A 57671-nucleotide genomic window follows, 5' to 3' on the forward strand; every position below is an offset into this window, starting at 1 on the left:
CAGCGGCTCTAAGCAGACGATCTCCGATTTGTATGTGCCATCGGGTTCACGCACCTTTCACGTGGAAGACGCCAGAGCCTATCATGTAGGCGACCAAATCGTCGTCCGCCGGATCGGGGATAAAAACTGGATTCATGCGATCGGCATGGATTATATTTACAATCGTCCGGGCGGCACGGTAACCCAGTGGTCTCCATTCAACCTGGATTTCGACCGGGTTATCACGGCCGTCAACGGCAATTCCATTACGGTCGACGCGCCGCTGGCGAGCGCGATCGAACGCCAATGGGGCGGTGGCGAAATTTACAAGTATACGGATGAAGCCCGCATTCAGCAGGTGGGCGTCGAAAATATGCGGGTGGATTCGGATTTCGATCCGAGCGTCATCGATACCGTAATGGATAACGATACGACCGATCCGTATTATGCAGACGAGAAGCATGCCGAGCGCTTTGTCGTGTTTAACAGCGTGAAAAACGGCTGGGTCCGGGATGTGACGGGGTATCATCTGTCGTACTCTCTCGTGCAGATGAGCCGCAACTCCAAATGGATCACCGTTCAGGACAGCAGTATGCACGACATGGTCAGCATCATCACCGGCGGCCGCCGGTACGTTATCCATCAGATGGGCCAGCTGAATTTTGTGCAGCGGATCTACACGGAGACTGCGCGGCACGCGTTTGTCGTTGACAGCAGGGTACAGGGGCCAAATGTGTTTCTGGATGGCGAAGCCGTCAAAAACTACAACACCAGTGAACCGCATCACCGCTGGTCCGTAGGCGGACTGTTCGACAACATCAAAGCCCCGATCTCTATCCGGGACAGAGCCTGGCTCGGCAGCGGTCATGGCTGGGCCGGGGCCAACTATGTGAGCTGGAACACGGAGGGAGAGCTCACCTCCCAGCAGCCGCCGACCGCGCAGAACTATGCCGTCGGTCATGTCGGCGAAAATGTGCCCGGTCTGGTTCCGAGCGACTATGATCCCCGTCCGCGCAGCGAAGGATACTGGGACAGTTACGGCCAGCATGTGACCGTTGAGAGCCTGTATAAGCAGCAGCTGGAAGAGCGGCTGGGCAAAATAGCGCTGAACAACATACGAGAGTAACCTACAGCTGGTTTAGAGCAAAGCGGCATCCGCATTTTTCTTGAAAGAAACCAAACCATGATTCCCAATCCCTGTTCACTCGTTTAGAGGTACGGCGGACGGGATCATGGTTCTTTTTTATCTAAGCATAAAAAAACACAACCGCCAGAAATCTATGCCATGGAGAGACGGGCGGATCAGGAGTAGCATGGAGGCTGGAAACACGCAATGTGCGGGATAAATACGAAAGATGCTTTTTAAGAGAAGGAGGTCTATTTATGAAAGCGCTTCTCGTTGGGCTGGGAGGTTTTGGCGGCGGCTGGTACCGGAAGCTCCGGTCCCAGCATGCGGATATCGAACTCGTTGTTGCAGATAAAGACCCGGGTAAAAGGTCGATCGTAGAGGCCGATGGAGTCCCTTTTTACGAAAATGTACAGGAAGCCATCGAGCGGGAACAGCCGGATCTGTTGATCAACGTCACCCCAAGGGAGGTTCACAAACGCATCAACGAGCTGGCTTTCGAGCATAAACTGCCGGTATTTTGCGAAAAGCCGATCGCCGACAATTACGAGGATGCCGCTGCGATGGTGCAGCGTGCTGAACAGGAGCAAATTCCGTTCATGATCGCGGAAAACTACCGTACGTTTCCGGCGGTTCGCAAGCTGAAGCAGCTCCTGAACGAAGGGGCGGTCGGTGAGCCGCGGTCCATGGAATGCGATTTTTTCAGGCAGCGCCAAAAAATAACGCTGGAACGGGACGAGGTGCTGGAAGAGGTCATCATTCACCATTTTGACCTGCTGCGGTATTTGTCCGGCCGCGAAGTGAGCAGGCTGTATGCATCGCGCAGGCATGTGTTTCATATTGTTATGGACCTGCAGGCCGGGATCCAGGCCTCGTTTCGCTGTTCCTTGAGCAGCCAGGGGCGGGAAACACAGTGGGCTGGCGATTGGCGGATCGAGGGATCGCTGGGCAGCTTGACCTTTGTGGGCGGCGTGCTCGAGCTCGCGACGGCGGAGGGCATCCGGCGATTCGAGGATTTTAGTGATGTGGAGGCCCCCGGGCCGTTCACCGAGTTTTTGCGGTCACTGGAGGATCACCGTCCGGGTGAAACGAATGCCAGAGATTATTTAAAAAATCAAGCTCTGGCGGATTACACGAGGCGGTCTCTCCGGACAGGCATTCCTGTGGATCCCTCGGACAGCTGGGGATATGGGCCGGCCGTCATCCGCAATTTTCTTCGTGCTGAGCTTAAAGGCTCCATAAGCCATGGGGGTGAAGGCTTGGTGCATGGAAGCAAGCTGTTCGGGAGCGAAGATTTCGATACGCCGCTGAAATTTCTGCATTATACGGTCATTCCGCCGGGGTCATCCATCGGCCTGCATGGTCACCGCGAGGATGATGAATTGTACGTTCTGCTCGAAGGAAGCGGCTTGATGACGGTGAATGGCCGAACGTACCGGGTGGAAGCCGGGGACATCGTCCTGAATAAGCCTTGGTGGAAGCACGGTCTTCGGAATGACGGGGATGTGCCGATCAAAGCGATCATTTTTGAGGCGGGCGTGTCAAAATAGTTGCTGCCAGCAGGGGAGACATGAGAATAGGTGAGGTGAGGCATATGGTCCAACAGAATAGCAGCTTGAAAGAGGAGATATCAGCGGATGCTCAAACTCTTCGATTATGGTACACCCGGCCGGCAGCCGGGTGGAATGAAGCGCTGCCCATAGGGAACGGGCGGCTGGGTGCAATGGTGTTCGGCACGCCGGGACAGGAAAAAGTCCAGCTCAATGAGGATTCGATTTGGTACGGCGGTCCGGGCCGGGCAGCCAATCCCCGGTCCCAGCCTTATTTGGCTGAGATCCGGATGCTGCTTAAGGAAGGAAGGCAGGCAGAGGCGGAGCACTTGGCGAGAATGGCGATGACGGCTTCCCCAAAATATGAGCAGCCATACCAGCCCCTTGGGGATCTGATGATCAAATTTCTTGAGCAGGAAGGGCCGGCGGAAGACTACGAGCGGCAGCTGGATTTGGAGCAGGCCGTTGTGGACGTTCGCTACCGGCACAAAGGCGTCCGGTATCGGCGAAGCTATTTTGTCAGTGAACCGGACGGGGTTCTGGTCATCAGGCTGACCGCGGACCAGCCGGGGCAGCTTACGCTGGCCGTCAATCTGATGCGCCGTCCGCTGGATTATGGCTGCCGAACCGAGCCTACGGGAGCCATCATTATGGACGGGGAATGCGGGGCAGACGGCGTCCGGTTTAGTGCGGCCATCTGTGCCGTTATCCAGGGAGGTCGGCAGAGGGTTATCGGTGACTATATCTCGATCGAAGGAGCGGATGCCGTGACCCTGCTGCTGACGGCGCACAGCACGTTTCGGGTGAAGCAGCCGGCAGAGGCTTGCCTGGAGCAGCTGGAGAGGGCAGCGTCCAAATCGTTTGCAACGCTGCTGAACCGGCATACGGAGGAGTATGCGTCCCGGTTCGGCCGCTTTGCGATCGATCTGACGCCGGACGGCGATTCGCATGCCGCGCTTCCTACGGACCAGCGGCTGCTCCGGTTACAGAATGCGTTGGGGCATGAAGGCGGCGGAGGAAACGCAAGGGATTTGCAGCCTGGAGAAGCCGAGATGGGGGATCCCGGACTGGCAGCCCTCTATGTCCAATATGGGCGTTACTTGCTCATATCCTGCTCCCGGCCGGGCACCCTAGCGGCCAATCTGCAGGGCATTTGGAACGACAGCTATACCCCGCCGTGGGAATCCAAATACACGATCAACATCAACGTCCAAATGAATTACTGGCCGGCTGAATTGCTCCATTTACCCGATTGCCATGAACCGCTGTTTGATCTGATCGACCGGATGCGGGCTAACGGACGGGCTACCGCACGCGAGATGTACGGCTGCCGGGGCTTTACCGCCCATCACAACACGAATCTGTGGGCTGAAACCCGGCCGGAAGGGATTTTGATGACCTGCACGGTGTGGCCGATGGGGGCCGCATGGCTGTGCCTCCATCTATGGGAGCACTACCGATTCGGGGGGGACCGGGCTTTTCTTGCCGAACGGGCATACCCGGCGATGAAGGAAGCGGCGCTGTTTCTTCTGGATTACCTGATCGAGGAAGAGGGCTTTCGGGTTACGGGACCGTCGGTATCTCCGGAGAACCGGTTTCTTCTTCCGGACGGCGGCAGCGGCAGCCTGTGCATCGGTCCGTCGATGGATTCGCAAATCGCGATGACGCTGCTGTCCGCCTGTGCGGAAGCGGCGGCGATCATCGGCGAAGCAGATCAAGCGTTTCTGGGGGAACTGCGTGAAACGATCGATCGCTTGCCGCGCCCGGCTGTGGGTAAACACGGGCAAATTATGGAGTGGCTGCGCGACGATGAGGAGGCCGACCCCGGGCATAGGCATATTTCGCAGCTGTTCGCCCTGCATCCGGGGGAACTGATTGATGTTCGGCACACCCCGGAGCTGGCGGCCGCTGCCGAGCGGACGCTCGCGCGGCGCCTCGCCGCAGGCGGCGGCCATACGGGCTGGAGCCGGGCCTGGATCGTCAATTTCTATGCCCGGCTTGGCATGGGGGAGGAGGCTCACGGGCATCTGATGAAGCAGCTTGCGGCTTCTACGTATCCGAATTTGCTGGACTGCCATCCGCCTTTTCAAATCGACGGCAATTTCGGCGGCGCCGCGGGAGCGGCGGAAATGCTGCTGCAATCCCACGCGGGAGAAATCCGGCTGCTGCCTGCCCTGCCAAAGGCATGGCCCTCCGGCCGTGTTGACGGCCTGCGGGCAAGAGGGGGGTATACCGTAGATTTGTCCTGGAGTAAAGGAACGCTTGATGAGGTGACCATCCGCTCCTCCAAGGCGGGCTTGTGTCGTCTATGGTCTCCCGTCCCCTTGGAGTTGACGGTTTCCGGTCATCTGGAAGCCAGTGCCTTGAATGAAGAGTTCAGTGATGACCATCCCGGTTTTGAATATGTTGTAACTTTGGCAGCCGAGGAAAGCTGCGGTATTCGGGCGCGCAAAGGATGAAGGCCACCATAATAAAACACAAGTGAAGCGACAAATCCCCATTCCGAGGGTCCGGACCAAACGATTAACATTAGCGATGAAGCGATCTACACAAAAAGGAGCGATATTTATGCCAGAACAAGCGCCAGCCGCCGTCTCAGCCGCCCGTCCGGCCTTGCCCGCACCCAAAAGGGGGATGAGCAATCTGCGCAAATACAAGGCGCTGTACCTGATCTCACTGCCTGGAATCATTTATTTTATCGTGTTTAAATACCTGCCCCTGCTGGGGTCCGTCATGGCGTTTCAAAACTACAACATCTTCAAAGGCTTTACAGGCAGCCCATGGGTCGGATTCGACCAGTTCCGCCGGATGTTCACATACCCGGAGTTTCTGCGGATTCTTGAGAACACGGTTCTGATCGGTTTCTATGATCTGATTTTTGCTTTTCCGGTTCCGATTATCTTTGCGCTACTCCTGAACGAACTTAGGAAAGTCGTGTACAAGCGGATTCTCCAAACCGTCGTCTATCTGCCGCATTTCCTCTCCTGGGTCATTATCGGGGGAATCATGATCGGCATATTGTCGCCGACGACAGGGATCGTGAACCAGGTACTGAACGCGTTCGGCCTCAAATCGATTTACTTTCTGGGCGAGGATTCGTATATCCGGAGCATCCTGGTCGGTACGGGAATCTGGAAAGACAGCGGCTGGGGCACGATCGTCTATTTGGCCGCGCTGGCCAGCGTAAACCCCGAGCTGTATGAAGCCGCCCGCATCGACGGTGCCAGCCGCTGGAGACAAACCCTGTCGATCACGATCCCGGCCATCCTGCCGACCATCACCATCATGTTCCTGCTCCATATCGGCAACTTCCTGGATTTCGGCTTTGAACGCGTATTCGTCTTCGTCAATTCGCTGAATGAAAGCAAAGGCGACATCCTCGACACCTACATTTACCGGGTCGGCCTTATTGACCAGCAGTACAGCTACACGACGGCGATCGGCCTCTTTAAATCGGTGGTCGGACTGGTGCTCGTCATGATCGGAAATACGCTGAGCAAGCGGGCTTCGGGCGAAGGACTATACTAGAAAGGAGAAGGATGGCACAATGAAAAATAAAGGCGGCTTATTTGACGGATTCAATTATATTTTTCTGACGCTGGTCGGATGCTTGATGGTGTTCCCTCTCCTCCATGTGCTTGCCAAGTCGTTCAGCAGCAGCCAGGCGATCAATGCGGGCAAGGTCAGGCTGATCCCGGTCGATTGGACGCTGACGAACTACCACGTGATTTTGGGCGACAGCTCGATCTGGCGGGCGTTTATGGTAAGCGTATTCATCACGGTCGCCGGGACGCTGATCAACTTGATCCTGACCGCTTCTCTGGCGTATCCGTTGTCCAGACCCGAGTATTCGATGCGCAAAGTCGTGCTGATTTTTATACTGATCACGATGATCTTTCAGGCGCCGCTGATTCCGAACTACATGGTGATCAAAAACCTGCATCTGATTGATTCGTTATGGGCTTTGATCATTCCGTCGGCCATCAGCGCGTACAACCTGTTCATCATGCGCTCCTTCTTCGTAGCTCTTCCGTCGGAGCTGATCGACAGCGCCCGGATCGACGGGGCGGGGGAGCTGCGCACGATGTGGAGCGTTATCCTTCCGCTGTCCAAACCGGCCATGGCGACCATGGGACTGTTCTATGCGGTATCCCACTGGAATTCGTATTCGTCGGCGCTGTATTTTATCAACAACCGGGCGCTTTACCCGCTGCAGCTTCGCCTCCGTGAGATCGTTCTGAGCAATGACCTCGGTCAGGCCGGTAACCTGCTTGAAAATGTGAACGAAATCTCTCCGGCTGGCGTGCAGATGGCGGTCATCATCGTTTCCGTCGTACCGATCATTATCGTGTACCCGTTTCTGCAAAAATACTTTATCAAAGGGATGCTGATCGGTTCGATCAAGGCTTGACGCTATCACTTTTACAGCTAAAAAAGTATACGTTTTCATAGATGCGAAATGTGATAAGATATTAAACATCAGTGCCATGGCTTATTGAGTGGCGCTCAAGTACAGTCTAGCAGACGGGTGTTTGGATTGGCGGGTGAATTTGGCTTTGCGCAGCGCAAAACAAGAGAGCGAAGCCTGTCAAACCGGTGTCAAATGGATGCAGGGAGGGGAAACGGTATGAAAAGACCAGCTTATTTCATTCTGGCGGCGGCCGTTATTCTCCTGATCTGCTATCTGGCCGGAAGCACGGACCGATTGGCCACTCCTTCGCCGCAACCGGCGCAGGATGGCGTGAATGAAACCTCCCCGCAGCCGGCAGCCTTCACCTTGGCGATATCCAACGGCGCAAGTCCTTATGCGGTGAATATGGCGGATCCATCCAAGGACCGCTGGGTCAAACAATTGGAAGCGCTGACAAATACAAAGCTGTCCATTCGTTTTATCTCGCTGAAGGATTTCGACCGGCGCATGCCGGTTATTCTTGCGGGCGACACCTATCCGGATGTCGTGCAGATGATCGGCGGGGCAAGCTCGGCCGCCATGGCCGGATCGGTCGAAGCGGGAATGTTCCTTCCGCTGGACGACTGGATTCAAACATACGCTCCGAATTTGTGGAAAGAAGTGCCGCCGGAGGCCTGGAAGGAAACCAGCTATGGGGGGCATATTTATGGAATTCCAGCCTGGCTGGGCAATCCGTCGCGACGGGCAACTTATATCCGATCGGACCTGCTGGCCCAAACCGGTCTGCCAGTACCGCAAACCGTCGGCGAATTCCTGGACGTGCTCCGCGCCTTCAAGAAGCTGGGAGTCGAAATTCCCTATGAGATGCGGGAGAATTTCAAGTACGCGGACGTCATTTTCGGCGCTTACGACGTGCTGGGTTACCAGTTCGAAGTCCGAAACGGCGAGGTGGTTCCGAAATTTTTGGATGAAGAACATATGATGAGGGCGCTGCAGGTATACCGGACGATGCTGAATGAAGGACTCATCCCCGAGGATTTTGCGACCGTCTCATCAACCGAATATACCCATGATATCGAAGCAGGCAGAGTGGGAAGCTGGACGGCGAACGCCGCCGGATTGCTGGATTTCCGTACCAAGCTCAGGGCTTCGGTTCCCGGGGCTCAAATCGATATCATCCCCTCACCGGAAGGGCCGGAAGGGACGAAAGGCTACGGTTTGTACAGCTCCGTCATCAATTCATTCTACATTAACAAGCATGTGCCCAAGGAAAAATTGATCGGTATTCTCCAATTTTTTGATTGGATGGTCTCTTACGAGGCTCAGCGTTTTTTTTCATTCGGCATCGAGGGCGATACGTATACGGAAGACCATGGGACGATTGCGTATCATTTTCCGAAGACCAGAGAGGAGCAGGACGAGGAGACCTTCCGCGAACTGCTGTGGCTGACACATGATCTGACGATCAACCGGGCCAGAACGAAGCTGGTGCCGGGCGGGGAGGATCTGCTCCATGCTTTGGACGCGACGCTGCCCAAGGAAGGGCTGGGAAGCATTGTCTTCGTTCCCGAGCTGGAGTCCTTCAGCGCTTATCCCGACCTTGCTTCAGAGCGTCCGAACCAGGCGCCGCCCGTGATCGTTGATCATATGGTTAAAATGATTTACGGCAAGGAACCGATCTCGGATTGGCCGAAGGTCGTCAGGGAATACCGGGAACGCGGCGGAAATGCGATTATTCAGGAAGCGACGGCGAGATACCGGGCCAAGCAGGGGGTGCTCATCCAGCACAACCGATAGGGATGCGACATTTCTTTTTCTTTTCGATGATGCAGCTGCGCTTTTTCTATCCGCTTTAGGAAGGGGTCTGATCCAATTGCGAGTTTTGATTGTGGAAGATGAGCCTGTTATTCAAAAAGGATTGGTCAAGATGGTTCAGCGTTATCCGGCTTCCTTCTCCGCGATTTATACCGCCGATGACGGGGAGGCCGCGTTCGAGACGATCCGGAATCTGGAACCGCACCTGGTGCTGACGGATTTGCGGATGAAGCGGATGGACGGACTGGAGCTGTGCGAACGGATACACCGGGAATTCAGCCACGTCCAGGTTGTCGTCATATCCGGTTACAATGACTTCCAGTATGCGCAGCGGGCCATGGCGTACGGGGTCAAGCGTTATTTGCTGAAGCCGGTGACCCAGCAGGACGTGCACGATACGCTGAAGGAGCTGATCTCAGGGATGACCGGGAGCATTATTCCTGTGCAAAAATATGTGGAGTGGGCGCATCAGCTTGAGCAGAGCATATGGCTGCTGCAGCGGGACGAAACGATTCGCGTCATCGAAGAGGGCGAACAATCAGGCTTGTTCGAAGGGCTGAACGTGATCAACATGGAAGCGGTGCTGAGCGACTGCCTGGGTATGATCACAGAACGGCTGGAGGGGCGCGGCTGGAAGCCGCAGTCCGGATGCCGGGGTACCCAAGGCGCGTCCAATACGAAGAAAGAAGCCATAATCGCTTTTACCGCCAGCATGGACCGGATTCTCGAAGAGCTACAGCTGACCCGCAAGGGCAACTTCAAGGATCCGATTGAAGAGGCCAAAGCCTTTATCGACAAGCATCTGTCGGAGGACATCACGCTCGAGGAAGTGGCGAAGCGGGTGGGACTCGCCAGAACTTATTTCAGCGCCCTTTTCAAGAAAATGACAGGGGAAACCTTTGTACATTACCGGATCAAAAAACGGATGGAAGAAGCGCGCAGGCTGCTTGCCGTACCGACCTTGACGATCACCGACATCGCGGTCAAGGTGGGGTACGAGGATTATCCCCATTTTACGAAGACCTTCAAAAATTTCGTCGGCGTATCCCCATCGGAATACCGGTCTTCCTTTGGCATTGAATGATGAGAGTATCCCTTAGGCTGAAGCTGCTTTTGTATTTTATCATCGTGATTCTTCTGTCCCTGTCTGCGGTTGGCATCGCCTTCTACAGCATTTCAGCCAAGCAGCTGCAAAAAAGCGCAAAGAGCCAAATGGTCCAGATCGTGGACAATGCCGTACATCATACCAACCTGTATTTGTCCTCTTATCAGCGGTCGATGGTGGCGCTGCTGACCGACCTCAAGGTCAAACGATACATCGATTTGCCGGCAGACCGTGAGGAATACGAAAATTATCGCTATATGACCGATATCCGGGAAGCGATCGTGGATCCGGTGTGGATCCGCAATCCCGAGATCGAAGCGCTGTACATCATCGGTTACTCTGGAAATGCGCTCTATTATTATAACGGCGGATTGGAGCCATCCTTTAAACCGGAAGATACCGCCAAACAGATTCAATACTTTAAAGAAAACACGGATGAGAGCGGCCGGCTGACCATTATGAATTACAGCATTTTGGGTGAAAAGACGCCGATGCTGACGCTGATCCGCCGCATCCGCGGCCTGCGATCCACGGACATGAAAGGTTTTGTGGGGATCGAGGTCAAGGCGGAGGAGCTGTCCACCCTCTGGAAGGGGATTGATCTGGGGAAGGACAGCTATTTTTTCATTGTGGACGACGAAGGCAGGATTCAATACCACAACGACCAGGCCAAGGTAGGATCGATCGTTCCGGCCAGCCTGGGCAAGCAAATCAGCAAGGCCGGCACCGAGATGTTCCGCAGTTCGGCGGAGGGAATGGACCGGGTGTACATCAGCCGCAAAGCCGATTACTCCGGTTGGAATCTGGTGGTGTCCATTCCGTACAGCCAGCTCCAAAAACCGCTTACTACGATTCGCAGCTCCATTATCGTCGTTGCGGTCATTACATTCCTGACGGCACTGTTTCTGGCGAGCCGGTTCGGCAAGTCGATTACAACCCCGATCCGGACGCTGATGAAGGGGATGAGCCAGACGGAGAAGGGGAACTGGAAGTTCATTCCGCTTCCGAAGCACCGGGACGAGATAACCGAGCTGATGATCCGCTACAACCTGATGGTGAACCGTTTGTCAGAGATGGTCGACACGGTGTACCGCGCGGAGCTGAGGAACAAGGAAATGCAGGCCGAACGGCAGAAGGCCGAGTTCCAATCGCTCCAGCTGCAGATCAACCCGCATTTCCTGTACAATACGCTGGAAACGGTCGTATGCTACGCGGTCATTCAGGACTCGGACGAAATTACGGAGATCGTCGGCGCTCTGTCTTATATGCTGCACTATTCGGTACGCACCAATCTGGAAGAGATCACGGTAGCGAATGAGCTCAAGCATGTCATGTACTTTATGGTTATTATCAATCACCGGATCGGCCGGACGTTCGAGATCGATGTGAGGGTGAGGCCGGAGCTGCTTCTGCGGAAGATGGTTCGCCTGTCGCTTCAGCCGCTGGTGGAGAACGTGTTCCAGCACGCCTTCAGGCAAGGGGTGGAGGATCATCATACGATAACGATTGACGCCGGCGAAGAGGGGGATTCCTTCTGGGTCAGCGTACAGGACAACGGCTGCGGCATGACCCCCGAGCGGCTTGAGGAGCTTTGGGCCAAGCTGAGCGAGAACCGGCTTGCCGATGAGGAGGACCGGGGCAGCGCGGGCGGGATCGGCGTACCCAATGTGCACCGGCGGATTCAGCTGGTGTTCGGCGAGGACTACGGTGTAACCGTGGAAAGCAGTCCCGCGTGGGGAACCCGGATGATCATGCGGATGCCGATTTCCGGCGTTAAAGAACTGAGCAGCCCAGTGGGGCAAGAGGCAGGCGAGCCTATGCGGTCGCTGCCCATGGCGGGCAGCGGCTAGGCGCAAACGATGAATAAAGTTAAGCAGATCCTGTATTCCGGAGTATGGAATATGGGATTTTTTTTGGTCAGACAACCGCAAAAAAACACATCACGACAATAATCCGCCCCATGGGAGCTTCCTTGGCTAAGCCTTATGATGGGGACAGCAGCAAATAGAAAACCTTTTGCACTTTGCATGAAGAGAGGGGATTATAAGATGAAAAAATGGGTCAGTCTGATCCTCACGGCAGCGCTTGTCACGGGTCTGACCGCAGGCTGTGGAAACAAAAGCGCCTCGAGCGGCAGTGATGATGCGGCCGATGCATCAAAACCGGTGAAATTCAGTATTTCTTTAACCACAAGTGGAAACGCTTACGCGGAAGGCTCCAAGGATATCAACAACGAGAAATGGGTCAAGGAGGTCGAGAAGAGAGCCAACGTGGATTTGGACATCAGGCTGATCCCCCTGAAAGACTTTGATGCGAAAATGGCCGTCATGTTCGCCGGCGGCGATATTCCGGACGTCGTGCAAAACGTCGGCGGGGCAACGGATAAGTCCATGGCCGGTTCGGTTCAGGCCGGCGTGTTTATGCCGCTGGACGACTTGCTGAAAGAGTACGCTCCGAACCTGATGCAGGCCGTACCGAAGGAAGCATGGGACGAAGTGAGCTACAAGGGGAAAATCTACGGCGTGCCAACCTGGCTCAGCAACCCTTCCCGCCGTGCCACTTACATCCGGACCGACCTGCTGGAAAAAACGGGCCTGCCGGCACCCCAAACGATGGACGATTTCCTGAACGTCCTGCGTGCGTTTAAAAAACTCGGCGTGAGCGCGCCGTATCAGATGAGGGAGAATTTTAAATACGCGGATATCGTATTTGGTGCGTATGACGCCCTGGGCTATCAGTTCACCGAAATGAACGGCCAGGTCGTACCGAAGTTTTTTAACGCTGAAAATATGGAAAAGGCGCTGAACGTCTACAAGACGATGTATGACGAAGGCCTGATCCAGAAAGATTTCGCGACGATCCAGGCGCCTCAGTACGGTGAAAATATCGAAGCCGGCAATGCGGGCATGTGGACGGCCAACGCCGCCAGCCTTCTCGACTTCCGGACCAAGATCGGTGCGGCGGTTCCTGGCGCCAAGGTCGATATCATCCCGTCACCGATAGGGGACAACGGACAGAAGGGTTATGGATTGTACAGCTCGGTTAACACATCGCTGTATATCAACAGCAAGGTCAGCAAAGAGAAAGCGGCCCGGATCATTCAAATGTTCGAGTGGATGCAGACGCCGGAAGCGAAAAACTTCTACAGCTTTGGCATCGAGGGCGAGGATTACACGGTTAAAGACGGAAAAATCGATTACAAGCTGCCGGAAGGCAAAGCCGCTCAGGACGAAGCCGGATTCCGCTCGCTGCTGCGCTGGGTCGGTGACGGAACGATCAACCGTGAACGGACCGAATTGCTCCCCGGCGGACAAGACGTGCTGAAGGCGCTGGATGATACGCTGGCCAAAGAAGGTGTGGGCGGCATCGGGTTTGTGCCGGATCTGGAATCGTTCAGCCAGTTCCCTGACTTGGCTTCCAAGCGTCCGGACCAGGCGCCGAAGCTCATCATCGACCACATGGTCAAAATGATTTACGGCAAAGAGCCGATCAGCGATTTTCCTAAAGTCATCGAGGAGTATAAGCAAAAGGGCGGCGATGAGATCGTCAAGGAAGCTACGGAGCGATACAACAACAAAGACGGAATTATCGATCAGCAAAGCCGTAAATAGGTTGATTCCGGGGAAAGCCTTTCACGCGAAGGGCTTCCTCCCTGTTAGGAGGGGAATATATGGGCAGGAAAACCGGAGACGGACGGAATAAGCTGAAGCTTCTGACCCCGTCATCCTGGTGGGGAGCCAAGTGGAGGGAAGCGCTGCCGGCTGGTAACGGTGTAATTGGAGCAGCCGTCTATGGCGGAGTCCATTTGGAAACGGTCATGCTGACGCACGGCGGCTTATGGTGGCAGAGCCATACGCCAGAGCTTCCGGACGTGAGCGCCCGGCTTGAGGACATGCGCCGGTTGATGATGGAGGGGCAGGAGACATTAGCCGAAAATATGCTGGTCGACGGCTTGAAGGAGCAAGGTTACGATCCGGTCATGGCTGTTCCGCTGCCGCTTGGCGACCTGAACTTGTGCATGGACGTAAGGGAAGGCTTTAAAGACTACAGCCGGGAGCTGGACATGGAAACCGGTGAAGTAACGGTGCGGTGGCAGGACGGACATACGCGTTATGAGCGGGCATTGTTCGTATCCCGAGCGGACGATTTGATCGTCTATGAGCTGCGGTCGTCAGGGCCTGGCACGATATCGGCGAAGATCGCGCTTGACCTGCATCATCGCGGGGATGTCAGGCGTCCGCCAGGCAGACCTGACGCTCCTTTGCCGACAGGAAGCGAATCAGGCTCCGACGGCGATTTTCTATGGTATGCCGCATGCCATGACGACGGCAGCGATTTCGGCGCGGTCGTCCGGATTGTGGCGACAGATGGCAGAATAAGCAGCTCGGGCAGCGAGTCCATTCTTGAAGATGCCAATCAGGCACGGATCCTGGTTAAAGTGTTTGTCCACGAGCCGCGTAAAGCGGCCTGGAAAAAGTTGAAACGCGAGCTGGCCGCAGAAAACCGCTCCTATGCCGAGCTGCGGCAGCCGCATATGGAGGAGCATGGAGGCTTGTTTAAGCGGATGACGCTGAACCTGGATGCTCCCGGACGAGACGCTTCGAACGAAGACCTGCTGCTTCAAGCCTACCGCGGTGAGGCCCCGTTGGCCATGCTGGAGAAGATGTGGGCTTACGGGCGTTATCTTCTGATCGCAAGCTCGCGCGAAGGCGGGGCCCCCTGCCACTTGTACGGCTTATGGTGCGGGGAATATCGCGGCTTCTGGGCGTTCCATATGGCCAACGAGAATCTGCAGATGATGTATTGGCAGGCGCTCTCGGGGCATATGCCCGAGCTGCTGCTGCCCGTATTCGATTACGTGGAGCGGCAGATGGACGATTATCGCCGCAACGCACGCCGCATCTACGGCTGCAGGGGGATCTGGATCCCCGCGCCGTCCGCACCGGATTCCGGCCTGCTGAAGACGATCGCGCCCCATATTATCCACTGGACCGGGGCGGCAGGCTGGATCGCGCAGCACTATTATGATTATTACCTGTACACGGGCGACAGGGAATTTTTAAGAACCCGGGCTCTGCCGTTCCTGCGGGAGGCGGCTATGTTCTATGAAGACTTCCTAATTACCGGGGACGATGGTCTATACATCAGCTGCCCGTCCAATTCACCCGAGAACCGGCCGGGTAACGGTGCGGGAGGACCCAAAGGAACGGCGATGAATGCAACGATGGATTTTGCCATCGCCAAGGAAGTGCTGAGCCGGCTGGTTAATGGGGCTGCCCAGGAAGGTCTGTATGCTGAAGAAGTCGCGGGCTGGAAAGACATGCTCGCCAAAATCCCGGCGTATCAGGTCAATGCAGACGGTGCGGTCCGCGAGTGGATGCATCCCGCTTATGAGGATCAGTACCATCATCGGCACCAGTCTCACCTTTACCCCGTGTTTCCGGGCAAAGAGGTAACGCGGGAGACAGATCCAGTTTTGTTCGCAGCCTTCGAGACCGCTTTAAGGAAAAGGCTGGTCGTTGGTTTAAAGGAGCAGACGGGATGGTCGCTTGCTCATATGTCCAATTTGTACGCCCGTATGGGCGAAGCGGATAAAGCGCTGGAGTGCCTGGATCTGCTGGCCAGATCAGCCGTGATCCATAACTTCTTCACGCTTCATAACGACTGGCGCGGCATGGGCGTCGGCCTGGATATGGAGTGGGCTCCGTTTCAGATTGATGCAAACATGGGCTTGACGGCAGCATTACAGGAAATGCTGCTGTACTCCGATCCAAGTGTCATCCGGATCCTCCCTGCCCTGCCGAACCGTTTCCCATCCGGAAGCGCCACTGGAATGCTGGCTTGCGGGGGCTACGAGGTAGACATTGCCTGGCACAGGAAAGAGGGCACGCTTGATGTTCGGCTTCAGTCTTTGAGGGCTGGAGGTCCCGTTACCCTCGTGCTTCCCGAAGCTTGCAGCGGCTTCCGGGATGGAGGCAGACTGCCTGAGAATCGGGAAATCCCTGTCATGCTTGAACAGGGAGAGACCCTAACCTTGCAGTTGACATTCAGCTAATGAAAGGGGAGAGACAAGGATCATGAGTCCATCTTCATTACTTGAAGAAGTTATGCGTCTGCCTGTGATCGATACGCATACGCATTTAATAGGCGATAAGCTGTGTGCGGCCGACTTTTGGGAAATCGCCGATTATTTCTGGTTGAACCAAGAGCTGCAGACGGCGGGATATCCGAAGGATGCGGCACAGCTGCCGGTTCCGGAGCGGGCGGAAGCCTTCATCAGAGCTTACAAGGCTACCCGTAATACAATGATGAATCGTGCTTTTACGGCGATCATCGCTGATTTATACGGAATCACCATTCATGACGCGGCGTCTGTGCTTCAGGCGGACGAAGCTGTACGTATGCAGAGAAATACTCCAGGCTGGGCCCAAAGCGTGGCCGACCGGCTGCATGTGAAGCGGTTTGTTGTGAACCGCCCTGAACATGCCGCCTTTGACGGCATGCGGGAGGATGCCCTGCTGCTGCCCCGGATCGACGGATGGCTGCCGGAGCTTGCGGCCGGCATCGTCACGTCCGCTGCTGCCGAACGTCAGCATCGTTTTGAGCAAGCGAAATTGTTCATTTCCGAGCAGCTGCAGTCCTATCATGAAAAGGGCTGTCCAGGGATCATGACGACGCTTCCCCATTATGAGGCTGCGGCGCATGAGGATTATAAGCTTGAAACCACGGGGCGGACGGATGAGATCATGATGCTGCTGCTCCATGAAATCTGCTCCGGTCTCCAGGAGCGGGATATGTTCCTCCAGCTCTTCCTCGGCGTGGAACGAAGATGGGGCAGCACGTCGGCCGCCCCGGTAAACGATCCGCTCCGGATCGTGAAGCTGTATGGCTTGTTTGAGCGTTACGCCATTCCGTTTGAGCTGGTGGTTGCTTCAGAACTGAACAATTTGGACGTTGTACAGGCAGCCTGGAATTTTGCCAACGTACACGTAGGCGGCATGTGGTGGTATAACTTCCGTGCCAGCACATACAAGCAGAGCATGCAGTACCGTCTCGAAGCGATCTCTCCGCTCAAAAGCTCGCTGATCGTCTCGGATGCGCGCTGCATCGAATGGACGTATGGCAAGCTGCTGATCGTGAAACAGCTGCTGGCCCGTTTTCTGGATGAACAGGTCAGGGATGGATGGCTGAGCCGGGATGATGCGCTGGAACTGGCTGCGGAATGGCTGCATGGCAGTGCGGCGAAACGGTACGGGTTGGGGGAGCCGATCTGATCGTGAACCCAAGACTGCCGTATCGTATATGCCAAAAAATGCGCTTGGTGGAGCGGCTGCTCGATGAACTTCAATGATGAACGGAGGGAGAACGTGACTTTTTCACTGCTTGACCGGATGCTGCCCGCTCCCATGAATGGGGGCTTCCGGATGGAAGGCTGGTGGGTATGGTGCAGTTCGGTCGTTCGCGGAGACGACGGACGATTTCATATGTTTGCTTCCCGGTGGCCGAAATGGCTGCCGATGCACCCGGGCTGGCTGCTCCGTTCGGAAGTCGTCCGGGCCTCGTCCGATACTCCGGAAGGACCCTATACCTACGAAGAAACGGTGTTCCCTTCGCGGGGAGCGGAATATTGGGACGGACGGAGCACCCATAACCCGCACATCATCCGGTATGGAGACAAATATATGCTGTATTACATGGGGTCGACGCATCCCTTCCCCGAACCGCAGCCTGGAGAGACGGTGGAGGCGGACGACTGCCGCGTCATTGCGGCAAGGGCGAACAAGCGTGTCGGCCTGGCCGTCGCCGACAGCGTCTACGGGCCGTGGAAGCGACTGGACACGCCGATCCTGCCGACGAGGCCGGGCAAGTTCGACAGCTTCCTGACCTCGAATCCGGCGCCTTGTATCCGGGATGATGGCTCCGTGCTGCTGGTTTATAAAGCCCGACGGTATGAGGGCATCGCCCATGGGCAAATGACGCTGGGCACAGCAGAGGCCACAGGATATGAAGGGCCATATCGTGTAATTCAGGACACGCCGCTGTTTCCGCCGGAACGGTTTCATATTGAAGACCCGTTCATTTGGCGCACGGCGGAGGGATATGCCATGATCGCCAAAGACATGGACGGGAATTTGTGCGGTGAGAAGCACGGCGGAATGTTGGCAATTTCCCCGGATGGGAGGAACTGGAGGCTGGCGGACCGGCCCCAATCCTATTCCCGGCGCGTCCGATGGGAAGACGGAACGGAGCGTTGGATGGGCAGCTTTGAGCGGCCCTTCCTGCTGTTTCAGGATGGACAGCCGACGCATCTGTTCGCCGCTGTTGCGGACGGACCGGGGGGGTTCCGGCAGGCGGAGCATACCTGGAACATGGTGATCCCGCTGCTGACTTCGCCTTGAATCAAGGATGGAACTATCAAATACAGGAGGAGATCATATGGGAGAGACTGTCCCGAAACAAAAGGGTAGCGAAGGGAACTCGGTGCTTATTTCGGAATCCGTTCGACAGTGGGCTGAAGGGGCCTGGCAGCAAATCGTGAGCAAAGTGGAGCGCACCAGTCAGCGGATTGGCGTCAGTTTTCCGCATGCATCCGTCAACGGGGTCTATGACAACATGCGCCCGTCCTGGTGGACCGCCGGCTTCTGGCCGGGAATATTGTGGCATATTGCCGAAGACGGGCACCATCCAGGGCTGCAGGGGATTGCCGAGCTGATCGAGGAAAAGCTGGACGAACCGCTGTATTCGCTCGCTGTACATCATGATGCCGGCTTTATCTGGACGCTTTCGGCCGTGGCCGACTACCGGATTACCGGCAGCGAGCGTTCCAAACACCGCGGGCTGATGGCCGCCGCCCAGCTGGCAAGCCGCTTTAATGTAAAAGGGAGCTTCATCCGCGCTTGGCATGACCTGGAGCAGGTGAACCGGGCTGGCTGGTCCATCATCGACACAGTGATGAATCTGCCGCTGCTGTATTGGGCCTCCGAAGAAACGGCGGATCCCCGGTTCCGTCATATCGCCGCTGCGCATGCGGATACGGTGCTGGCGCATTTTCTGCGTCCGGACGGATCCAGTTATCATATCCTCCAATTCGATCCCGAGACGGGTGAAAAAATCGGCGTCATGTCCGGTCAGGGGTATGCGGAGGAATCCGCCTGGTCCAGAGGCAGTGCTTGGACCATCTACGGACTGACCCTGTCTTATATCTACACGGGAGAAGAACGCTTCCTGACGGGGGCCAAGCGGGCCGCTCATTTTTTCCTGGCGAACCTGCCGAACGACCATGTGCCGCACTGGGATTTCCGGGCGCCTGAAGAAGGAGGCAAGCCGCGCGATACTTCTGCCGGAGCCTGCGCGGCCTGCGGGCTGATTGAGCTGTCCCGTCTGGTACCCGAGGCGGAAGCACGGCTGTATCTTCACTCGGCGGAACGCATCCTACGCTCGCTTCACGAACATTACGGGACGTGGGATATGCCTGGGGAAGAAGGCTTGCTCCTGTCCGGCACATCCAATTTGCCGGGTGGTGTGCATATCGATACGCCGCTGATTTACGGCGATTATTTCTTTGTTGAGGCGGTATCCAAGCTGCGTGGTTCGTCGCTTAGATTGTGGTAATGTACATCAGCGTTAAGCCAGTAAATTGGCGGGAAAGGAGACATACGGTATGAAACGGCAGGCCGAACAAACCGCAGCAGGGTCCACGACGGAGAACCTGCTCGATGATCCCTACCAAATCGAAGAGGCCTCTGAAAGACAGACTTTTGCGGAGCGGAATCACCGCATGGAGTGGTGGAGGGAAGCCCGGCTGGGCTTGTTCATCCATTGGGGGCCTTATGCAATGCCGGCAGGCGAGTGGAAAGGGGAGGAGATCCAAGCTTCCTATAGTGAGCATATTATGCTGCGCGCAAAGATTCCGGCCGCCGAATATGAGGAGATGGCGGCAGGCTGGAATCCTTCTTCCTTTGACGCGCTGAAATGGGTGCGCACCGCCAAACGGGCCGGCTTGAAATACATCATTTTCACAGCCAAGCATCACGACGGCTTCGCCATGTATAGCTCGCAAGTATCCGATTACTCGATCGTTCAGCATGCGGCCTTTGGACGCGATCCGCTCCGGGAGCTGGCCGAAGCATGCGAGCAGGAAGAAATGGAGCTGGGTATATACTACTCGCACGCCATGGACTGGCATGATCCCGATTCGCAAGGGAACACCTGGGACTACCCCGGTAATATCGGAGCCTATGACGGCGTAGAAAGCTGGGCGCATGATCCGGATAAGCGAAGCCGCTTCGAGCGCTATCTGGACAGCAAATCGCTTCCCCAGGTCCGCGAGCTGCTGACGGATTACGGGAAAGTTGGCCTCATGTGGTTCGACTGCGGCGGCAAGCTGACGCGTGAGCAGGGTCAGCAATTTCTGGACACCGTATACTCACTGCAGCCGGACTGCCTGGTGAACAGCCGGGTGTGGAAGGCTCCCCTCGGGGATTACTCCAATACTTCCGATAATCAGCTGACGACGCGGGCTTTGCGCCAGGATTGGGAGAACATCATTACGTTAAACGATTCTTGGGGGTACAAAAAGTCGGATCACAACTGGAAATCTCCGGCATCCATTGTCCGGCAGATCATCGATGTCGTCAGCAAAAACGGCAATTTGGTCATCAATATCGGACCGACGGAGACGGGCGAGTGGGATCCGGTATCCGAATCGATTTTGCTGGAAGTCGGCGGTTGGTTAGATACTTGCGGAGACAGTATTTACGGGGCGGGGGAATCACCGACGGCCAGGCCGTCCTGGGGCAGGTGCACCGTGAAAGGAAATACGTTGTATCTGCATGCTTTCGACCGGCCGGCAGACCGGAAGCTGGTCGTTCCCGGCCTATTGTCGGACGTTCTGCGGGCTTATATGCTGGAAGACGGCAGGGAACTGAATTTGACCCGAATATCGGAACAGGATCTGGCGATCGAACTGCCTGAATCGGTGTCTACCGAGGGGGATGAAAGTGCTAAACCGCTGGTGATTGCCGTCCACTGTTCCGGTCCGGTTGAAGGCAATCCGGTCAGATTGTTGGACTCTCGGGGAGACAGCATCCAAGAACTGGGCGTATTCGACAGCGAAATATCCGGAACGGGACTGAAGTATGATACCGGGAAAAAGGGCCGAGATAACCTCCTGGATTGGACAGACGAAAGTGCCGAGGCTGTCTGGTCTGTCCGGACCTTGGGCGCCGCAGAGTTCGACGTGTGCATCGAATATGGCAGCGGCGACGGCGAGGATGGCGGCGGCGGTACCTTCCGGGTGACCACCGGAGACCAGACATTGCGTGCTCAGGTGCAGGTCACCGGCGGACCGTATGACTTCCAGGAGTTTTACGTGGGAAGGCTCCGTTTTCCTGAAGCGGGGGAGTATTTGATCCGTCTTCAAGCCGAAAGAATTACGGGCCGTTATTTAATGCAGCCCAGATGCTTGAAGCTGCAGCGTTGACCGAACCGGATTGTGCTGTATTACGGAAAAGGAACCATTACCTCTGCGAAACAGCAGGCGGCGGTTCCTTTTTGCTTTCAAGTCCCTCTTGTCCGCTTCCTTTTTCGGGAAAAGAGCCTTTTCATCATGACGACGGCTGCCAGGCCAAGGGGAATCCAGATCTGAAAAACCGGAAAGTCGTACATCAGGTTTCTCGTGAAGCCGATCCAGGTATGGTATATAAAATTGGGCGCGGCGAAAGAAATGGTATAAATAAACGCACCGACGATGATCGTTAATTTTTTGTGGCTTATTTTGATCAGGTAGGACAGGCCGATAACCGCCCCTAAGTAGAAAGCCGTCATTTTCACAAAAATGCCGATATATATCAGCAAAATAATGACCGGATCAAGCCGTTCGAGAAAATCAGCGATTTCGATCAAGCGGACCGATCTGAGCATGGGAAGAGTCGTGATGCTTAAGATTTGGGGGCTCAGAATCGTTAAATTCAGCAGGTTGAATATCAGCAGCAGGATCCCCACGAACAGGTATGAAAAGATCGATAGCTTGGACAGGTTTTTTTTGTTGTTCAAATGCTTCCAAAACGCAAGAAACACGACGACCTCACCGAACGGGAAGCTGATGACTTTCGGAATGGCTTCCCTGATCACAGGCATGATGCCATGCTCGAGCACTGGCTGAAGCCGCTCCAGGTGAATATTTTTAGAGACAATGAACATCAAGAAAATCAGGAAATAGCCGAAGATGGTGAAGGGGAGCAGAAATTCGACGACACGAAAAAATACTTCCGTTCCTTTGAATATCGCATAGGCGGAAAGCAGAATCATGATCAGCATCAGGAGGGACAGCGGCGTTTTGGGCAGAAAGGATATGTTGATAATATCCCCGAATTCCCTGGTATTCCTCATGGACTCATAGGAAAAATAGAAAATATAAGCGACGGTGACGATCGTGCCCAGAATACGTCCCAGGTGTTGGTTCAGGATTTCGAAGAGATTCCGGTCCTCGTTCCCCTTTTGGATGAACAGGTAAACCAGGAGCAGCAGCAGTCCAGCAAGCATGGCGACGATGACGACCAGCCAGGCGTCCTGCTTGGCTCCTACGCCCAATTCATATAATGGAGTCGTCCCGATCAGAAACAGGATCATCATCGCGATCAGCTCGTATTTGTCTATTTTTTGCAAGTAGTGGCACTCCTTCCGCTAGAATTTTTGGTCTTTGAGCAAGCTGGAGTACGGCTTGGTAATCATGTTCGTATGCTCAATGTTAATCTTTACCTGAACACGCAGGCTGATGTCTTCTATCGGGCGTTTTGATTTCATCAATTTTCTCCAAGTAGCGGGATCTTTGCGGTGTATGGCGTTCATGAAGCCGCCCAGATCAACGTTCATCCCCTGCAGATGGCTCCAGGTCGTCATGACATCATCGCCGATCTGTTTGCTAATCGTACGTTCTAATTCCCGGATAACGCTTGGCTGTTTCAGGTCCAGATTGCAGCCGGCTTCGTCGATCGCTCCGGTTGCCTGAATCTTGGCGAAAATGATCGATTTTCCATGAATGACCTTCGGTTCCAGCTTGGTCGACGATTTCATTACGCGATAGCTGATCAGCTGTTCTTTTTGGGCTTTTGTGCTGCACGGAAACACGACCATCATGCTGCTGACACGGTCGGAAAGCCACGCTACAGAACTGCTGTCTTTCTGACTGATCCATCCCACCAGCTTGTCCTTACGGAATATGCCCAGTTCTCCGAGCTTAATGACAGCCTCATTTCGCGTTTTTTTCAGCGCGTCGAGAGAAGACTGCTTGGTCAGATCTCCGGATACCTCGAGCTCGGGCGCCATGGCGCTTTCATCCGGGCTGGCTATCATTCTGGCGAAGTCGATAAGCCGCATATTTTGGACCATGGACAAATTTTTCTGGCTTAGGTCGATGATCCGCTGGATGGCATTGCCGGATATTTTCTCCAATGGGATCAGCACTTCCAGCAAATTCGAGGCTTTCCCCTTAGTTAAAAGGACGGACATGGTCTCTCTGCTCTCGAACGGACGAAGGAAAAAATCAAGGATTTCTCCGACTCCTTCTTGCCGGGCAACCTCTTCGCTAAGAATAAGGACGGAGTTGTGGGCGAAAAAAAGCTTCCTTGATGTTTCCAGGCTGGCATTCTGCATCGCCTCGGCAATTGAGCGCCCCTTGGTTGAGAAAATGGTCGTCGGAGACTGGCTTCCCGCACTGCCACCGCCTGTCTGGGTGGCAATCGATTGCGGGATGACGACCTGGAACGAAATCTCCCATTTCCCGTTGTTTCGGTCGATAGACGTCGCAGAAATGATGCTCAGCGTATTCAATTCTTGGCTGTCCCAGCATCCGCCCGTCAGCAGCGCGACCGACAGCAAGAGAAACATAAGGCCCAGTCTCCGGAGCATCTTTTCCACCTCTTCGTTTGATCTGGATGTTCACTGCTCTTGTTCTTGTTCATCTTTCGATGGCGATGGTTTTTGGATTGATTTTAGGCGTTTGATGTTTTTTTTGCTGATTAAAGTCGGTCGTTTGAGCATAGCCCACCAAGGGACACGGACCAATGCGTCCTTTTGATCGGAAGGAGAAAAGGGCGCCAGCGGAATCAAATACGGGATTCCGAAGGACCGCAGCCCCGCCAAATGGATGAGCATCGCCATTAATCCTGCAATGATCCCGAACAGCCCCAGCGTGGCCGCTAGCAGCATGAATCCGAAACGAAGCAGCCGGGCCGAATTGGATAGGCTGACCGACGGTGCGACGAAGCCGGCGATGGCGGTAAAAGCCACGATAATAACCATCGCTGCAGATACCAGCCCTGCCTGAACCGCCGCTTGTCCCAGCACGAGCGCGCCGACGATCGAAATCGCGGAGCCGATCGCCCTTGGCATTCGCACCCCGGCTTCCCGTAGAACCTCGAACGTGATTTCCATCGCCAACGCTTCGACAAATGCCGGAAACGGCACGCCTTCCCGCTGGGCCGCGAGACTGATAAGCAGGGTCGTCGGGAGCATCTGCTGATGAAATGTTGTGATCGCGATGTACATCGAAGGCAGGAGCATGGAAAAGACAAATGCAATGATCCGCATTAGCCGCAGAAACGTCGCGATATCGAATTTTTGGTAATAATCCTCGCTGGACTGAAACAGTTTGAATATCGTAATGGGAGCAATGAGCACAAACGGACTCCCGTCCACTAGAATGGCTACTTTCCCCTCTAAAATGGCCCCGGCAATCGCATCCGGACGCTCTGAATTCGTAAGGGTCGGAAAAGGCGTAAAGGTGGCGTCCTGGATAAATTCCTCGATATATCCGCTCTCCAGAACGCTGTCGATGTCAATCCGGTCGAGCCTCTTTAAAATCTCCTGCACCACGTCATCACTAGCGATACCATGGATGTACATGACGGCTACATCCGTTTGAGTTACGCGGCCGATCGTTCGGTCAACGATCCATAGATTCGGATTTTTGATTTTCCGGCGGATTAATGATGTATTGACCCGAAGGTTTTCCGTAAAGCCTTCCCTGGGTCCCCGGATGACGGTTTGGGACTGGGGTTCGTCTACACCGCGCTGTTCTCCCCCGGCAGAGGATGCTGATATTCCCTTGGCCGTACCATCTACCAAAATGACCGTATTGCCGGCAAGAATGGCGTCAAACAGGTTCTTCATGGTATCGATGTCCGTGACTTGGCCAATGGCTAAAAACCGGTGTTTGATCCAACCCAGAACCTGTTTTGGCGGATCCAGCGAACTATCAGCATCGGCCTGGATCTGCGTCAAAGATTTCAATATGGAATTATTGATAATCTGCTCATCGGCTAAACCGTCGGTGTAGATGACGGCGACATGGATAGGTTTTCCCAGAGCCTGGTCCAAACGGCGGATAATAATATCGGAACTGTCGCCCGTCATCTCCTTGATCATTTGGACGTTAACATCCAAGTATTTGGAAAGAATGATTTCAGGCATATTAAATTCCGAAGGCTGCTCGTTTTTCCCTTGCTGTTGACTGGAACCTTGTTTGGACTTGAAAAAAGGCCGCATGATCATCCTCACCTTGAAATTTATATTCTGCTTCATAATTGCCTTTTTCGGGGGAACTTAAACTAGCGGCTTGATAGCGGTGCGCCCCTGAGGTAACGTGCCGGAGAATGCAAAACAGACGGCATTTGGCCGTCTGCTGCGATTTCAAAACAAGCAATAAACTGAGGGAAAATCATTACCTTTCGGCGTCCACAATTTGCGGGTTGCTGCGCAGCGGGAACCAGCCGGGAATACTCATCATGAGGTTCCACAGCGGCTCGGGAATCGATAATTCCTGTAGGTCCAGAGGGGAGATGGTCGTTCGGATCTGCTGTTCACGGCCTTCCGATACCAACTGTACCCAATCCGGTTCCATAATAAGCTCTCGTCCCAGGGCGATGAGTGGTATGCCGGAGGACAGGGCTTCCAGCGCATCATCGGGCGTGTAAATGCTGCCGACGCCGATAACGGGGATGCGCGAACCGACCCGTTCCTGAATAATCGCCAGTCGTGACCGGCTATCCTGAATGCCTCTTCGCGGCGCGGACCGGAAGCTGGTCAAGGATACATGAAGGTAATCGAGCCCGGTGCCTGACAGTGCATCGACGAACGGCAGGGTCTCAGCCATCGTAATGCCCGGCGTCCCAGCCTCTTCAGGCGAAAAGCGGAAGCCGACCAGGAAAGGCTTTTCAGACTCTTTACGGACGGTTCGAAGAACCTCGCGAATAATGGCCAAGGCCAGAGTCATCCTTTTTTTCAAGCTTCCTCCGTATCGGTCCGTGCGGCGGTTCGTAAATGGAGAAAAAAATTGATGCAGCAAGTTCCCGTTCCCACCGTGAATTTCCACTCCGTCAAATCCGGCGTCAACCGCTCTTCGGGCTGCTTCCGCATAAGCATGAATGATGCCTTCAATTTCCTGCTCGGTGAGACTGCGCGGGACGGGGGCCCCTTCCCGGTCTTCCGGAATATTACCGGCGCTGACGTAATCGCCTGTCTTGGAGCCTTGTCTGCCTGTGTGGAAAATTTGCAGCACGGCCTTGGCTCCGTTCCCCTGAATGGTCGAGGCAAGCCGGCGGAGCCCGGGAATGAGGGCATCGTTGTCTGCGCCTGGCGCGCCAAGCATTCCTCCTTGCTGCGTTACATACGTTGCCGCCGTGATGACCATCGCAGCGCCTTGGGAACGCCGTTTGTAATAAAGAATTTCCTGCTCGGAGACGGAGCCGTCCGCATTGGAGCTCATATGGGTCATCGGAGACATGACGATCCGGTTTTTTATGGTAATATCGGCTGACGGAAAATGAAATGGATCAAAAAGGGGGGAATACGACTTTTTCATAAGGTTGACAACTCCTTCACAAAGAACCTTTTATTTAGCTTGTTATGATTATAAGAAGAGAAGCGAAATCCAGTAAGAACGCAAAGTCTTTGGATATAATCCAAGTATCTGGACCAGCTAACATAAAGTAAGTTGGTGGGCAGTGATGCTTAAAGAAATGATGCATTCATAGGCAGGAAGCTTGATTTATTATCTTGCATTGCATATAATGGATATTACAGATCCATAATAAATGCGCAGTTATGGTTCGCTGCTTGAAAAGGAGGAATCCAGCATGCAATTTTCAAAAAGTACTGCATACGGTTTACACGCCTTGATGCTGCTGGCAAAATCGGAACGGGGCCGCAACGTGGGCATAAAAGAACTGTCCTCATCCCTGGGCGCTTCCGAGAGCTATTTATCCAAAATTATGTCCAAGCTGCGGCAGGATGGGCTTGTTCGTGCGGTGACCGGCGTGAACGGCGGTTATGAGCTGGCCCGGGCCGCCAGTGAAATTACTTTTCTGGATGTGGTTCAGGTACTCGAAGGACGTCAGCATTTGTACGAATGCTTCCATGGGAGCGATCATCCGTTGCCCGCGCTGGAAGCAGCGGGGGACGAGCCGGAAACGCCGGAATTTGCTTTCGGCGAAGGATGCCCGGTCAAACAAGTGATGGATGCCGCGGAACAGCAGATGAACCGTTATCTCCAGCAGCATACGATCCAATTGGCTCTGAACCAGGCAGGCTCATGTGATGCCCATACGGCATGCAAGAAGTAATGGACTTCTTGCGCATTTATTATGGATAATAAAGATCTATAAAGGGAGGAAATAGAGGAATGTCAGAAGCAATGTTGGACGCAGTTATTATAGGAGGCGGACCATCCGGCATGAGTGCCGCGCTTGCGCTGGGCAGATCAAGACGCTCCGCGGTCGTTATTGACGAAGGCCGTCCGCGCAATCGGGTAACCCATGAGATGCATAATTTCCTGTCGCGGGACGGGATCGCTCCTGCGGAGTTCCGGCGGATCGCCAGAGAACAAATCAATGAGTACCCTGCGATCAAGTTTGTTCAAGGGATAGCAGAATCCGTGGAAGGAAGCGATGGCGACTTCCGGGTCCGCATGGCTGACGGAAAAGTTTTCCGAAGCAAGAAGCTGTTGTTTGCAACCGGCAAGCGGGATTTGCCTCTGGATATATCCGGGTTGGATAAGGTATACGGTAAAAGTGCGTTTGTCTGCCCGTATTGCGACGGCTGGGAACTGCAGGACCAGCAGCTCGTGATGATTGCCAAGGGCGAAGGGGCGATGCATCTATCCAAAGTGCTGATGGGTTGGTCTACGAATTTAACGTTATGTACGAACGGTCCGGATGAATTGAATGCAGAGCAGCGCGAAGAGCTGGAGCGTCACGGCATCACCGTTAAAGATTCTCCAATTCAAGCAATCGAATCCGAGGAAGGCATGGTGAAGCAGATCCTCCTGGAGAACGGCGAATCCGTCTCCTGCACGGGGATTTTCTTTGCGCCGAAGCTGACTGCTGCCACTGACCTCCCACAGTCGCTGGGCTGCGAAGTGTCGGAAACCGGAAGCGTAACGGCCGATCGGATCGGCAAAACCAATGTCCCCGGCGTATTCAGTGCCGGAGATGCCGCTTCAGAAATGTATCAAGCCGTTGCCGCGGCTTCCATGGGCGCGTTGGCAGGCATGGGAATCAACTCCGAACTGTTGGATGAGGCATGGAAATCGGTCCGCTGAATCGCAGCTGACTGATCCATTGTTTTACCAGGTTTGTGAAATCGGAATTTTTTTGTGAAAAAAGGTTTACGTCAGGCGTAACTTCCGATATTATAAGCGTAATGTAAGAACCGTTAATTTGAAATGCGATGAAGAGAAGAGTAGGTAAAGGAAGTCATTTCCCAGAGAGCTCCGTCCGCTGAAAAGGAGCATTGAGTCCTTTATTGAATAAAGCCTCTGAGCAGCACGCCGGAACCTGATTTTAATGAGAGGATGGTGTGCCAGGAGCTCCTGTTACAGAGCTAGAGTATATGCATCGGTTGATGGATGCCGTACTCGAAGAGGCTAAAATGGCGACATTTTAGCGAATCTGGGGTGGTACCACGAGTATGATATCTCGTCCCTAAGACGGCAGTCTTGGGGGTGGGATTTTTTATTTTTTCGTCATGATCCTGTAATTATCGCTGCTCACAGGCGGAAGGGCACACCAATTCAAACGGTTTGAATAGTGTCTATTAGACGGTTTAACGAGCCACGCCTCTCACCATAGCATTTGTTTAGCAGACAACATCACATACTCTACTTCGAAAGGATTGGAATCACTCATGTCAGAAAAACTTAAAGTCGGTATTGTCGGTGGAACCGGCATGGTTGGCCAACGTTTTGTGCAGCTCCTGGATCAGCATCCTTGGTTTCAGGTCACCGCGATTGCGGCAAGCAGCAGTTCCGCCGGTAAAACCTATGAAGAATCGGTACAGGGAAGATGGAAACTGGCTACGCCAATTCCGGAGGACGTCAAGCAAATTGTCGTTCAGGACGCTTCTAAGGTGGAAGAGGTTGCGTCGGGAGTTGACTTTGTTTTCTGCGCTGTGGATATGAATAAGGACGAAATCAAAGCGCTTGAAGAAGCTTACGCCAAAACGGGTACACCTGTCATTTCGAACAACTCCGCTCACCGGTGGACGCCTGACGTGCCTATGGTGATTCCCGAAATCAATCCAGGTCATATCGGCGTAATTGAAGCACAAAGACAGCGGCTCGGGACTAAAACCGGGTTTATCGCGGTCAAACCGAACTGCTCGATCCAGAGTTACGTGCCGCAGCTGAACGCGCTGCTTGATTTTAAACCGACTCAGGTGGTTGCCTCGACTTACCAGGCCATTTCCGGCGCAGGCAAAAACTTTACGGATTGGCCGGAAATGCTGGATAACGTCATTCCTTACATCGGCGGTGAGGAAGAGAAGAGCGAGCAGGAGCCGCTGCGCATTTGGGGCAGCATCGACAACGGGCAAATCATTAAGGCCTCCTCTCCGATCATCACGACCCAATGCATTCGCGTTCCTGTTACAGACGGGCATTTGGCGACCGTGTTCGTCTCTTTTGAGAAAAAGACGTCGAAGGAAGAAATTATTGAGCGCTGGCGTGCGTATCAAGGAAGACCGCAGGAATTAGGCCTTCCAAGTGCACCGAAGCAGTTCATTACGTATTTTGAGGAAGAAAACCGGCCGCAGACGAAGCTGGACCGCGATATTGAGCGCGGCATGGGCGTCTCGGCAGGCAGATTGCGCGAAGATTCCATTTATGACTTCAAATTTGTGGGCCTTTCGCATAATACGCTGCGCGGCGCTGCGGGCGGCGCGGTGCTGATTGCCGAATTGCTGAAGGAAGAAGGATATATTCAGGCCAAGTAACAAGCCCAAGGGATCGGATCAAGATATCCGGTCCTTTTTCTATTTGTTTTCACGATTTCGGACATATCTTCAAAATCCCTGACCGTATCTGTCAGTGATTATCGTCTATACTGATGGTAATGGCGATGAAATGAAGATCAGGTACGAATTTGTGATGAAGGAGAGGACGAGGATGGGAAAATACGCTATGTTCGGCAAACTGACGGCAAAGCCTGGGCGGCGTGATGAACTCGCAAGGATGATGCTGGAATCCAGCGGGACGCTGGAGGATATGGAAGGCTGCATCTATTATATTCTGCATGAAGCGGAAGACAATCCGGACGATCTTTGGATTACGGAACTATGGGAAAGCCAGGAAGCTCACGCAGCCTCGTTGAAGAACGAAAAGGTGCTGGAACTGATCGGACGCTGCAGACACCTCATTGCTGAAGCCGGCGGCATCAAGGTCCGGCCGATCGGAGGCAAAGGATTCTGATCCTTATACAAAACATGCATGACAGCAAACCGCGGATGCCGCGGTTTTTTTGTTGGAGACGATTCTAGGGGAAGGGATGCATAACACCGGATAACCCCGTACATAGTAAAAGCGAACTCTACTCAACATTTGGAGGCATTACACAAAATGAACGTTCAAAGAGCACAGGAAATCGCATCCTCGCCAGTTATGGCAAACGTATTGCTGGATGGTACGCCCATCTACATACAGCATGTCGACGAGCAGAGCGAAACCGCACGCATCTATCCGCTGGACAATCCGGAAGCAGAACGGGAAGTACCGCTGTATTCGTTAGAGGAGCAGGATCATTTTCTGGGATAAAAAAAGGAGAGAAGCTACGATGAAAGTGCATAAGCAAAATGAAAAAGAGGCCGATCGTCTGAACGATCATGACGTCACCGATGATGTGGTCCGGGAGGTGCCCGCGACGACCGACGCCAGTGAGGCCGTTGCGGCCATGACTTCGCATATCAATAAGTATGATGTTCCCGATGAGCTGGAGGAAAAATAACGCCAGGTTGTAAAGCGCACAGGTTCGCCTGTGCGCTTTGCTGTTGTCCCCATCGAAAGTAATTCACGCCTTAGGCAAGTATAGCAATCGGGAATAAATCCGGCTTTCGATTTTTTGATAGAATCAGCATGAGAACGAGTGCTTTAATCAGATTTCAATAAGGGGAGAGATGGACGATGATTCAATGGGGAGCCAAAAACATCGATGTCATCACATTGTTCGTGGAGGAACTTCCGGAGGCAAAATCATTTTATGAACGGGTATTCGGCCTTTCCTCCGTCTACGAGGACGACAACTCGGCAGTCTATAATTTCGGGAACATGAGCGTCAATCTGCTGAAAATAACCGAAGCGGACGAGCTTACGCATCCAGCTCCTGTTGCGGACCGCGGGGCAGGTGCGAGGTTTGTGTTCACGATCCGCGTTGACGATGTGGACGCATTGTGCACGGAGCTGATGTCATCCGGTGTTGGGCTGCTGAACGGTCCGATGGACCGTCCTTGGGGAATCCGCACGGCAAGCTTCCAGGATCCGGGCGGGCATATTTGGGAAATCGCTCAGGAGCTGCGTTGAATCCTTCGGTAATAGAACGCGGGGAGCTGAGGGAAATCGAAATGGCACACTACAAGGGGTACAAGCTGAGCTTCATGCGCTGAACCGATGGGTTCGGCGCATGTTTGTTTTTTTCATTGACTAACCGTTCACCCAATAATAAAATGATAGCATATCAGTTCAATTTTGGATGGAGGGATCACCGATGGATTTGTATTATGAGATTCATGGCAGTGGAAACCCCATTATTTTTATACACAGCGGAGGCACGGACAGCAGGCTGTGGTCGTTCCTGGCGCCGCTAGCCGCTAAAGATTACCAGGTCATAACTTTTGACGGCCGGGGTGCAGGCAAGTCTCCTTCCCCCAAGGAACCGGCGAATTACGTCGAGGACGTACGTGAGCTGATGGATGACCTTCAACTGGATACCGCCGTCCTCATCGGCCATTCGGGAGGCGGTCAAATCGCCACCGACTTCAGCCTGCAATATCCGAACCGAGTTTCGGGTCTGGTGCTCATCGGCCCATCATTGACGGGCTATAAGCCTTCACCTGAATTTGAGCGCTGGATGAGTGAAGTGAACGCGGCCGCTCCGGACGCGGACAAGATCATGGAGCTCGCGTTTAGCGCTCCGCTGTACCGCGTCGTGATGTCCAGTCCGCAGCGCAGTTTGATGGTTGACATGTTCAGGCATCACCTGGCCAAAACGGCCGAATGGGGGAGTTTCGAATCCGTTTGGCCTCTGCCTCCGGCCATCGGCCGATTGGAAGAGCTTCGGGTGAAAACGCTGTTTATGATCGGCGATAACGAGCTCCCGGATAATGAATGCGTCGCAGAGCTGTTCAGGAGCCTTCCGAATGTTCGTTATGTCCGAATTCCCGGGGCGGATCATATGATGCCTTTAACGCATCCTGAGGTGATGCACAGCCATATTTCCGAGTTTTTGGAGGAGAAACTTTAAATGCCGCGTACGCAGGAAGAGAATGAACGAATACGTCAGCAGGCTAAGGCGAAGATCAGGGAAGCAGCCATAGAGCTTTTCATGAGAAAGGGCTACCATGCTACCTCGATCGATGACGTCTCCAAATACGCCGGCGTGTCCAAAGGGCTTCTATACAACTATTACAAAGGGAAAGAAGAACTGCTCGGGGCCATGGTCGAAGCCAGGATCGGAGAATTGATACAGGTCATGGAGAAGGCGGAGGCATTGGACACGCCGGCAGAGCAGCTCAGACATATCGTCGAAGGGGCCATCGATAATGTGCAGCGTTCTCCCCAGGTGTTCCGCTTCTACCTGCATCTGCAGACTCAGCCGGAAGCCGATGAAACCATCGCCAAATACGGGAAGCTTCTGATTGAGGAAAGTGCCCGCCAGTTTCAAATCCAGTGCCGCATGTTCGAAAAACTGGGATCAGCCGACCCGGTGGCGAGGTCACTGTATTTTTCTTCTGCACTGCAAGGAATCATGCTCATGATCTCGACTTACCCGGATCAATTTCCGGTCGAGGCTATGAAGCGGCAAATCATCGATGATTTTTGCCAAACCTCGCGTCAGCCGTAAGGCGGCAATCGCCCGCCTATTATAAATTCAGAAGGACAGGGAGCAGCCGCTGATGCGGCTGTTTTTTGCTGTTCAAGGTCGTGTGTTAGGAGGCCGTTTAACCGTTAAAGTGTCTTGATATAGGCGGTAATTACGGATAAAAATGAATATAAATTGTTCATGAAAGCTTTTTTACCAGCAGACGTGTTTTTCTCTATCAATCTATTGACTTCCATGATTAATGACCATATAATCAACTAAAGTGACTCGTTGTGTAAGGAGATCTCACATGGTTATCATCGACGAAGTGTACCGCAATATCAGTTTTGATATGCCCGAACAAGAGTTGTTCACTTTACTTGAACGCGTTAAAGCAGCGAAAGAATTAGACGTAGAAGAGTTAAAGAACAAAATCGATAAATACGAGCAGAAACGCCGAGCGGAAGAGGCTTTGTATCAATCTTTGTCCCCGATCCGCCGCTTGTTTGCAGGGCGGCCCGCCAGCCATCATCAGGCCGTCGAATACATGGTCCATGTCAAAGAACGGTTCAAGAAGATCGACGCGATTAAGCGCAGTATTCGGGAACTGGATCAGGTGCTTGATAGGCTGCGATTACCGATAAGGGATTCGAACGAGGTATTTCTGTCTCCTGAACTGATCCGGGAAATCAGATTGCTTCAGGAAACGGAGGCTTCACAGGAATGAATCTAACGCTTGAATCTTTGGGAACGGGAATGGATACGGTATGGGTCGTTCTCAGCGCCGCTATGATTCTGCTGATGGAGGGCGGATTTGCCCTGCTTGAGGCAGGATTTGTTCGTTACAAAAACAGCGTCAACATCATTATGAAGGTATTCGCCGATATCACGATCGGCACCTTGGTTTTTTATGTATTCGGTTTCGCGCTCATGTACGGAAAGGACGCCGGAGGGATCATCGGGACGAGCGGATTTGTCCTTGGGGGAGATTTAACCCACCTTCAATTGCCGGTATCATTGGATACGTATTGGCTGTTCCAAGCGGCTTTCACCATCGCCGTCATATCGATCGTTTCGGGGGCTGTTGCCGAGCGGATCAATTTCAGGGCTTATTTGCTGTATATCGTCCTGATGACCGGCCTGATCTATCCGATCGGCGGTCACTGGGCCTGGGGAGGGGGATGGCTGACGAAGCTCGGCATGCAGGATTTTGCCGGCTCCGCTGTCATCCATGCTCTCGGCGGCTTCTCGGCGTTGGCAGCTGCGCGGATCGTGGGTCCCCGGAAAGGTAAATTCAATAAAGCGGGTGCCAGCACGATCGCCCTGCCCAGCAACCTGCCGCTCGCATCGGTAGGCGCTTTTCTTCTCTGGTTCGGCTGGTTTGGTTTCAATGCGGGCAGCACGCTCAGTGCAACCGACGTCCGCATCGGACATATCGCGCTGACAACGATGCTGTCTGCGGCATCCGGCGGAGCGGTCACACTAGTGTACACGCTGTTCCGATACCAGCGCTCCGACGCGCCATCTGTGATAAACGGCTCCCTGGCCGGGCTGGTCGGAATTACGGCCGGATGCGCTTTTGTCAGTGACAATGCCGCCATCCTAATCGGCGCAATCTCGGGACTGCTTATGATGGCAGCCACGAGCTGGCTGGAGGGACGCCGGATTGACGATCCCGTCGGCGCTTTCCCGGTCCACGCCGTCTCCGGTGCGTGGGGAACGATCGCCGTTGGGCTGTTCGCGACAGACGGAGGCCTCTTTTACAGCGGCAGCTGGCATTTGCTTGGCGTTCAGGCGCTTGGGCTGGTTGCGCTGGCCGCATGGGGATTTGTCCTTACCTGGGTCGGTCTCAAGCTGATTGGTTTCCTCGTTCCCGTTCGTTCCAGCGAGGAGGAAGAGGAGATCGGCCTCGACATCAGTTATCATGGCATGATGGCAGCGGACCGGTCCCATGAATTTATCGATCATGAAGTCCGCTATTTCATGAATGAAGAACATCGAAATCTGTAGCTGTTTGTATTGATCATAAAGGAACACCTCGAAGCACCTTCGACGTGTTCCTTTTGATTTTGCGGCATTTGCTTCGGGTCCGGGATTGGGGTCCAAGCAACGCACGGTCATAATGCAAGTTAGCAATCAATGAGAAACAAACGGTTTTCCGCTATGATACGCTGATCTGGAAGAGTTAACAATCCACAGGGAAAGGAAGTAGTCAAGATGGGCGTATTAAAACCGTTTATTTACTCGGAAGATGCAAGAAGTCAGGCGGATTTCTATATCCGATCGCTTGGCGGCAATCTGGAATCCGTTATCACCCATGGGGAGTCGATGGGAGTACAGAATGACCTGCAGGATAAAGTGATTCATATGTGCTTATCGGTAGCGGGAGGCAACTATATTTTTATGTCAGACTCGATGGAATCGAATCTTCAAGGCAACAATATGTCGCTGAATATCGACTACCCGTCGGCAGCGGAAGCCCGCGAGGCATTCTTGAAGCTTGCGGATGGTGGCCATGTTATTTATCCGTTTGAACAACAGCCGTTCGGATTGTACCTGGGCGAACTCACGGACCGGTTTGGTGTTCGTTGGATGATTACTGCGCCGTCCGTATCCGCGAAATCCTAAGCTCCCCACAATTCAATAGGGCACGCTCGGAGCCCCTGCTTGAACCGTAAGGTTTAAGCAGGGGTTATGTTGTTGTTCCGGTAAATTCTGGCCGATGGGGGCTTCTGTTATTTCAATGAGCGGAGCTCTCTATCGGGGCTGTCGTAGAGTTATGCCTGTAATGCGAAGGAGTCAGGCCGACAATCTGTTTGAACTTCCGGTGAAAATGGGGCATACTGTCAAACCCGCAGGCCGGGGCAATGCTGCTGATGCTGTCATCAGTGCGGAGCAGCAGCTCTTTGGCCCGGATCACCCGTTTGACGTTAATATAATCCGTGACGCTCATCCCGGTCAACTGCTTGAACACACGGCTGAAATGGGCGGAGCTTACGGAGGCGAGCCGGCTTAAAGAGCTCAGGCTGATCTGCTCGCAGTAATGCCCATCGATATACAGCAAAATTTGCCGCATCCAGTTCGGACCCACAAACGGGCTTCGGGAGGCGCTGCTCCCGGCACTTTGTTCCCGGTGGATCAGCAGCAATAGGTACTGAACATACAGCACGATCGAGTGGCGGTAGCCCGAGGGTTGACCCGTCAACTCGGACTGAATGGCTGACAGCTTGTCTTCGAGCTGTGTCTCCAGCGCGGCGGGGCATTCCAGCTTATAAGCATGGTTCGAACTGCAGCTGTCAAAGCACTGCAAGTAAGAAAAGGATTCTCCCAAAGAAGACTGCCGGACGAGATCAGGACTAAAAAACACGGCAGTAGACGTTACCGGGTCGTCTTTGTCCGGGAACGCCTGGTGGATCGTGCTGCCAGGGATGATGAACAGATCCCCGCGGCGCATTTCGTAAATCGTCCGGTCGATAAAAAAGGAACCTTGGCCTGAGTGGACGTACACCAGCTCATGCCAGTCGTGAAGGTGATGCGGCAGCTCCAGCTGCGCTGTCTTACGGTCGCGGTAATTCAAAGAGAAAGGGAATTCCGGCTGCGCGTCAAATTGTTTGCGGATGGGATTCATAGCTTTGCCCCTTAAGCTTATTGGGAATCATCAGCTGAACCTTCACCTTCCGTTAACGATTCATAGCAGGGAGAGGCGGTCAGCAAATGGGTCTTTGTCTAGAACATATCAAAATCGGATATGATTGTGCAAGATTTCGCTCTTTTAGAACCGATCCATAGTTGTTATATTGAGGAAAGAACATCGGTTCACAAGAGTTCACAAGAATGGAGGAGATTTAATGCGAGTAGACGCTCACCAGCATTACTGGAGCATCGCCCGGGACGACTACGGCTGGATTACGCCGTCCATTCCTGTCCTGTACCGGGATTATCAGCCGCCGGATCTGCTTCCGCATCTGGCAGAACATCATCTTGACGGTACGATCCTTGTGCAAGCCGCACCAACGTATGAAGAAACCGATTATATTCTTGAACTCGCGGCACACGATAATCGGGTTCTGGGGGTCGTCGGATATTTGGATCTTGCGGATAATGATCACAAGAATCATTTTGAGCGCTTCGCGCAGCATCCCAAATTCGTCGGCTTCCGCCTCATGATCCAGGATATGAGGGATGCGGGTGCGATCCTGGAACCTTCATACACAGCTTCGCTCAAACACTATGCGAGCCTTGGCGTACCGGTTGATCTGCTGGTCCGGTCCGATCAATTGGAAACGCTGATCCGCCTGATCGAGCAAATCCCGGATCTGCGTGCGGTGATCGACCATCTGGCGAAGCCGCGCATCGCTGCAGGGGAAATGGAGCCTTGGGCCGGATACATGAAGAGGCTGGCGTCCTACCCGAATCTGTACTGCAAGCTGTCCGGCATGGTGACTGAGGCGGATCATGCCGGCTGGAAGCCGGAACAGCTCACGCCTTATGTCCGTCATGTACTGAACTGTTTCGGTGCAGACCGGGTGATGTTCGGCAGCGACTGGCCGGTATGCCTGATGGCATCGAGCTACGACGGAGTCGTGGATGCACTTATGAAGACGCTTCCACCTGGTTGGGGAGCAGAAGAGAACCTGAAATTGTTCGGGGGCAACGCCGCTAAATTTTACCGGCTGGAGAACGTGACATGATGACAAATACCGCTGCGGGGACAATGACTGAAACGAAGGGTTGGGTGAAATCGAGATGAAATACCGGAAATTAGGGAAAACGGGCCTGGAAGTGTCTGCGCTCAGTTTTGGCGCCTCCTCGTTAGGCTCCGTATTCCGCGACACGGATGAGCAGGAGAGCCTGCGAACCGTCCACGAGGCGATTGACAGTGGGATCAATTACATTGACGTATCGCCTTATTACGGATTGACTAAGGCCGAGACGGTGCTCGGGAAGGCGCTTAAGGACATTCCGCGCGACCGGTACCTGCTGTCAACCAAGGCGGGACGCTACGGAGAGAATGAGTTCGATTTTTCCCATAACCGGATTCTGACGAGTCTGGATGAAAGCCTGAAGCGGCTGCACGTGAACGAAGTGGATATTCTGTTCCTCCATGATATCGAGTTCGTCCCGGCTCAAATCATCCTGGAAGAAGCTATACCTGCGCTTGAAAAGCTGAAACAGGCGGGTAAAATCCGGTTTGCCGGCATTTGCGGACTGCCGCTTGCGCTGTTTGAAACGCTGCTGCCGCAAATCGATATCGATGCGATCATTTCCTACTGCCATTACTCGCTGAATGATACCAGTCTGCTGGACTTGATGCCGCTTCTTGAGGAGAAGAATACGGGACTGGTCAATGCCTCTCCCATCTCCATGGGACTGCTGAGCACCCGGGGAACGCCGGACTGGCATCCAGCCGGTCCGGAAATCAAGGAAGCCTGCTTGAAGGCGGCACGGTTCTGCGCGGATCAAGGGGAGGATATCGCGAAGCTCGCGGTACAATTCTCCACTTCCAATGAGCGCATTCCTACCACGCTGGTCAGTACGGCTAATCCGCATAATATCCGCAGGAATGCTTCCTGGGTAGAGGAGCCGATGGATGAGCGCCTTTTAAGCGAAGTGCTTGCCATTTTAGAGCCTGTACACAATCGGACCTGGACCAGCGGAAGACCCGAATATAATGCGAAAATAGGGGGGGCGTGAGATGAAAGGCATCATATGTTCTGCCGTCGGTCGATTTGACATGGCCCTGAATCTGCCGGAGCCCGTGATGGAGCCGGGGCATGCGGTGGTCGAGATCAAACGGGTCGGGATTTGCGGAACCGATCTGCACGCATTCCGCGGCAACCAGCCCTTTTTTACTTATCCGAGAATCCTTGGCCATGAGCTGGCAGGTATTATTAAGGAAATGGGCCCTAACGGCGAAGGGCTTGAAGCCGGCGATCAGGTCAGCATCATCCCTTATTTGCACTGCGGGACATGCATTGCCTGCCGAAGCGGGAAGACCAACTGCTGTACGGATATGCAGGTCCTTGGCGTTCATACGGACGGAGGCATGCGTGAGCGGATTTCCGTCCCGGTGACCCACCTGATCCGGACGAATGGGCTGACGCTGGACCAGACCGCGGTCATTGAACCGCTGGCCATAGGTGCCCATGCTGTAAGAAGGTCGGGGCTTGCGGCCGGTGAGACGGCGCTCGTTATCGGGGGCGGGCCGATTGGGCTTGGAGTTATGGCCTTTGCAAAGGCCGGCGGTGCCCGGGTGCTCGCGATGGATGTGAATGACGAACGCTTGGCTTTCTGCGGGGAGTGGGTTCAGACGGATGCGCTGGTTAACGCATTACAGAACCCTGAAGAACAGATTGCGGCGGCCTGCGGCGGGGAACTGCCTTCGGTGGTGTTTGACGCTACGGGAAACGCACAGTCGATGACCGACGCGTTCCGCTATCCCGCCCATGGCGGAAGATTGGTCTACGTCGGACTGGTCAAGGCGGATATCCGGTTCCACGATCCGGAATTCCATAAGCGGGAGCTGACGCTGCTGGCCAGCCGCAACGCAACGCGCGAAGACTTCATGCACGTGCTGCATACGATCCGGTCCGGCGGGATCGACGTCGGTCCATATGTCACGCACCGGGCCGCATTTGACGATATGATCGAACAATTTAACCACTGGCTGGACCCGGGAACCAAGGTCATCAAAGCGATGGTCGAAATGTAAGTCCATATCAGGAATGAAGTCCTATCAAGAACGGCCGTCTACAAAGACGGTCGTTTTTCTCAACTTAGCGGTGCTTGGCAGGAACAAGCCGCAGGCGGCTGACTCATTCGAAATCCATGAAAGGTCAGGTGGTTCCATGAAACGGGTATGGCTGAACATTTCACCGGTATTTCGCAGATTTCTTATGTCTTATTTAATCGTCCTGATGATCCCGCTGATTGCGGGATATGTGTCTTACCGGACATCCATCGATGTAGCGGAGCAAAGTTCCCTGGAGACCAGCATCATGTCGCTGCAGCAGAGCAAGGATCTGATGGAGCGCAGGCTCGCAGAAGTACAGGGGTTCACCAAACAGCTCGCCATCAATCAGGATTTGGCCAGACTCATGATTGCGCGCGCGGACGAGCAGGATTACGACGTATACGGTTTGTGGAAAATGATGCGGGATATCTCCAATTACAGCCAGACCAACGACTTTCTTTCGAATTTCTACATCTACCTCCGCAACAGTCATCTGGTGCTTACGCCAAGTACGGTCTATTACCGGCCGGAGCTGTTTTACGAATCGAACCATTATGAAGGCATGCCCTTTAAGACTTGGAAGAAGAACTTTCTAGAGAAGAGCAACCTCAGCATGGTCGTTCCCCAGCACGATTACGTGACGAAGACGCACAAGCAAACGGTGGTTACCTTCGTGCAATCCCTGCCCCTAAACAGCTTCGATACCCCTCTCGCCTCCGTCGTGGTCCTGATCGATACGAAGAAAATGTCCGCATCTCTATCAGGGATAACAAATCAGTACGGAGGATGGGCATTCGTCAGGAACCATGAAGGAGAGACGGTTATGTCTGAGGGGATCACCGGCAGCGCCATATCCAAGATAACGAATATTCCTTCAGGCAAACCCGGCGACATCAGCCGCGCAGCGGATGATATGCTGCTCATATCCATTCGGGATGAATTGAGCGGCTGGGTCTACACGGCCGGCGTCCCGAAAGCCGCACTCATGATCAACGCGAACCGAATCAAGAATATCACCGGATTGCTCACCGCGATTTCTTTGATTGCCGGACTTGTCATCGGACTTTTACTGGCATACCGGAGCAGCGCTCCGATCAACAACCTGATGAATTCACTCAAAAAACAGCTCGGATTGGAACTAAGTACAGGCATTCAGGATTACGATTTTATCGCGGGGAACATCTCAAGCCTGATTGCGAGCAACAGGCAGCTGGAGCAAGAGCTCCGCAGCCAAGTGCCCTTGATCCGCGACGCGTTCATCAAGCGGCTGTTGGTCGGTGAATTTTACAACGGTGAAGAACTGGCCGCCGCTTCAGCACAAGCAGGGGTCACCATTAAGGGGGATGCAGGTTACGCCGGCTTGGCTAAAATGAACACCTTCGGCGGATCAGACAGCCGCGAATCGCTCGCGGAATCCAGTGTGGCCCGTTTCATCGTGCGCCAGTCCCTCGTGGAGGCCGATCCGGATATGCTGGTTACGGATTGGGGGCAGGACAAGCTGGCCTTTCTGCTGCTGCGCACAAGCAAGCTGGCCCCGGATGAGGCCTTGGTCATGCAAAAGCTGCAGGATCTGGCTGGGACGCTGTTCAGCCATTATCACATGCCCGTCCAGTTCGGAATGGGGAGGCCATTTGAGTCGCTGGCGGACATCGGGCGATCGTTCGGCGAAGCTGCGGAGGCTTTGGACTATGCGGCATTCACCGACGAGGGAGGCGTCATTCGGTATGAGGATTCGAGCCGGGATGCGTCGCTATTCTACTATCCGATCGAGACGGAAACGCGGCTGCTGAACACGATCAAATCGGGGGATGGCAGGGAAGCGATGCGGATCCTCGAGCACATTGCGAAGCGGAATTTTACGGAGAGGGAGCTGTCCCGTGAAATGACGGAGCAGCTGATCGGCGAACTCAAGGGAACGATGCTCAAACTGCTGGATCAAAAGGCGGGAGATGATCACGAGTTCACAGATAACCTCCAGTACCGCATAGCTCAAATCCAGCCGTTTGAAGGGATTGACAGGCTTCTCGGGCAAATGGGCGAACTCATCGACCTCTATTGTTCGATGATCGAGGAGAAAAAGAACGCCCTGCATCACCAGACGGTACGGCAGGTGAAGGACTATCTTGAGTCTGCGTACGGGGATGCGGACTTAACGCTGTACCACATCGCCAAGCAGGTTGGAAGGCCGGAAAAGTATGTCTCTACGGTATTCAAGGAAAGCGAGGGGGAGCATTGGTTCGATTACCTGGAACGGCTGCGCATCGATAAAGCGTCCGAGCTGCTGCTGAACCGGGCATTAAAAATCGACGATATTGCCGAAAGGGTCGGCTATAACAGCGCTCATTCGTTCCGGCGGGCGTTTAAGCGGGTCCGGGGGATCTCTCCCAGCATGTTCAGGGAAGCGTCTGAATTAGGGGACGCTCGTTGATTCAGCGCCGGTAGAATGCGCTTTCATCGCAAAATGTACGCTTGATCTCAGATTGTACGGTCGGGTTGTGGATGCATTCGCCGCAATTGTACCTTTACGGTCGTGATGCGGGATTTTACCATGAATTCTGTAAGCGCTACCATTATAAACGGCTCCGGAGTCGTAACGTGAAGGGGGAATGTGCTTGTGAAGGCTGTATCGGTTCAGCCGCAGACGGGGACCCGGGAGAGGAGCACTTCCAAAAATTATTGGAAGGAAGCCAAGAAAAGTCTGAGGAAGCACTGGCAGCTGTATTTACTGGTGATACCGCCGGTCCTGTTCTTTATTCTTTTCAAATACCTCCCGATGGCGAACGCGGTGCTGGCATTCAAGAATTACCAGGTGACCAAGGGGATATGGGGAAGCCCCTGGGTGGGGACGAAGTACTTCGACATGCTGTTTAACAATCCGCAATTCTGGACGCTGATCAAGAACACGTTGTTTCTGTCCCTGTATCAGCTGGCAGCCACATTTCCGATCCCGATCATTCTGGCACTGCTGCTCAATGAGGTGCGAAGCCTCCGTTTCAAAAAAGCGGTTCAGCTGATTACGTATGCGCCGTTTTTTATCTCGACCGTCGTTATGGTTTCCATTATTATGATCTTCCTTGCCCCGCGGCTCGGACTGCTGAACGTGATTCTAAATGCGATGGGCATGGAATCCACGAACTTTCTCGGCGACCCGACCAAGTTCAGATCCGTTTACGTATGGGCGGAAGTGTGGCAAACCACCGGATACTCCTGCGTCATTTATTTGGCGGCATTGGCTGGCGTGGACCCGTCGCTCTACGAAGCGGCAAAAGTGGACGGGGCTTCCAGGCTGCAAAAAATCATCAATGTGGACATTCCCGGGATCCTGCCGGCCGCCGTCATCATCCTGATCTTAAGCGTAGGCAATATCATGTCGCTGGGCTTTGAGAAAGTATATCTGCTGCAGAACCCGTTAAACCTGCAATCTTCAGAGATCATCTCCACGTATGTCTACAAAATCGGTTTGCTGAACGCCAATTACAGCTTTGCCACAGCCGTGGGCTTGTTCAATTCGGTGATCAACCTGATTCTGCTCGTGGCGGTCAATGCCGTCTCGCGGCGGATATCCGAGAACAGTCTGTGGTAATTCACATGAACAAGGAGGGGAGGCTATGGCTGCTGTACAGACGACCGCTTCCATACCGACAAGGGGGAAAATTCGCGATTCGGCGGGTGACCGTATTTTCCTTGGTATCACATATATCCTGTTGAGTTTGATCCTCGTTGCCGTACTTTACCCGCTTATTTATATCGTCAGCTCATCGATCAGCAGCCCGCAGGCGGTTGCATCCGGCAAAGTCTGGCTGTGGCCGGTCGATATCTCTTTTGCCGGATATAAAACGGTCTTCAGCAATGACCAGATTCTGGTCGGCTACGGAAACTCGCTGTTCTATACCTGCTGCGGGACCTTGATCAGCGTCATTCTAACGGTGGCGATCGCCTATCCGTTATCGAAAAAGACGTTTTTTGGACGCAATGTGCTCATGATGTTTATCACGTTTACCTTTCTGTTTTCCGGCGGCTTGATTCCGACATATCTTGTCGTCAAGGGCCTGCACCTGATCGATACAAGGTGGGCGCTGCTCCTGCCAAATGCGATCTTCGTATTTCAGGTCATTATTGCCCGCACCTTTTTTAAATCGTCTATTCCGGAGGAGCTGAACGATGCCGCCGAAATCGACGGCTGCAGCGATATCCGGTTCCTGCTCAGCGTCGTCATTCCGCTGTCCAAGCCGATCCTGGCCGTGTTGACGCTGGTGTATGCGGTTGCGCAGTGGAACGCCTTTTTCGACGCGTTGATCTATCTCAAGTCGCAGCACTTGTATCCGCTTCAGTTAACGCTGCGCAGCATTCTGATTCAAAATTTCTCAGGCGGTAATATGGACGCGAGCGAGCAGGTCAAGCGGCAGGAGCTTGCCTATTTGATGAAATATTCCCTCATCGTGGTCGCAAGCCTGCCTGTGCTGATCCTGTATCCCTTTATTCAGCGGTATTTCGTACAAGGGATGCTGATCGGTTCGATCAAGGGTTAAAAGCGTTATAATTGACGATTTCGTTAGGGGAGCTTTTCAATTTTTAATGGAAAAGGGGAGTGTAATGTTCATGAAGAAACGTGTTTACCGGGGCTGGTTCAGCTTAATTGCGCTGGTGCTTGTCCTTGCAGGCTGTTCCGGTGGGGCATCACCGAATGATTCGGGAGCGGAGGGCGGATCTGCGGGTACAGGCGGGGAAACCGGAACTGTTCCGATCAGCGTGTTCGTCAATACCGACGGCAACATCGACTATAAAACAAACCAGTTCACCAAAGTGCTGGAGGAAAAAGCAAACGTCAAGCTGCAGTTTACCGAGGTACCTTATGACGGCGCAGCGGAGAAACGCCAAATTTCCCTCGCCAGCGGCGACTACCCGGATTTATACATGCTGATCCCGTGGGTCGACAAGTTCTCCCAATCGGATCTGGTGAAGTTCGGGCAGCAGGGCGTGATCCTTCCCCTGAACGATCTAATCGATCAATATGCGCCCAATATCAAGAAGGCGCTGGACGATCACCCGGATTACAAAGCGATGTCCATCGCGCCGGACGGCAACATCTACGGGCTGACTATGCTGAACGAATGTTTTCACTGCTCTTACCCCAACAAAATGTGGGTCAACACCAGCTGGCTGAAGAAGCTCAATTTGGAGGTCCCTAAAACGACGGAAGACTTCAAGAAGATGCTGGAAGCCTTCAAGACCACGGATCCGAACGGCAACGGCAAAGCCGACGAGGTCCCTCTGAGCGGCTCCATCGAAAATTTTGGCGTGCACATCCTTCCTTTTCTAATGAACGGCTTTATCTATGATGACGATAAATACTATCTGACGGTGAATGGAGATCAGGTGGACATCGCGGCCAACAAGCCGGAGTGGAAGGAAGGACTTGCCTATGCCAATTCGTTGTATGCCGAAGGCTTGATTGACCCGGGTGCATTCACGCAGAACGCCGACGCGTTCAAGCTGATCGGCAACAATACCGCAACCGAACTGCTCGGTGCGGGAGCATCGATGCATCCGGCCATTTTCACAGATACCGGGGAGGGCAACAAGTACAGCTCACACTACGACGCCATTCCTCCACTTCAGGGGCCTCATGCCGCATACGCCACGTTCAATTACCCGGTCGAGCCGGGAGCTACTTTCGTCCTGACCAATAAGGCAAGCAAAGAAGTACAAATCGCCGCCATCAAAATGCTGGATTACATTTATACCGAAGAGGGACAGCTGCTGGGCAACTATGGCGAGGAGGGCAAGGACTGGGCGAAGCCAAAAGACGGAGACGTGCCATTGAACGAAAAGGCGAGACCGATCTTCAAGACACTGGAACAGCCGGCGGGCTCCGAGCCGCGAAACAGTGCGTGGGGAGCAACCGCCCAATACGATCATACCCGGGAGTTCCGCGATGGATGGATTCAGGAAACCGATATTTATAAAAATTCGGGTTATGAGCGCAGATTGCAGGAAGCGACCTACCTGTACGAGAATAAACAACCTAAGGAGGTCTATCCCAATTGGTCGGTCTGGATCGATCCAGCGGCTGCCGACGAGCAAAGCATGCTTCAGCAAAATATCAAGGACTACGTAGATCAAAATGCCCTGCAGTTTGTCACCGGCGCCAAGAACCTGGACAAAGACTGGGATGCCTACGTCAAAGGGTTGGACGCATTAAATCTGAAGCGGTATTTGGAAATCATGCAGCAGGCATATGACACGACCAAAAAAGCAGAATAATACGAACCTTTTTATGGAACCGGAGGGGAAGCATGAAACTTCAATATGACAAACCTGCTACCGTATGGACGGAAGCGCTTCCGATCGGCAACGGACGGATTGGCGCAATGGTGTTCGGAGGCGTGGCTGAGGAGCGGCTCCAGCTGAACGAAGATACACTATGGTCCGGATATCCGCGGGACACGAATAATCCGGAAGCCTTGGAGGTATTGCCCCGGGTGCGCGAGCTGATCCGCAGCGGGCAATATGAGGAAGCCGACCGCGCGGCGAAAGGGATGATGGGGGCCTATAGCCAGTCCTATCTCCCGCTCGGAGATCTGCAAATCGAGTTGGAGCATGATGGAGAAGTTCCGTTCTCCGGCTACAAAAGAGAGCTCGATCTCGCACAAGGCATTTCCCGTGTTGAATACACAGTTCGCGGCGTGGTGTATACGAGGGAGATGTTCATATCTCATCCGGACCAGGTGCTGGTCGTCCGTCTGACTTCCAGTGAGGCGGGGAAGCTGAATTTTCGGGCAGCGCTCAGCAGCCCGCTGCGCAGCGTGACGGAGGCGGAGAGCGGCGTCCTGGTCCTCCGAGGTACCGCACCGGAACATGTGTGGCCCAATTACTACCGCAGCGATGATCCCATTATCTATGGTGATCCGGATACGACGGAAGCGGTGCATTTTCAAGGACGCCTGGCGGCTGTAACGGAGGGTGGCAGCGCTGCGGTCAGCGAATCCGGCATCCGCGTTCAAGGCGCGACGGCAGCAACCCTTTATTTCAGCGCCGCGACAAACTTTAACGGTTTCGACAAACTGCCCGGAAGCCAAGGCAAAGATGAGAAACGGGCCGCCAAGGACGATTTGGACAGCGCTGTACAAGGCAATTATGAGGCCCAGCGCCAGACGCATATTGCCGATCACCGCTCGCTGTTCGACCGGGTCCAGTTGTCCCTTGGGTTAAGTAAGGCAGGAGAAGAACGATCGACAGAGGATCGGATTGTCCGCTATGGAGCCGACGATCCGGGGCTGGTGGAGCTGCTGTTTCATTATGGGCGATACCTGATGATCGCAAGTTCGCGGCCGGGAACCCAGCCGGCGAATCTGCAGGGAATATGGAACCAGGAAATGCGCCCCCCGTGGAGCAGCAACTGGACGCTGAATATCAATGCGGAAATGAATTACTGGCCTGCGGAAACGGCGAACCTGGCCGAGCTGCATGAACCGCTTCTGCGATTTATCGGCGACTTGTCCCAGAGCGGCGTGAAAACGGCCCAGACCCACTATGGCGCCCGCGGCTGGACCGCACACCACAATTCGGACATCTGGGCGATGTCCAATCCCGTAGGCGATTTCGGGCATGGCGATCCGGTATGGTGTATGTGGCCGATGGGCGGTGTCTGGCTGTGCCAGCACCTGTGGGAGCATTTTGCATTCAGCCGCGACGAAAAGTATTTGCGGGAACATGCCTATCCGGTGATGAAGGAAGCGGCTCTGTTCTGTCTGGATTGGCTGCATGACGACGGCAGCGGCCGTCTGATCACCTCGCCGTCAACTTCGCCGGAGCATAAATTCAGAACGCCGGCGGGTGGTCTGGCTGCAGTCAGCGAGGCATCGACGATGGATCTGATGCTGATCTGGGACCTGCTCACCAACTTAATTGAAGCGTCCGAGACGCTGGAGGAAGACGAAGCGCTTCGGCAAGAATGGCAGGATGCCAGGGAGCGGCTTCTGCCGCTGCAGGTCGGGAAGTACGGACAGCTTCAGGAATGGTCCAAGGACTTCGAAGACGAGGATGTCCATCACCGTCACGCGTCCCATATGTTCGGCGTGTATCCGGGCCGACAGCTCACCAAGCAGATGACGCCGGATTTATTCGAGGCCGCCCGCCGTTCCCTGGAACGGCGGGGCGACGATGGAACGGGCTGGAGTCTCGGCTGGAAGGTCGCCCTATGGGCCCGTTTCGGCGAAGGGGACCGTTCGCTTGCTCTGCTCTCCAACCTGCTGCGCCTTGTCCGCGAAGATGAACCGGATAATTATCACCACGGCGGGGTGTATGCGAATTTGTTCGACGCCCATCCGCCGTTTCAAATTGACGGTAATTTTGCGGCGACGGCCGGCATTGCCGAAATGCTGCTTCAGTCGCATCAGGGATATTTAGAATTTCTTCCGGCCCTTCCTGCTTCCTGGCCGAACGGATTTGTGAAGGGCCTTCGCGCGCGCGGAGGATTTGAGGTGAGTCTGGATTGGAAAGAAGGAAGGATTGCCGATGCTGAGATTGTCTCGCATGCCGGATCGGCCCTGACGATCTATTCGCCATATGCGCCGACGATCTCGGCGGATGAAGGCAACATCCCGGTTCAACGAACCGGGGAGAACTTGTACTCATTTCAGACGACTGCGGGAACGACGTACCGCTTAGTGCCAGAGCCGTCCGTTCAACAAGGACGACTCTGATTGTTGAAGCCCTGCCGAACCTCCGGCAGGGCTTTTTATAGGGGAGTGGGTCCGGTCACGCGAGATCACGTTCCGTTAGAACGGACGGAGATCCTGTCCGCTTCATTCCCTGCGCCGGAAACCGGCGCGGTAGCTGCGGGCAGACATCCGCGTGACCGACTTGAATACTTTTTCAAAATGCGAAAAGTTCTCGAACCCCACGTCCTCCGACACCCGGATAATGCGTTCGTCACTCTCGCGCAGCAGACGCTGGGCCTCCTTGATCCGGGTAATGCCGATATATTCGATCAGGCCAAAACCGGTATACTTCTTGAACGACCGGCTCAGATGGCTGGGACTCAAGTAGAACCTTTCGCTCAGGCCGCTCAGGGTCAGGGGCTCCCGGTAATGCTCCGAGATGTAGCTGGCGATGTCGTTCATGCGGGCCGCCGCGGGAGAGACCGTATCTTCGGGTGCTCCTTGCTTATAAGCTGCGGACTGTCTGGCCGCAAACAGCAAAGCCTGTCCCGCAGCATGCCGGACGGCCATCCGGTATCCTGGGGACTCGTCCTGGATTTCCCGCAGCATTTCATAGAGCGGCTGCTCGATTCGGAGCTTGTCTTGATCCGGTAAATGCACCACGCGGTGGGGACCGTGGAACGGAGCAAGCAGCAGCTTGGCCTCATCCCTAGGGAGCGGCTCGAAATACGATTCATTGACATAAATAACGATGCGTTCATGATTCGGCACACCGGTGTCCGAGGTTTTATGCACTTCATTGCCCGGGATGAACACCAAATCTCCGGACCGGACCCGATACACCCGGTCTTTAATGAAGTAAAAGCGTTCGCCGCCAAACAAATAATACAGCTCGTAATGTTTGTGCATATGATCCTCCGACATGGAGAAGTGTCCTTTGCGGCGGTTATATTCCACAGAAAAGGGATCGGACGCGTTTCCGTACCTTAGTTCTTGGTTTAAAGCCATAGTCGATCCTCCACAAGCGCAATAAATGCGGGGTTTTATTCATTCTAGCATAAAATGCGGGGACAATAAGCGAATTTTGCAGTAATCTGCAAATAAACAGATTCATAGAAGGAGAGGGAATGATATGGCCCAAAAAACCTATGTGCAGGTCGGAGCAGGCGGAAGAGCGGAATTCTTTTACGGTGCGATTGCCCAGCGTTTCCGGGAGTCGGCGGAGCTGCTCGCTTTTTGCGACGTGAACCAGACTCGCATGGATTATGCCAACAAGCTGCTGACGGAGAAGTACGATTACCACGCGGTACGAACGTATAAAACCGATGCCTTTGACGAGATGATCCGGACGGAGAAGCCGGACTTCGTCATCGTAACCAGCGTGGACCGTACGCATCACCGCTATATTATCCGGGCGATGGAGCTCGGCTGCGACGTGATCACGGAAAAGCCGATGACAGTCGACGCGGCCAAATGCCAAGACATTCTCGACGCGGTGGAGCGAACGGGACGAAACGTCCGGGTCACGTTCAACTACCGCTATGCGCCTCATCATACGAAAGCCCGGGAGCTGATTGCGGACGGAACCATCGGGGATGTGACCTCGGTTCACTTCGAGTGGCTGCTAAATACACAGCATGGCGCGGATTACTTCCGCAGATGGCATCGGGACAAGCGCAACAGCGGCGGCCTGCTCGTCCATAAGTCGACCCACCACTTCGACCTGGTTAATTTCTGGATCGGATCCGAGCCGGAAACGGTCTATGCGATGGGAAACCTGCTGTTTTACGGACGCGAAAATGCCGAGCAGCGCGGAGTCACCAAGTTTTACGACCGGGCCACAGGCCATCCGAACGCCAAGGACGATCCGTTTGCGCTGTCGCTGGACAGCAACTCGCATCTGAAGGCGATGTACCTTGATGCAGAGTGGGAGGACGGCTACCACCGGGACCAAAGCGTATTCGGCGACGGGATTTCGATCGAGGATACGATGAGCGTGATGGTCCGGTACAAAAATAAAGCGCAGCTGACCTATTCGCTGAATGCTTACATGCCGTGGGAAGGATACCGGATCGCCTTTAACGGAACCAAAGGCCGGATCGAAATGACGGTGATCGAGCAGTCCTATGTCAATTCCGGCGGAGACAAGGCGCTGGAAGGAGCGGTGAAGGGCGTTAATATTTTGGTATTCCCTATGTTTGGCGAGCCTTACAAGGCGGACTTCGAGGAAGGCGCCGGCGGGCACGGCGGCGGCGATCCTGTGCTGCTGAACGACATTTTCGGCGTACCTGTGGAAGATAAATTCCACCGGGCGGCGAACCATATCGACGGCGCGCGCTCGATCTTAACGGGCATTGCCGCCAATCAATCGATTTCCACCGGACTTCCGGTGAAAGTCGACGATCTGGTAAGGTTTTACGGGACCAAGTAACATGCTCCACGGATAAAGGCCGAGGCCACCTGAGCGGCATCTAAGGTGGCTTTTTGGCTTGACGAAGCGGTAAGAGTTACAAAGACACTGACCGGTAAAGATCAGTGTCTTTGTCATTTTCGCCGATGGTCCGGGACTTACTGCTGCCGGAATGGTGTGATGGAAGGGCATGGGCACACAGGGATGAACCTGATTTGGTATGATGTGTTCAGCAGCATCGCGAAAGCGCTGTCAAATTAACGGGAGGAAGGTTCGTCATGTTCTACTCGCTCAGAAGCAGGCTGATATTATTTTTCGTATTGTTGTTCGTTTTGTCGTTCGGTGTATTGTCCCTTCTCATTTTTAACGAATCACGATCGATTATCCGTTCCTATATTGAATCGTCCGCGCTTGAGAAAATGAACGAATACGGTTCCTATATCGACATGGTGCAGACGCAAATTTATGACTTGGCATCCCTGGTCTTTAACAGTGACCAGACCGATACTTGGGATAACATCGTGTCGGATTCCTCGGCAACGGAAGGGGAGAAAATGCTTGCCCATATCCAGATGAGCAAGTTTCTGACGCAGACGACCAATAGTTATACCAGCATCTCATCGGTCGCGCTGTACCGCCGGGAAGGCGTGTGGGTCAGCATGGACAACCAGGTTATCAAGGAAAGCTCCTTTCTCGATCAGTCCTGGTACAAGCAGTTTCGGGATGAGACGGTCCGCTGGGTGCCGGCGCACACCGACGACGTGGAATTGAAAATCCGCCGCAGCGACCATCCGGTCGTCAGCATGCTGATGCCGATCGGAGCATTTGAACCGAAGCAGGCGAAAACGGTGCTGAAGGTCAACGTGAGCGCCGATTATTTTCTGGAGCCGCTGAGCAGGATCCATTTGGGAGAGAGCGGGACGATGTATTTAATCGATCAGCACGGCAGCCCGCTCCTGACCCAAGCGGATTATGAAACGAGCGCCAGCCTCGCCAAGAATGAGATTGCCAGGGCGCAGGCAGGGCGAAGCAAGCAGGGCGTCGTCTATTTCCGGAACAGCCAGGGTGACGCACAAATCCTCGTTTACAAAAAGCTGGCCCAAAACGGATGGATGCTTGTCGGGATCGTTCCGGAGAGCGACTTGTATGCACCACTGCTTAAGCTGCGCAACCGTATTATGGTGCTGGCGGTGGTACTGCTCCTGGTCTCGCTGTTCATTGCCTTCTGGCTGTCGAACGGAATTACGCGGCCTTTGTCAAGGCTAGTCTCCGCTATGCGGCATGTGCAGCGTGGAGATTTTGACAGCGCGGAGAGCCGGCTGCCAATGGAAGGCACCGTCCGAAATGAGGTCGGCTTTGCCACAGCGACATTCCGCAACATGGTCGGAAGGCTGCGGCAGCATATCAAAACCGAATTTGAACTGAAGCTGCTCCGGCAGCAGGCCGAATATAAGGCGCTGCTGATGCAGATTAATCCGCATTTTTTGTTCAATACGCTGGAGCTGCTCAGCAGCCTGGCGATACAGAGGCGTACGGACGATACCGTGAAGGTCATCGAGTCGCTCGGAAAAATGCTGCGCTTCGGCTTGCGGATCAGTGACGATTTGGTCGCCTTGAAGGAGGAGCTGAAATACGTTCATGATTATGCTTCCATCCTGCGCATCCGCTTCGGGGACCGGCTCTGGCTGTCCATGGAAGAGGACGGGCTGCCGGAGCATGCCGCCTGCGTCAAGTTTATTCTTCAGCCTTTGCTCGAGAACGCCGTCAAGTACAGTTTTGCGCATCGGACCGAAGCACGTGTATCCGTCAGGGTATACCGAAGGGACGGCCATGTGGTCATGTCCGTCACGGACAACGGGCCTGGGATGACGGAGGAACAGATCCGCGCGGTGCTGAAAGAAGCGGCCGATGCCCGGCCGGACCAAATTCTGGCCAGCCGGGAACGGCAGATCGGACTCGGGAACGTGCTTGCACGGTGCCGGTTGTATTATGGCTCATTGTTCGAGGCTCATCTGGATGCGAAACCAGGCGGAGGAACGCGAATTGAACTGATGTTACCGATCCGGGAGGTGCATAACGATGTATCGTTTATTGATCGTGGATGACGAGCCGGAAATCCGCCAAGGTCTGCGTCTCAAGATGGACATGGACGGTCTTGGGATTGCGCTGGCCGGCGAAGCCTCGAACGGGATGGAGGCGCTGTCCCTCCTGGAGAACGGTGATATTGAGATCGTCCTTACCGACATGAACATGCCGCTGATGGGGGGCGTTCGGTTTATGGAAGTGTGCCGGGAACGTTACCCGAACGTCAGGGTCATCGTCATTACCGGCTATGAGGACTTTCAATATGCACGGGCCGCGCTACGCTTCCAGGCGAGCGAATACCTGCTGAAGCCGGTTGCCCGCGATGAGCTGAATTCCGTCCTGAAAAACGTCACCGCCGAGCTGAACCGGGAACGGGAAAAAGCGGAACTCGAGGCCAAAACTCAGTGGGAGCTGTCACAATATTACAGGGAAATGAAGGAGCAATTTATCCTTAGGCTCGTACGCTGGGAATCCGGGCCAGAGAGCGTCGTTACGGACCGCGCCCGCAAATTTGGGCTTGGCGGGTGGGAGGAACGTCGAGTACGCTTTATGACCCTAGGCCTGAAAGTGAGGGATATCTTACATGGGACGGATCGGGCACCCGATCAATTCCTGCTCCCGCTGGAAATGATCTCCCGTGAAAAGGCAGACAACGCAGCCGGAACTTGTGAGTGCTTCCGGGATGGGCACTATCCGGGGCTGATTCATGTGGTCACCACGGAGTCCGTAGAATGGCTGTTCTCTTTTGGCGATCATCTCCGGTCGGAAGTGAAGCGGATGCTGGACTTTGAGCTGGACTTCGGCATCGGACAACCCGTAACAGGCTTCAAGGCTTGGAAGGATGGCTACCTTTCATCGCTCGTGGCCTGGAACTATACGGACAGCCGTTTGCCGGCCGAATCCCTTCCCCAATCAACCGACAAAACGGCAATAAGCGCGGATGAAATCAAAGTCATCGAACGGTATTTGGCCAAAGGTGAATATGCTGCGTTTGAGCAGGCTGTCCGCCCCATTCTTCAGCAGGCTTTTACAGGGCCCGTGGCAAGTCGGGTGAAAATCATTTTTCAGCTGTACCTGGCTCTGGAGTCGGCTGCGAGCGATTTGCTCGTCACGATCGAGAGCGCAGAGCAGCTGTGGATCCGGCCGGAGCTGGCGTATTCATTGGATTCGGTGGATAAGGCATACTCGTTTCTTGCAGGGATCGCCCGGAACATCGTTAGGCAGCGAGAAGAAGGCGCTGAAGCTGCCGATGTCAATCTGATCGAATCCGTCCGCCGTTATATTGACGACCACTATGCAACAGACCTGAACTTAAGCGATATGGCAGCCCGTTTTAACTATCATCCTTCTTATTTCTCGGAATTGTTCAAAAAAAGGGTCGGGCGCACCTTCATTCAGTACCTGACCGATGTGCGGATGACGCAGGCGATCCGGCTGCTGGAGGAGACCCAGCTCAGTCTGTGGGATATAGCCGAACTTACGGGCTTCAGCAATGCCAGCTACTTCAGCTCGAAATTCAAAAAGGTTTACGGCGTTTCTCCTTCCGATTACCGCGAGAGGTTACCTGAAAAAATTGATAGCGAAGAGCCGAAGAAATAGAATTCAGCGTGCGCCGTATCTTGCTTATGATGTTCTTACCAACATCAGAAGGAGGATTCGCGATGCGAACATCACGCAGGCTGCCGATCCATACGCACAACCGCACGGCGTACGCATTTTTGCTGCCATGGCTCATCGGCTTTTTTTGCCTCACGCTTGGACCGATGCTCGGCTCGCTGTATTTGTCCCTGACCAAATACAACTTGCTTCGCCCGCCCGAATGGATCGGTTTCGCCAATTTCAAGCAGATCTTTACGAATGACGCGACGTTTACGCACTCCCTGCAATTGACGTTCGTGTACGTACTGCTGTCCGTACCGCTCCGTATCATTTTTGCGCTGCTCGTGGCGCTGGCACTGAACCAGGGAATTCGCGGACTGGGCATCTACCGGACCGTCTATTACATTCCGTCCCTTCTCGGAGGAAGTGTTGCGATCTCCATCGTCTGGCGGCAAATCTTCGACAGTGAAGGCGTCATTAACGCGTTCCTCGGCTGGTTCGGACTAGACGGGCCGGCATGGATCGCCAACCCGGATTACCTGATTTACCCGATCGTCACCCTGTCGGTTTGGCAGTTCGGCTCGGCGATGGTCATCTTTTTAGCGGGGCTGAAGCAGGTTCCGGCCGATCTGTATGAAGCGTCTCAAGTGGACGGTGCCGGGAAAATACGCCAGTTTTTCAGTATATCGCTGCCGATGCTGACGCCCGTTCTCTTTTTTAATCTGATCATGAGCATCATTAATTCATTTCAGGCGTTTACACCGGCTTACGTCATCGGCGACGGTCATGGAGGGCCGCTGGATGCTTCCATGTTCTACACATTGTACCTGTACTTAAAGGGCTTCTCCTATTTCGATATGGGTTATGCGTCGGCCCTCGCCTGGATCATGCTGCTCATTATCGCCGTCTTTACGGGTATCATTTTTGCCACGTCGCGCTTCTGGGTGTTCTACGGCGATGGGAAAGAGGGGAGGTAAGCCATGTTGACGATGAGGGGAACTTACTCGCGGGTGATCAGACACGTGCTGATCGTGTTGGTGGGGCTGGCCATGCTGTATCCGGTATTGTGGCTGCTCAGCAGCTCCTTTAAGCCTAATCAAGCGATTTTTACCGATACCGGTTTATGGTCGCACAGCTTCACGATTGATAATTATAAAAATGGCTGGAAGGGCTTTCAGGGCGTGTCGTTCAGCCGCTTCTTCGGCAACTCGGCGCTCATCTCCATCCTCTGCGTACTGGGTAATATCGTGACCTGCTCGCTCGCGGCCTATGCTTTTGCCCGGCTCGAGTTCAAGCTCAAAAAGGTATGGTTTGCGCTGATGCTGGTGACGATCATGCTGCCGTACCATGTGACGCTTGTGCCGCAGTATATCATTTTCAGCAAGCTGGGCTGGATTAATACGTTTGCCCCGCTGATCCTGCCCAAATGGCTGGCGCACGATTCCTTCTTTATTCTGCTGATGGTCCAGTTCATACGCGGGCTCCCGCGGGAGCTGGACGAAAGCGCGACGATCGACGGCTGCGGACAGGGGAAGTTGTACCTGCGGATCATTCTGCCTTTGCTGACTCCGGCGCTCATCTCAACCGCGATCTTTACGTTTATCTGGACGTGGGACGATTTCTTCAGCCAGATGATTTACATCAGCGATATCAAGCTGTTTACGGTGCAGCTCGGCATCCGGGCGCTGTACGATCCGTCGGGATCATCCGATTGGGGGGCGCTTCTCGCCATTTCCGTGCTGTCGCTGCTGCCGATCACGCTGCTTTTCCTGATGTTCCAGCGGTACTTCCTGGAAGGTATTGCGACGACAGGGCTCAAATAACGCCAAAACTGCTACCGGGTAGATTGCAATGTAGAAAGCAGCAGTCTGGGGCGAGACGGAGAGTTGTGCAAACGCTTTATAATTTATAGCGATGAAGGAGAAATGAACATGAAAAAAAGATGGTTCATATCTGTGCTGGCGTCCATGACTGTGCTGCTGTCGGCATGCGGCAGCTCTGGCGGCCCGGCCGCTTCCAGCGGATCCAGCGTATCCAGTGGGGAAGGGAATTCCGGAGGTGACCAGGTCGAGCTTAGGATGATGTGGTGGGGGGACCAGGCGCGGGCGGATTTGACGAATAAGGCGCTTGAACTGTTCGAGCAGAAGCATCCGGACATTAAAGTCGTGGGCGAGTTCGCGCCGCAGGACGGATATTTTGACAAGCTGAACACGCAGCTGGCTTCGGGAACGGCTCCAGACGTATTTTTTCTGGGAGGCAATGTGGTGGACTACGCCAACAAGGGCGTCCTTTTGGATCTCCAGCCTTATAAAGGCAATGAGCTGAAGCTCGACGATATGGACACGACGATGGTGCAGTACGGAACGATCAACGGCAAGCTTGTCCACATTTCCGCAGGTGCCAACGCCCGTGGGATCGTCATCAACAAGACACTCTTTGAGAAAGCGGGCATCGAAGTGCCGCAGGACGGCTGGAACTGGGATGATTACGCCCGGATCAGCAAGGAAATTTCCGATAAGCTGGGTAAAGGCTACTATGGGACTTACAATTTCACGACCGACGGCATGGATATTTATTTGAAGCAGAACAGCAAGCAGCTGTATGACATGGCAAACAACAAGCTTGGTTTTGAGGAAGCCGATATTCTGCCATGGTTCCAGTACTGGGATCAAACGTCGAAGGCAGGAGGCGTGGTCACGCCGGAGCTTCAGGTCTCCAATCCGCCGAATGATGCGAGCAAGTCTCTGATCATCAAAGGAAAAGTAGCGATGACCCTGCTCCCTTCCAATATGCTGGCTTCGTACCAGAGCCTGACTCAGGATGAGCTGACGATGGTACAAGTTCCCCGTG

At 54.1% G+C, this 57671-nt stretch carries 46 protein-coding genes and 1 other annotated feature (2 of these 47 cut by a window edge); of the genes, 40 read left to right on the top strand and 6 right to left on the bottom strand.

All coding sequences use genetic code 11. The annotated features are described in order from the left end of the window. The 14 genes from FHS19_RS06250 to FHS19_RS06315 all read left to right on the top strand — a co-directional run. A protein-coding gene (locus FHS19_RS06250) for a discoidin domain-containing protein (protein WP_183580141.1) crosses the window boundary here: on the top strand, window positions 1-1105 show its 3' end. The gene continues 1577 nt to the left of window position 1, outside the view; the window shows 1105 of its 2682 coding nt (coding positions 1578-2682); its start codon lies off the left edge, out of view; the stop codon is at window positions 1103-1105. A gap of 257 nt (window positions 1106-1362) precedes the next feature. Beyond that, window positions 1363-2655, top strand: coding sequence for a Gfo/Idh/MocA family oxidoreductase (locus FHS19_RS06255; RefSeq protein ID WP_183580146.1), 1293 nt, complete (start codon window positions 1363-1365; stop codon window positions 2653-2655). A 44-nt stretch (window positions 2656-2699) separates the two neighbouring features. Further along, window positions 2700-5114 carry a glycoside hydrolase family 95 protein gene (locus tag FHS19_RS06260; protein ID WP_246426435.1) on the top strand — a complete coding sequence of 805 codons (2415 nt, stop codon included), beginning with the start codon at window positions 2700-2702 and terminating at the stop codon, window positions 5112-5114. A gap of 175 nt (window positions 5115-5289) precedes the next feature. Beyond that, window positions 5290-6183 (top strand): ABC transporter permease, encoded by an 894-nt coding sequence (locus FHS19_RS06265; protein WP_246426511.1) that lies wholly within the window; start codon window positions 5290-5292, stop codon window positions 6181-6183. Window positions 6184-6202: 19 nt separating this feature from the next. Continuing rightward, on the top strand, window positions 6203-7066 hold the full coding sequence (locus FHS19_RS06270) for a carbohydrate ABC transporter permease (protein WP_183580155.1): 864 nt from the start codon (window positions 6203-6205) through the stop codon (window positions 7064-7066). A 216-nt stretch (window positions 7067-7282) separates the two neighbouring features. Then, window positions 7283-8863, top strand: a complete 1581-nt coding sequence (locus FHS19_RS06275) for an extracellular solute-binding protein (protein ID WP_183580158.1) — start codon at window positions 7283-7285, stop codon at window positions 8861-8863. A gap of 76 nt (window positions 8864-8939) precedes the next feature. Continuing rightward, window positions 8940-9965, top strand: a complete 1026-nt coding sequence (locus FHS19_RS06280) for a response regulator transcription factor (RefSeq protein ID WP_183580161.1) — start codon at window positions 8940-8942, stop codon at window positions 9963-9965. A 29-nt stretch (window positions 9966-9994) separates the two neighbouring features. Next, window positions 9995-11836: a cache domain-containing sensor histidine kinase gene (locus tag FHS19_RS06285; RefSeq protein ID WP_246426436.1), complete on the top strand. Its 1842-nt coding sequence runs from the start codon at window positions 9995-9997 to the stop codon at window positions 11834-11836. A 198-nt stretch (window positions 11837-12034) separates the two neighbouring features. Continuing rightward, window positions 12035-13597, top strand: a complete 1563-nt coding sequence (locus FHS19_RS06290) for an extracellular solute-binding protein (protein WP_183580167.1) — start codon at window positions 12035-12037, stop codon at window positions 13595-13597. Between the two features lie 59 nt (window positions 13598-13656). Beyond that, window positions 13657-16041, top strand: coding sequence for a glycosyl hydrolase family 95 catalytic domain-containing protein (locus tag FHS19_RS06295; protein ID WP_183580170.1), 2385 nt, complete (start codon window positions 13657-13659; stop codon window positions 16039-16041). A gap of 22 nt (window positions 16042-16063) precedes the next feature. Then, the gene (locus tag FHS19_RS06300; protein ID WP_183580173.1) at window positions 16064-17260 is read left to right on the top strand and encodes a glucuronate isomerase; all 1197 of its coding nucleotides are present in this window, start codon (window positions 16064-16066) and stop codon (window positions 17258-17260) included. Window positions 17261-17323: 63 nt separating this feature from the next. Then, on the top strand, window positions 17324-18385 hold the full coding sequence (locus FHS19_RS06305) for a glycoside hydrolase family protein (RefSeq protein WP_246426437.1): 1062 nt from the start codon (window positions 17324-17326) through the stop codon (window positions 18383-18385). 37 nt (window positions 18386-18422) lie between these two features. Further along, a complete protein-coding gene (locus tag FHS19_RS06310) occupies window positions 18423-19598 on the top strand; it encodes a glycoside hydrolase family 88 protein (RefSeq protein ID WP_183580176.1) in 1176 nt (391 codons plus the stop codon). A gap of 49 nt (window positions 19599-19647) precedes the next feature. After that, window positions 19648-21468 carry an alpha-L-fucosidase gene (locus FHS19_RS06315; protein WP_183580179.1) on the top strand — a complete coding sequence of 607 codons (1821 nt, stop codon included), beginning with the start codon at window positions 19648-19650 and terminating at the stop codon, window positions 21466-21468. 77 nt (window positions 21469-21545) lie between these two features. Here FHS19_RS06315 and FHS19_RS06320 read toward each other — a convergent pair whose 3' ends face one another. The 4 genes from FHS19_RS06320 to FHS19_RS06335 all read right to left on the bottom strand — a co-directional run bounded on the left by FHS19_RS06320 (window position 21546) and on the right by FHS19_RS06335 (window position 26847). Next, the gene (locus FHS19_RS06320; RefSeq protein WP_183580182.1) at window positions 21546-22652 is read right to left on the bottom strand and encodes a GerAB/ArcD/ProY family transporter; all 1107 of its coding nucleotides are present in this window, start codon (window positions 22650-22652) and stop codon (window positions 21546-21548) included. Window positions 22653-22670: 18 nt separating this feature from the next. Beyond that, window positions 22671-23894 carry a Ger(x)C family spore germination protein gene (locus tag FHS19_RS06325; RefSeq protein WP_183580184.1) on the bottom strand — a complete coding sequence of 408 codons (1224 nt, stop codon included), beginning with the start codon at window positions 23892-23894 and terminating at the stop codon, window positions 22671-22673. Between the two features lie 30 nt (window positions 23895-23924). Further along, on the bottom strand, window positions 23925-25532 hold the full coding sequence (locus tag FHS19_RS06330; protein ID WP_183580188.1) for a spore germination protein: 1608 nt from the start codon (window positions 25530-25532) through the stop codon (window positions 23925-23927). Window positions 25533-25707: 175 nt separating this feature from the next. Further along, a complete protein-coding gene (locus FHS19_RS06335; RefSeq protein ID WP_183580191.1) occupies window positions 25708-26847 on the bottom strand; it encodes an NADH-dependent flavin oxidoreductase in 1140 nt (379 codons plus the stop codon). Between the two features lie 274 nt (window positions 26848-27121). On the opposite strand from FHS19_RS06335, the gene FHS19_RS06340 reads away from it, so the two are divergent. From FHS19_RS06340 to FHS19_RS06395, 12 genes are all read left to right on the top strand, one after another. Next, window positions 27122-27607 carry an RrF2 family transcriptional regulator gene (locus FHS19_RS06340; protein ID WP_183580194.1) on the top strand — a complete coding sequence of 162 codons (486 nt, stop codon included), beginning with the start codon at window positions 27122-27124 and terminating at the stop codon, window positions 27605-27607. Between the two features lie 59 nt (window positions 27608-27666). Beyond that, complete coding sequence (locus FHS19_RS06345; RefSeq protein ID WP_183580198.1) at window positions 27667-28584, top strand: NAD(P)/FAD-dependent oxidoreductase; 918 nt, start codon at window positions 27667-27669, stop codon at window positions 28582-28584. 119 nt (window positions 28585-28703) lie between these two features. Next, window positions 28704-28971: a binding site (T-box leader), on the top strand. Window positions 28972-29168: 197 nt separating this feature from the next. Continuing rightward, window positions 29169-30254, top strand: a complete 1086-nt coding sequence (gene asd, locus FHS19_RS06350) for an aspartate-semialdehyde dehydrogenase (protein ID WP_183580201.1) — start codon at window positions 29169-29171, stop codon at window positions 30252-30254. A 172-nt stretch (window positions 30255-30426) separates the two neighbouring features. Continuing rightward, window positions 30427-30729, top strand: coding sequence for a putative quinol monooxygenase (locus FHS19_RS06355; RefSeq protein ID WP_183580205.1), 303 nt, complete (start codon window positions 30427-30429; stop codon window positions 30727-30729). A 147-nt stretch (window positions 30730-30876) separates the two neighbouring features. Continuing rightward, window positions 30877-31071, top strand: a complete 195-nt coding sequence (locus tag FHS19_RS06360; protein ID WP_183580208.1) for a small acid-soluble spore protein H — start codon at window positions 30877-30879, stop codon at window positions 31069-31071. Between the two features lie 19 nt (window positions 31072-31090). Continuing rightward, window positions 31091-31261: a hypothetical protein gene (locus FHS19_RS06365; protein ID WP_183580212.1), complete on the top strand. Its 171-nt coding sequence runs from the start codon at window positions 31091-31093 to the stop codon at window positions 31259-31261. Between the two features lie 176 nt (window positions 31262-31437). Then, a complete protein-coding gene (locus tag FHS19_RS06370; RefSeq protein WP_183580216.1) occupies window positions 31438-31833 on the top strand; it encodes a VOC family protein in 396 nt (131 codons plus the stop codon). Between the two features lie 184 nt (window positions 31834-32017). Next, window positions 32018-32773, top strand: a complete 756-nt coding sequence (locus FHS19_RS06375) for an alpha/beta fold hydrolase (protein ID WP_183580219.1) — start codon at window positions 32018-32020, stop codon at window positions 32771-32773. Then, window positions 32774-33373, top strand: coding sequence for a TetR/AcrR family transcriptional regulator (locus tag FHS19_RS06380; RefSeq protein ID WP_183580222.1), 600 nt, complete (start codon window positions 32774-32776; stop codon window positions 33371-33373). A gap of 268 nt (window positions 33374-33641) precedes the next feature. Continuing rightward, complete coding sequence (locus FHS19_RS06385; RefSeq protein WP_183580225.1) at window positions 33642-34058, top strand: hypothetical protein; 417 nt, start codon at window positions 33642-33644, stop codon at window positions 34056-34058. Beyond that, window positions 34055-35341 (top strand): ammonium transporter, encoded by a 1287-nt coding sequence (locus FHS19_RS06390; RefSeq protein WP_183580228.1) that lies wholly within the window; start codon window positions 34055-34057, stop codon window positions 35339-35341. Before FHS19_RS06385 ends, FHS19_RS06390 begins: the two co-directional genes overlap by 4 nt. Before the next feature lie 207 nt (window positions 35342-35548). After that, complete coding sequence (locus FHS19_RS06395) at window positions 35549-35959, top strand: VOC family protein (RefSeq protein ID WP_183580231.1); 411 nt, start codon at window positions 35549-35551, stop codon at window positions 35957-35959. A 112-nt stretch (window positions 35960-36071) separates the two neighbouring features. Here the strand turns inward: FHS19_RS06395 and FHS19_RS06400 are convergent, their stop codons facing one another. Next, window positions 36072-36959, bottom strand: coding sequence for an AraC family transcriptional regulator (locus FHS19_RS06400; protein ID WP_183580234.1), 888 nt, complete (start codon window positions 36957-36959; stop codon window positions 36072-36074). 220 nt (window positions 36960-37179) lie between these two features. Between FHS19_RS06400 and FHS19_RS06405 the strand changes: the two genes are divergently transcribed. The 8 genes from FHS19_RS06405 to FHS19_RS06440 all read left to right on the top strand — a co-directional run bounded on the left by FHS19_RS06405 (window position 37180) and on the right by FHS19_RS06440 (window position 48769). After that, window positions 37180-38022, top strand: coding sequence for an amidohydrolase family protein (locus FHS19_RS06405; protein ID WP_183580236.1), 843 nt, complete (start codon window positions 37180-37182; stop codon window positions 38020-38022). A 55-nt stretch (window positions 38023-38077) separates the two neighbouring features. Then, a complete protein-coding gene (locus FHS19_RS06410; RefSeq protein WP_183580239.1) occupies window positions 38078-39025 on the top strand; it encodes an aldo/keto reductase in 948 nt (315 codons plus the stop codon). A 1-nt stretch (window position 39026) separates the two neighbouring features. Beyond that, window positions 39027-40043 (top strand): zinc-binding alcohol dehydrogenase family protein, encoded by a 1017-nt coding sequence (locus FHS19_RS06415; protein ID WP_183580242.1) that lies wholly within the window; start codon window positions 39027-39029, stop codon window positions 40041-40043. Window positions 40044-40179: 136 nt separating this feature from the next. Next, a complete protein-coding gene (locus FHS19_RS06420) occupies window positions 40180-42492 on the top strand; it encodes a helix-turn-helix domain-containing protein (RefSeq protein ID WP_183580245.1) in 2313 nt (770 codons plus the stop codon). A gap of 300 nt (window positions 42493-42792) precedes the next feature. Continuing rightward, window positions 42793-43647 carry an ABC transporter permease gene (locus tag FHS19_RS06425; protein WP_183581478.1) on the top strand — a complete coding sequence of 285 codons (855 nt, stop codon included), beginning with the start codon at window positions 42793-42795 and terminating at the stop codon, window positions 43645-43647. A gap of 25 nt (window positions 43648-43672) precedes the next feature. Continuing rightward, window positions 43673-44593 (top strand): carbohydrate ABC transporter permease, encoded by a 921-nt coding sequence (locus FHS19_RS06430; protein ID WP_183580248.1) that lies wholly within the window; start codon window positions 43673-43675, stop codon window positions 44591-44593. A gap of 70 nt (window positions 44594-44663) precedes the next feature. Then, window positions 44664-46328 (top strand): ABC transporter substrate-binding protein, encoded by a 1665-nt coding sequence (locus FHS19_RS06435; RefSeq protein WP_183580251.1) that lies wholly within the window; start codon window positions 44664-44666, stop codon window positions 46326-46328. A gap of 32 nt (window positions 46329-46360) precedes the next feature. Continuing rightward, window positions 46361-48769, top strand: a complete 2409-nt coding sequence (locus FHS19_RS06440; RefSeq protein WP_183580255.1) for a glycoside hydrolase family 95 protein — start codon at window positions 46361-46363, stop codon at window positions 48767-48769. Window positions 48770-48871: 102 nt separating this feature from the next. Here the strand turns inward: FHS19_RS06440 and FHS19_RS06445 are convergent, their stop codons facing one another. Continuing rightward, window positions 48872-49735, bottom strand: a complete 864-nt coding sequence (locus tag FHS19_RS06445; protein WP_183580258.1) for a helix-turn-helix domain-containing protein — start codon at window positions 49733-49735, stop codon at window positions 48872-48874. A 124-nt stretch (window positions 49736-49859) separates the two neighbouring features. Between FHS19_RS06445 and FHS19_RS06450 the strand changes: the two genes are divergently transcribed. The 6 genes from FHS19_RS06450 to FHS19_RS06475 all read left to right on the top strand — a co-directional run. Next, the gene (locus FHS19_RS06450) at window positions 49860-51158 is read left to right on the top strand and encodes a Gfo/Idh/MocA family oxidoreductase (protein WP_183580261.1); all 1299 of its coding nucleotides are present in this window, start codon (window positions 49860-49862) and stop codon (window positions 51156-51158) included. Window positions 51159-51415: 257 nt separating this feature from the next. After that, window positions 51416-53242, top strand: coding sequence for a cache domain-containing sensor histidine kinase (locus FHS19_RS06455; protein WP_183580264.1), 1827 nt, complete (start codon window positions 51416-51418; stop codon window positions 53240-53242). After that, window positions 53217-54821, top strand: coding sequence for a helix-turn-helix domain-containing protein (locus tag FHS19_RS06460; RefSeq protein WP_183580267.1), 1605 nt, complete (start codon window positions 53217-53219; stop codon window positions 54819-54821). The genes FHS19_RS06455 and FHS19_RS06460 overlap by 26 nt, the downstream gene beginning before the upstream one ends. Window positions 54822-54883: 62 nt before the next feature. After that, window positions 54884-55798, top strand: coding sequence for a carbohydrate ABC transporter permease (locus FHS19_RS06465; protein ID WP_183580270.1), 915 nt, complete (start codon window positions 54884-54886; stop codon window positions 55796-55798). A 3-nt stretch (window positions 55799-55801) separates the two neighbouring features. Beyond that, window positions 55802-56644 (top strand): carbohydrate ABC transporter permease, encoded by an 843-nt coding sequence (locus tag FHS19_RS06470; protein WP_183580273.1) that lies wholly within the window; start codon window positions 55802-55804, stop codon window positions 56642-56644. A 108-nt stretch (window positions 56645-56752) separates the two neighbouring features. Further along, window positions 56753-57671, top strand: the 5' portion of a protein-coding gene (locus tag FHS19_RS06475) for an ABC transporter substrate-binding protein (RefSeq protein ID WP_183580276.1). The gene runs 410 nt beyond the window's last position; only the first 919 of its 1329 coding nucleotides appear in the window; it begins with the start codon at window positions 56753-56755; its stop codon lies off the right edge, out of view.

Source organism: Paenibacillus rhizosphaerae, from assembly GCF_014192015.1.
In the GTDB taxonomy this organism is placed as follows: domain Bacteria; phylum Bacillota; class Bacilli; order Paenibacillales; family Paenibacillaceae; genus Paenibacillus_AQ; species Paenibacillus_AQ rhizosphaerae.

What these genes read in the sequence shown, in the direction of transcription:
- FHS19_RS06315 (WP_183580179.1), top strand. Translation starts at nt 19,648, where the DNA reads ATGAAACGGCAGGCCGAACAAACCGCAGCAGGGTCCACGACGGAGAAC.
- FHS19_RS06370 (WP_183580216.1), top strand. Translation starts at nt 31,438, where the DNA reads ATGATTCAATGGGGAGCCAAAAACATCGATGTCATCACATTGTTCGTG.
- FHS19_RS06420 (WP_183580245.1), top strand. Translation starts at nt 40,180, where the DNA reads ATGAAACGGGTATGGCTGAACATTTCACCGGTATTTCGCAGATTTCTT.
- FHS19_RS06395 (WP_183580231.1), top strand. Translation starts at nt 35,549, where the DNA reads ATGGGCGTATTAAAACCGTTTATTTACTCGGAAGATGCAAGAAGTCAG.
- FHS19_RS06390 (WP_183580228.1), top strand. Translation starts at nt 34,055, where the DNA reads ATGAATCTAACGCTTGAATCTTTGGGAACGGGAATGGATACGGTATGG.
- FHS19_RS06405 (WP_183580236.1), top strand. Translation starts at nt 37,180, where the DNA reads ATGCGAGTAGACGCTCACCAGCATTACTGGAGCATCGCCCGGGACGAC.
- FHS19_RS06305 (WP_246426437.1), top strand. Translation starts at nt 17,324, where the DNA reads ATGAACTTCAATGATGAACGGAGGGAGAACGTGACTTTTTCACTGCTT.
- FHS19_RS06325 (WP_183580184.1), bottom strand. Translation starts at nt 23,894, where the DNA reads ATGCTCCGGAGACTGGGCCTTATGTTTCTCTTGCTGTCGGTCGCGCTG.
- FHS19_RS06400 (WP_183580234.1), bottom strand. Translation starts at nt 36,959, where the DNA reads ATGAATCCCATCCGCAAACAATTTGACGCGCAGCCGGAATTCCCTTTC.
- FHS19_RS06260 (WP_246426435.1), top strand. Translation starts at nt 2,700, where the DNA reads ATGGTCCAACAGAATAGCAGCTTGAAAGAGGAGATATCAGCGGATGCT.
- FHS19_RS06465 (WP_183580270.1), top strand. Translation starts at nt 54,884, where the DNA reads ATGCGAACATCACGCAGGCTGCCGATCCATACGCACAACCGCACGGCG.
- FHS19_RS06415 (WP_183580242.1), top strand. Translation starts at nt 39,027, where the DNA reads ATGAAAGGCATCATATGTTCTGCCGTCGGTCGATTTGACATGGCCCTG.
- FHS19_RS06375 (WP_183580219.1), top strand. Translation starts at nt 32,018, where the DNA reads ATGGATTTGTATTATGAGATTCATGGCAGTGGAAACCCCATTATTTTT.
- FHS19_RS06265 (WP_246426511.1), top strand. Translation starts at nt 5,290, where the DNA reads ATGAGCAATCTGCGCAAATACAAGGCGCTGTACCTGATCTCACTGCCT.
- FHS19_RS06335 (WP_183580191.1), bottom strand. Translation starts at nt 26,847, where the DNA reads ATGAAAAAGTCGTATTCCCCCCTTTTTGATCCATTTCATTTTCCGTCA.
- FHS19_RS06275 (WP_183580158.1), top strand. Translation starts at nt 7,283, where the DNA reads ATGAAAAGACCAGCTTATTTCATTCTGGCGGCGGCCGTTATTCTCCTG.
- FHS19_RS06440 (WP_183580255.1), top strand. Translation starts at nt 46,361, where the DNA reads ATGAAACTTCAATATGACAAACCTGCTACCGTATGGACGGAAGCGCTT.
- FHS19_RS06255 (WP_183580146.1), top strand. Translation starts at nt 1,363, where the DNA reads ATGAAAGCGCTTCTCGTTGGGCTGGGAGGTTTTGGCGGCGGCTGGTAC.
- FHS19_RS06310 (WP_183580176.1), top strand. Translation starts at nt 18,423, where the DNA reads ATGGGAGAGACTGTCCCGAAACAAAAGGGTAGCGAAGGGAACTCGGTG.
- FHS19_RS06455 (WP_183580264.1), top strand. Translation starts at nt 51,416, where the DNA reads ATGTTCTACTCGCTCAGAAGCAGGCTGATATTATTTTTCGTATTGTTG.
- FHS19_RS06290 (WP_183580167.1), top strand. Translation starts at nt 12,035, where the DNA reads ATGAAAAAATGGGTCAGTCTGATCCTCACGGCAGCGCTTGTCACGGGT.
- FHS19_RS06365 (WP_183580212.1), top strand. Translation starts at nt 31,091, where the DNA reads ATGAAAGTGCATAAGCAAAATGAAAAAGAGGCCGATCGTCTGAACGAT.
- FHS19_RS06435 (WP_183580251.1), top strand. Translation starts at nt 44,664, where the DNA reads ATGAAGAAACGTGTTTACCGGGGCTGGTTCAGCTTAATTGCGCTGGTG.
- FHS19_RS06450 (WP_183580261.1), top strand. Translation starts at nt 49,860, where the DNA reads ATGGCCCAAAAAACCTATGTGCAGGTCGGAGCAGGCGGAAGAGCGGAA.
- FHS19_RS06345 (WP_183580198.1), top strand. Translation starts at nt 27,667, where the DNA reads ATGTCAGAAGCAATGTTGGACGCAGTTATTATAGGAGGCGGACCATCC.
- FHS19_RS06360 (WP_183580208.1), top strand. Translation starts at nt 30,877, where the DNA reads ATGAACGTTCAAAGAGCACAGGAAATCGCATCCTCGCCAGTTATGGCA.
- FHS19_RS06380 (WP_183580222.1), top strand. Translation starts at nt 32,774, where the DNA reads ATGCCGCGTACGCAGGAAGAGAATGAACGAATACGTCAGCAGGCTAAG.
- FHS19_RS06295 (WP_183580170.1), top strand. Translation starts at nt 13,657, where the DNA reads ATGGGCAGGAAAACCGGAGACGGACGGAATAAGCTGAAGCTTCTGACC.
- FHS19_RS06330 (WP_183580188.1), bottom strand. Translation starts at nt 25,532, where the DNA reads ATGCGGCCTTTTTTCAAGTCCAAACAAGGTTCCAGTCAACAGCAAGGG.
- FHS19_RS06340 (WP_183580194.1), top strand. Translation starts at nt 27,122, where the DNA reads ATGCAATTTTCAAAAAGTACTGCATACGGTTTACACGCCTTGATGCTG.
- asd (WP_183580201.1), top strand. Translation starts at nt 29,169, where the DNA reads ATGTCAGAAAAACTTAAAGTCGGTATTGTCGGTGGAACCGGCATGGTT.
- FHS19_RS06460 (WP_183580267.1), top strand. Translation starts at nt 53,217, where the DNA reads ATGTATCGTTTATTGATCGTGGATGACGAGCCGGAAATCCGCCAAGGT.
- FHS19_RS06385 (WP_183580225.1), top strand. Translation starts at nt 33,642, where the DNA reads ATGGTTATCATCGACGAAGTGTACCGCAATATCAGTTTTGATATGCCC.
- FHS19_RS06470 (WP_183580273.1), top strand. Translation starts at nt 55,802, where the DNA reads ATGTTGACGATGAGGGGAACTTACTCGCGGGTGATCAGACACGTGCTG.
- FHS19_RS06445 (WP_183580258.1), bottom strand. Translation starts at nt 49,735, where the DNA reads ATGGCTTTAAACCAAGAACTAAGGTACGGAAACGCGTCCGATCCCTTT.
- FHS19_RS06300 (WP_183580173.1), top strand. Translation starts at nt 16,064, where the DNA reads ATGAGTCCATCTTCATTACTTGAAGAAGTTATGCGTCTGCCTGTGATC.
- FHS19_RS06355 (WP_183580205.1), top strand. Translation starts at nt 30,427, where the DNA reads ATGGGAAAATACGCTATGTTCGGCAAACTGACGGCAAAGCCTGGGCGG.
- FHS19_RS06270 (WP_183580155.1), top strand. Translation starts at nt 6,203, where the DNA reads ATGAAAAATAAAGGCGGCTTATTTGACGGATTCAATTATATTTTTCTG.
- FHS19_RS06410 (WP_183580239.1), top strand. Translation starts at nt 38,078, where the DNA reads ATGAAATACCGGAAATTAGGGAAAACGGGCCTGGAAGTGTCTGCGCTC.
- FHS19_RS06430 (WP_183580248.1), top strand. Translation starts at nt 43,673, where the DNA reads ATGGCTGCTGTACAGACGACCGCTTCCATACCGACAAGGGGGAAAATT.